The sequence below is a fragment of the Thioalkalivibrio thiocyanoxidans ARh2 genome (assembly GCF_000385215.1).
GTDB lineage: Bacteria > Pseudomonadota > Gammaproteobacteria > Ectothiorhodospirales > Ectothiorhodospiraceae > Thioalkalivibrio > Thioalkalivibrio thiocyanoxidans.
This window is the reverse complement of record NZ_ARQK01000035.1, coordinates 1-47,348: the sequence shown is the minus strand read 5'-3', so window position 1 is coordinate 47,348 and position 47,348 is coordinate 1. Positions and strand designations below refer to the sequence as shown.

Below are 47,348 nucleotides of genomic sequence, written 5' to 3'. Positions count from 1 at the left end.
CGCACGGCGTTGCGGCTCCCTTGTGCAGAATGACTGCACGGCAGTCGCCGCGCCTTGTTCGCACGCAAGAGCGACTCGAGCGCGAGCGTGTACATTCATCAGTGTTTCCCTAGGAGCAATCGACCGCCATGCAAGCCGGCCCCCGCGAGATCACCACGCCCTTTCGGCCCATCCCCCTGGACATACCGGAGGGCATGAAACCCAACGAGTTCTTCAACAGCACCGAAAACCTCGCCGACCTGGTGAACAACAACGGGCTGCTGGTGAACCCGGAGAACCTCCTGCTTTATCGCAAGGCGCTGGGGCACAGCAACGAATTCGACTGCTCCATCATCTACAACACCTCGCAGACCATCCTCGACCCGATGGGGCGCCCGGTGCGGCGCACCCAGGTGCCGGAGCCGGTTCGGCATGTCTGGAATCGGATGAACGGGGTGATCATCGAGTACATGCTGGAGCAGTACCCGGATCCGGCCGAGGCCCTGGTGCTGGCGGGCGAGGCCAGCCTGGATGCGACCTGGCCGCTGACCGCGCCGGGCGTGCCCAGCATCCGCATGCTGCACAACCATTTCATCGTCTTTCCGATGGCCACGCTGGCTGATGCCCCACTGGCGGATCCCGGCAATCCCAATCTGACCGATGGCGGCCAGCACAGCCTGTTCCAGGCCTACATGCGCGATGTCTACCGGGCGTTTTTCACCCGGGCGCTGGATCTGGAGATCCTGCGTCCGGCGCCGGATCAACAGGCGCGCCTGGGACTGACCGGCTACCCGCACGGCCTCCCGAGCTGGGAGATCCAGGGCGGCGTCGAGGCCCTGAAGGACATCCGCTTCTGGCGCGAATACGACGCGGTCCTGCAGGGCTTTCTGGACTTCTACCGGACCTTCTTCTCGCAGGTCTCCACCCGCAATGCGCCGATGCCCGAGGGCGTGCACTTCCCCGATGCAGTGGAGGAGGTCCTGTTGTTCAACAACGATTTCCTGAAGACCGCGAAGAAGGTACGCGACCGCTGCTTCACCGATGCCAAGTACGCCCATGCCATCCGTTGGCAGCCGGCCTTCAAGCAGCTGATCTACCGCAACGACGAGGGTCGCCTGATCGTCACGATCAGCCAGAACTCGATCGGCAACGCGATCACCGAGCTGCTGGGGGTGGTGGTCAATCGGGTGCCGGACGCGGAGGCCTACGAGCGTGTCGAGCCGGCCCTGCTGGAAAAGCTGCTGGAAGTGCGCCGCCGCCTGGTGGAGGTCGATCTGGGCGAAGGCATCGCGACCGCGAGCTGGCCTGCGGCCTGACGGAAGGGTTTGGAGAAGTGCGGTCTTCGCTGCGGGTGGGCTGGGGGGCGCCCGCCCCCCAGCGGTTTCAGGCGACCGACTGGTAGTAGATGTTCTGCGGATGGTTCGCCTGGGCGAAGAAGAACCAGCGTTCGGCGACCATGCCCAGATACTGGATCACGAACGCGGCGATCAGCAGGTTGACCGGGTCGACCCGTGTGACCAGCACGACCAGCAGCAGGATCGCCGGGATCACGAATGCGCCCAGCAGGAAGATCCACTTCATCCCGCGCAGGAACGCCGCCGACATGTGGTGGAAGAACTCCCGCGTATTGAACGACCCGCCCATGAAGCCCTGGGACTTCTGCTGGATCTTCGGGTGTTTCACCCCGATCGCGGTCTGCAGCGTCGACTTTGACTTGATGCGGGCGTTGCGCATCAGCGACGCGCTGCGGGTTCCCAGCCCCAGAACGGTCAGCACGATTGCGACCGTCGCCATAAAGGGGACCAGTGGTACACCGGCCCAGGCGGCATAGGCGGCCGCCAGGGTAAAGCCGTTGGCGGCCCCCAGCACCGTGTAGTTCACCACGGTCAGCGGGGAGTGCCATTCCTGCAGGAACTTGATGCAGGCGTAGATCATCGCGGTGGTGACATACAGCACGATTGCCAGCAGCGCCCCGATCGCCCCGAGCACCATGGTCGGCAGTATGGGTATGTCTCCGGCCAGCGTACCCAGGGGCGGGTTGAACCCGAACGCATGGGCCGCGCCGTACAGGAACACCATGCCCATGAACGCCGGGAGCACGATCACCTCGCGCGAGAGCCAGGAGGTGCGCCACTTGGTAGCGGTGCGCCAGGCCCGTTCCGGCCGGCCCAGGTGAAAGAACGAGGCGACCAGCCCCAGCACCAGGAAGGCCAGCGCGAGCGCGGAACCGAGCGCCAGGAAGTCCGAACCCGGGGGCGGCAGCACGCCCAGAAGGCTCAGTGCCTCGGCACCGAACAGACCGAGAAACAGGCCCTGTCCGGCGCCGATCAGGGTGGTGAGAAAGATAACCGAGAAGGCTGGATGCATAGTGTCTTCGTCCCTGTTTACCAGCTGGTGACGTCGTCGAGCGAGGGTTCGTCCTGCCCGGGCTTCGGCAACTGACTGTCGATCTTCAGCGGGTTGTCCGCGCGTTCGACCTCGTCCTCGCGGATGGTCAGCTGGGTCTTGCGCCGCGGCAGGTAGTGGTTGGCCGGCTTGGTGCCCCATTCCGGCATCAGCTGGTAGCCACCCGCCTCGCGGATCGCCTTGGAGACGACCGATTCGGGGTCATGGATATCGCCGTAGAGCCGCGCATTGGTCGGGCAGGCCCGCACGCAGGCCGGCTTGCGGTCCCATTCCGGCAGTTCTTCGTTGTAGATGCGGTCCACGCACAGGGTGCACTTGGTCATCACCTTGCGCTCGGCATCCACCTCGCGCACGCCGTAGGGGCAGGCCCAGGAGCAGTACTTGCAGCCGATGCACTTGTCGTAGTCGACCAGCACGATGCCATCCGACTCGCGCTTGTAGGAAGCCCCGGTCGGACACACCGGCACGCAGGGCGGCTCCTCGCAATGCAGGCAGGACTTCGGAAAGTGCACCGTCTCGGTGTTCGGATATTCGCCCACCTCGAAACTCTGCACCCGGTTGAAGAAGGTGCCGGTGGGGTCCGCGTCGTAGGGATTCTGGTCGACCAGTGGGCCGGCATCGCCGGAGGTGTTCCATTCCTTGCAGCTGGTCACGCAGGCGTGGCAGCCCACGCAGACGTTGAGATCGATGACGAGGGCGAGTTGGGTCATTTCTTGCCTCCTGGGGGAACGCTGCACAATGTGCGCACTCGCGCTCGAGTCGCTTTTGCGTGCGAACAAGGCGCGGTGACTGCCGTGCAGTCACTCTGCACAAGGGAGCCGCAACGCCGTGCGCATGCAAAAGCGGCCGAGCCCCTGCTTTTCAATGGGTTGTGGGGTTGGCGCCCCAGGTTCCCCGATCCTGCGTTGCGGCTCTTGCCGGTAGAACCACTACCGGCTGCGCACCGCGCCTTGTCTCGGAAAACCTGGGGTGCCAACGCGAGTGTGTACATTGTTCAGCGTTTCCCCAGGCCCGCAAAGAAGTTCAAAACACGTGCCCGTGTGGACTGGCCGGGATACGGTTTGAGCGGCTTGAACTGGGGAGAGGTCTCCTGCGGCTCCCCTTCTTCGGCCTTGTAGATTCGTACGCGGACGTCATACCAGGCCGCCTGACCGGTCACCGGATCGGAATTCGAGATCGGGCCGTCATGCCCCGGCAGCTCCTCGGAGATCAGGTGATTCAGCAGAAAGCCCTTGCGTGACTCGTTGGCGCCCGGGGTCAGGTTCCAGGCCCCCGCGGCCTTGCCGATCGCATTCCAGGTCCAGACGGTGCCGGGCTCGACAGCCTCCGAGTACTTGGCCATGCAGCGCACCCGGCCCCAGGGGCTTTCCGCCCAGATCCAGTCCTCGTCCTCGATGCCGGCGGCCCGCGCGGTGCGCGCGTTCACGTACAGCAGGTTGTGGGCATGGATCTGGCGCAGCCAGGCGTTCTGGGAGTCCCAGGAGTGGTACATCGCCATCGGTCGTTGGGTGACCGCGGCCAGCGGATAGGTGTGCTTGTCCGTGGACTGGTGTTCCAGCGGGTCGTAGTAGAAGGGCAGCGGGTCGAAGAAGGTCTCGACGCGCTTGGCCAGGTGCGTCGGCACCTTGCGCGTGGTCCCCTTGCCCTGGGCGGCGGCGCGGAACTTCATCAGCACCTCGGAGTAGAGGTGGATCAGGACGGGCTCGCCATAGCGCGTGATGCGGTTGCGCTGCGACCACTCGAGATACCCCTTGTTCCAGTTACGCATGTACTGGTAGCTGCGCGGCAGTTCGTACTGGAAGACGCAGTTGTTCTTCGCGTACATCTCCCACTGGTTGGGGTTCGGCTCGCCGCGCAGGGATTTTTCACCCCCCTTGCCGCGCCAGCCGGCCAGGAAACCGATGCCGGAGCCCGGCTCGGTCTCGTAGTTGACCACGAAGTCCGGGTAGTCGCGGAATTTGCGGTCGCCCTTCTCGTTCACGAAGGCCGGCAGCTTCAGGCGCGACCCGAGCTCGATCAGTACATCCTGGAAGGGCTTGCACTCGCCCTTGGGCGGCACCACCGGGATGCGCACCGAATCCACCGGCCCGGTGAACTCGGAGATCGGGCGATCCAGCATCGACATCACGTCGTGGCGCTCCAGATAGGTGGTATCCGGCAGCACCAGATCGGCAAACGCGGTCATCTCGGACTGGAAGGCATCCGCCACGACCAGGAACGGGATCTTGTATTCCCCGTTGTCGTCCTTGTCGTTCAGCATCTTGCGGACCTCTTCCGTGTTCATGGTCGAGTTCCACGCCATGTTGGCCATGAAGATCAGCAGGGTGTCGATCGGGTAGGGGTCGCCCCGCCAGGCGTTGGTGATCGCGTTGTGCATCATCCCGTGCACGGCCAGCGGGTACTCCCAGGAGAAGGCCTTGTCGAGCCGGACCGGCTCGCCCTTGTCGTCCACGAACAGGTCGTCCGGGCTGGCCGGCCAGCCGAGCACCATGCCGTCCAGCGGCTTGCCGGGCTGCACGCCCTCCGGCCCCTTCGGCGTGCGGGCGCAGGGCGGGATCGGGCGCGGGAACGGGGCCTTGTGGCGGAAGCCGCCGGGGCGGTCGATCGTGCCCAGCAGCGACATCAGGATCGACAGCGAACGGATGGTGTGGAAGCCGTTCGAGTGTGCGGCCAGCCCGCGCATCGCATGGAAGGAGACCGGGTTGCCGGTGACCGACTCGTGCTCGACGCCCCAGGAGTCCGTCCAGGCGATCGGCAGCTCGATGCGCTGATCGCGCGCGGTCACGCCCATCTCGTGGGCCAGACGGCGGATATCCTCGGCCGGTATGCCGGTGACGCGCTCGGCCCATTCCGGGGTGTACTCGGCGACCCGGTCCTGCAGCAGCTGGAACGCGGGCTTTGCCCGGGTCCCGTCGTCGAGCTTGAATTCCCCGAGCAGGAAGGGGTCGGCCCCCCGGGTATGGGTCGGCACTGCCCGTCCGGTCTTGCGATCCCACCAGAGCTGGTTCTGCGCGTCGTAGCAGCCCTCTTCCGGCGGGTCCTCCGTGCGCAGAAACATGCCGAACTCGTCCTGGTCCTCGTCCATGTTCACCAGCTGGCCGGCATTGCTGTAGCGTACCAGGAAGTCGCGGTCGTACAGGCCCTTGTTGATGATCTCGTGGATCAGCGCCAGCAGCAGGGCGCCGTCGGTCCCCGGGCGGATCGGGACCCATTCGTCGGCGATCGCGGAATAGCCGGTGCGCACCGGGTTGATGGAGATAAAGCGACCGCCCTGGCGCTTGAACTTGGAGATCGCCACCTTCAGCGGGTTGGAGTGGTGGTCCTCCGCGGTGCCGATCATCACGAACAGCTTCGAGCGTTCGAGGTCGGGGCCGCCGAATTCCCAGAACGAGCCGCCGATGGTGTAGATCATGCCGGCGGCCATGTTCACCGAGCAGAAGCCGCCGTGCGCTGCGTAGTTGGGGGTGCCGAACTGCTTGGCGAACAGCCCGGTCAGGGCCTGCATCTGGTCGCGTCCGGTAAACAGCGCAAAGCGTTTCGGGTCGGTCTCGCGGATCTGTCCGAGTCGCTCGGCGAGGATCTCGAATGTCTCCTCCCAGGAGATCGGCTCGAACTCGCCGTCGCCGCGCTCGGCGCCGGCCTTGCGCCGCAGGGGCTGGGTCAGCCGCGCCGGCGAATGCTGCTTCATGATCCCGGAGGCACCCTTGGCGCAGATCACGCCTTCGTTGATCGGGTGCTCGGGGTTGCCATCGATGTACCGTACCTCCCCGTCACGCAGGTGCACCCGGATGCCGCAACGGCAGGCGCACATGTAACAGGTGGTGTTCTTGATTTCGTGCGACGGGGTCTGTGCCATAGATCGTTAACGCCTTGATAGTTTAGACAATTACGATATACTTGCGTCCCCCTTTCTGCCGCCCGGGGTTACTCCCACTATGCAGTTCCGGGGGGTCCACCACAAGGCATTTCGGGCGCAATCTGCGCATCGATCTGGGGCCCGGATCCGGCGCAGACGTCGGGATGGTCGCGGCAGTGTTATCGTCTCGGGCCAGGAACCTGACAGCAGAGGCCCGCGAATCCGATGAAGGTATGCATTGTTTCCGACAGCCACGACCGCGGCCCGATGCTGGCCCGCGCGATCGAGGCCGGGATTGCCGAGGGCGCCGAGGCGGTCATCCACTGTGGCGACGTGATCGGCGGCAACACACTGCGGGCATCACTGAAGCTGGGTGTGCCGATCCACGCGGTGCATGGCAACAACCTGGGGGACCCGGTCGCGATCTCGCGCATCGCTCACCAGTCGAACGGCCTGCTGCACTACTACGGGCTGGATGCCACCATCACCCTGGGTGGCCGCCGCATCTTTGTCACGCACTATCCCCACTACGCCCACGCAATGGCCTGCACCGGGGACTACGATCTGGTGTGCTGCGGGCACAGCCACGAGACCGAGATCCGCCAGCAGCCGCATGTGCAGGACGGCTCCACCTGGGTCGTGAACCCTGGCACGGTCGCCGGTCTCGGCGCACCCGAGGCGACCTGGGCACTGGGGGATCTCGAAAGCATGTCGTTCGAAATCCGGCCAACGCCGGAAGAGGCGGCAGCGGGAGTCGAGTGATCCGTCAGGGTCCCTGAAGCCTTTCGAATGGTCCGGCTCTGTCCGGTGTTCGGTTCCGGCGGGACCCGCTTGTCAGCGCGTTCATCTCAGGGCATCGTCTAGGTTCCCACCCTGGATGGAGAAACGCGATGACCGCAGAATTTCCGCACAAGCCCCTGCCATCGAGCAAGGCGGCTCCCGGAACCGGGCTTCAGCAGGTAACCGACGAGGAACCGCGGGTCACGCTGGCCTCCTCGGCGCTCTGTGTGCTGACCGATTTCCGCCGCGTGCCGGTGGCCACGATCGGTCCCGACGCGACACTGGGTCAGGCGACGGAGCAGATGATTGCCAGGGGTGTGCGGCTGCTGATCGTGGTCGACGACGCGCGGCGTGTGCGCGGTCTGATCACGGCGCGCGACACGCAGGGGGAACGCCCGATCCAGATGGTCAACGAGCGTGGCTTGCGGCACGAGGACCTTCGGGTGCGTGACCTGATGGCGCCCCTGGAGGATGTGGACCTCCTGGACATGCAACGGGTGATGCAGGCCGACGTCGGTGACATCATCGCGACCCTGAAGGACTGGGGGCGTCAGCATGCGCTCGTCGGGCAGACCGATCCGGCGACCGGCGAGACCCACATCCGTGGCATGTTTTCGGCCACGCAGATTGGCCGCCAGCTGGGCGTGTCGGTGCAGACATTCGATGTCGCGCGGACTTTCGCCGAGATCCAGGCGGCCTTGTCGAAGGCCTACTGAATGCAAAACGGTGGCGGGTTTCCCCGCCACCGCTTCTCCTGGTGAACCGGGCCGCAGCCCGGTCCCGCTACTTGTTGATGCTCTGGTAGTAGTCCATCAGGATCTCCGCCACTTCCGGGCGCGAAAACTCGACCGGCGGCGCCTCGCCGCGGCCCAGCATCTCGCGCACCTTGGTGCCGGACAGGAGCACGAAGTCCTCCTTCGTGTGGTCGGGCGCGTCGCACATCATCACCACGCGGCCGAGCTTCTTCGAGAAGGCGGTGTGGTCGGCCTTGAAGATCTCGATCTCCAGCGCGTCGTCCGGGACCTCGGTGTCGAAGATGGTCTGGGCATCGAACGGCCCATAGTAATCCCCGACCCCGGCATGGTCGCGCCCGATGATGAAGTGGGTCGCTCCCATGTTCTGTCGGAACAGCGCATGCAGTACGGCCTCCCGCGGGCCCGCATAGAGCATGTCGAAGCCGTAGCCGGTGATCATTACGGTGTTCGGCGGGAAATACAGCTCGGCCATCTTGCGAATGGCGGCGTCGCGTACCGGGGCCGGGATGTCGCCGGGCTTCAGCTTGCCCAGCAGCATGTGGATCACCAGGCCATCGGCGTCCAGCTGCTCCAGCGCCATGCGGCACAGTTCCTCGTGGGCGCGGTGCATCGGGTTGCGGGTCTGGAAGGCCACGACCTTGTTCCAGCCGCGCTCGGCAATCTCGTTGCGGATCTCGACCGCGGTGCGGAAGGTGTCGGGGAAGTCATCCTGGAAGTAGGAGAAGTGGAGCACCTGGATGGGGCCCGATACGCAGACACGGCCCACGCTGTTGAAGGCGGCGACGCCGGGATGCTCCATATCGGTGGTGCCATAGACCTTCTCGGTCATGGTTGCCATCTGCTCGGGAGTGAATTCCTCGATGGCCTCGACTTCCTGAATCGCGAGCACCGGATTCCCTTCCATGTTGGGGTCGCGCAGGGCAATGCGCCGGGCCCCGCGGATGGCATCCGCGTTCTCCAGCAGGTTCACAATAGGGACCGGAAAGAACAGGCCGCTGGTGGTCCGCATGTTCTCCGCGCAACTCATCGCATCCGCGACATTCATGAAGCCGGTCAGTGGCGTGAAATAGCCGCCCCCCATCATCACGGCGTTGCCGGCGGCCGCGGAGCTGATCACCACGGAGGGAAGGGTTTCCGCCTCTTTCAACAGGGCGTGATGTTGTTCGGGGTCGTAGACAAACAAGGGCTTCAGGGTGTCTGCACCGTGCGGTTTGATCATGGGGCTTTATCTCCTGCCGACGCTGGATGTGGACTGCATGGGTTGGGCGGTCATGGCCGCCGGATGTCGTGCTCGGGCCGCATGCGATCAGCCGGCCGCGTGGTCGGTCGCAGTGCGAGTCGAACCCGAACGTAGCACAAGATAGTCCATAAAGCGCCGGGTTACTTGACCCCCTTTCAGCCTGTGTCGGCACAAAGAAACTTTCATGGGCGGTCTCGATGTGGCTCGGACCGGGGCTCTGGGCCAGGGCCTGGATTTCGTCATCGGGATGCCCGCCGCAATGGGCTTGGCGACGCAAAAAGGCCGCGTACCAAGGCTTTCGAAACCGAGGCCGGCTCAGGGCGGATTTCCGGTACCGAATAAAGCGGCGGTTGACGCCATAGATTAGCGTTTCCCTAAATTAGCATATCGACCCATTCATTCGGCTTATGTCGCGGCAAGCAAGTTTGATTTGAAGCGAAAGATCGATTTATCACAGACTCGGTGGGCCAATTGGACATGTTGAGGAGGCCTGACGCCGTGATCACTAGTAATCCCTTTGCCGAACTGGCTGCGTTTATTCCACCAGCCGCAATGCAGTGGTATGTCGTGCTCATGGTCATCCTGGTGGCTGCTGGCACGATCCTCGACATGATGCACAAGAGGAGTGCCACGTATTTCTTCGAGAACGCCAAGAAAGCGGAAAAGAACGCGACCCGTACCGTGAGTGGTGGCGAGAAATTCTCGCTGGCGATGCAGACCATTGGGAAAGAGGTCATCACCTCCGGTGAATTCAAGAACCCGAAGCGCCGCGCCTCCCACCTCTTCACCATGTGGGGCTTTATCGTTTTCGTCGTCTCCTCCGCCGTGCTCATCTTTAGCTACCCGACCGAGCCGGCCGCCGGTGTGTGGGGGCTGCTGTGGCACCTGGGCGCCCTGTCGCTCGCCTTTGGTGGTTATTGGTTCTGGTTCTTCATTCGCGTCGATGTGAATTGCGAAGGTCGTCGCTGGTACCAGCTGGTCCGTGCCGATCTGTTCATCGTTTCGCTGCTCGGGATGTCGACGTTCGCCATCCTGTGGTCGCTGACCCAGGGCACCGCCCTCGGCTGGCTGTTCTTCGCGCTGTTCCTCGCGGCTACCACGACCCTGTTTGCGACGGTCTACTGGTCCAAGTTCGCGCACATGTTCTTCAAGCCCGCTGCGGCTTATCAGAAGCGCCTCACCCGGGCCGACGGTTCCGCCGAGAACCTCCCGACCCTCACGCGCGACGACCCCGAGCAACAGCAGCGCCACTCGATGGAGTTGCTGCGTGACGCGCCGATGGACATGGGGAAGGGTATCCAGCGTGAAGAGCCCAACCACTACTAAAGCCATTTACCCGAACATCAGCATCGATCGAGGATTACCATGCCAACTTTCGTATACATGACCCGTTGCGATGGCTGTGGGTACTGCGTGGACATCTGCCCGTCAGACATCATGCATATCGACGAAACCACCCGTCGCGCCTACAACATCGAACCCAACATGTGCTGGGAATGCTATTCCTGCGTGAAGGCCTGCCCGCACCACGCCATTGACGTACGTGGCTACGCGGACTTTGCGCCCCTGGGCCACAGCGTGCGTGTCGACCGCGACGAAGAGCGCGGCACCATTGCCTGGCGGATCAAGTTCCGCGATGGCCGGGAAAAGAATTTCCTGTCGCCGATTACCACCAAGCCCTGGGGCAAGCACATCCCGCAGCTGGCCGACGTGCCCGCGCCGGACAAGTCGATGCGGGACAGCCAGCTGCTGTTCAACGAGCCCAAGTACATCCGCATGGATGAGGGGGATCTGCACACGCTTGAGGCCGCCGGTCTCAAACTGAAAGAAGGGGTGTACTACTGATGGCCTACAAGACAATCGTCGAAGACAACATCGACATCTTGGTTTGTGGCGCCGGCCTGGGCGGCACGGGCGCCGCCTGGGAAGCCCGGTTCTGGGGCCAGGACAAGAAGGTGGTGATTGCCGAAAAGGCCAACATCGACCGCTCCGGTGCGGTTGCCCAGGGCCTGTACGCGATCAACTGCTACATGGGCACCCGCTGGGGCGAGAACAATCCCGAGGACCACGTGCGCTATGCCCGTATCGACCTGATGGGCATGGTGCGCGAGGACCTGCTGTTCGACATGGCGCGCCACGTGGATTCCACCGTGCACCAGTTCGAGGAGTGGGGCCTGCCGCTGATGCGCGACCCGAAGACGGGCGCCTACCAGCGTGAGGGTCGCTGGCAGATCATGATCCACGGCGAGTCCTACAAGCCGATCGTGGCCGAGGCCGCCAAGAAGTCCGCCGACACGATCTACAACCGCATCTGTGTCACCCATCTGCTGATGGACGAGTCCAAGGAAAACCGGGTGGCCGGCGCCGTGGGCTTCAATGTGCGCACCGGCAACTACCACGTTTTCAAGTCGAAGACGGTGATCGTCGCCGCGGGCGGCGCCTCGATGATCTTCAAGCCGCGGTCGGTTGGTGAAGGTGCCGGTCGCGTCTGGTACGCGCCCTGGTCTTCCGGTTCGGCCTATGGTCTGCTGATCAATGCCGGCGCCAAGATGACCCAGATGGAAAACCGTATCGTGCTGGCCCGCTTTAAGGATGGTTACGGTCCCGTCGGCGCCTACTTCCTGCACCTGAAGACGCGTACGCAGAACTGCAACGGCGAAGAGTACGAGTCCAAGTGGTGGCCGCAGCTGCAGGAGATGGTCGGCAAGGAATACCTGGATCCGGAAGTCTCCCACCGGACCCACCGGCCGATCCCGACCTGCCTGCGCAACCATGCGTTCCTCAACGAAGTGAATGCCGGCCGCGGCCCGATCCATATGGTCACCATGGAGGCCTTCCAGGATCCGCACCTCGAAGAGGTGGGCTGGGAGAACTTCCTCGGCATGACCGTCGGTCAGGCCGTGCTGTGGGCGGCCACCGATGTGGACCCCAAGAACGAAAACCCCGAGCTGACCACTTCGGAGCCCTACGTGATGGGTTCGCACGCCACGGGCTGTGGTGCCTGGTGCTCCGGTCCGGAGGATGTCTCCCCGCCCGAATACTTCTGGGGCTACAACCGCATGACCAGCGTCGAAGGCCTTTTCGGGGCGGGCGACGCCGTGGGCGGGACGCCGCATGCGTTCTCCTCCGGTTCCTTTACCGAAGGCCGCCTGGCCGCGAAGGCCGCTTGCAAGTACATCGACGATGGCAAGGCCGACGGCATCCGTGTCTCCGATTCGCAGATCAACAAGCGCAAGGAAGAGATCTACAAGCCGCTTGAGCACTACAAGATCTACAGCAACGAGGTGGTGGCCGGTTCGGTCAACCCGAACTATATCAACCCGCGCCAGGGCCTCGACCGCCTGCAGAAGCTGATGGACGAATACTGCGGTGGTGTGACGGTCAGCTACATGACCAACGAGAAGCTGCTCAACATCGGCCTGAAGAAGATGCATATCCTCGAAGAGGATCTGGAAAAGCTGGCGGCCGAGGACATCCACGAGCTGCTGCGTGCCTGGGAGCTGAAGCACCGCGTGCGCACGGCCGAGAGCGTCTTCCACCACACGCTGTTCCGGAAGGAAACCCGCTGGCCGGGGTACTACTACCGCGGCGACTACATGAAGCTCGACGACAAGAACTGGCATCATTTGACCGTTTCTCGTCGTGACCCGAACACGGGCGAGTACACCATGGAGAAGGCGCCGTGCTATCACCTGGTCGACAAGGACGAGGCCCCGGCCGAACCCGAGAAAGAGGAAGCCTAGGGTGCTAACGTGGCGGGGTCGGTCGCGGCCCCGCCAACAAGCAAGGAAGTCGCGATGGCCGGTGCGTGCGCGCATTGGCCTGCTCTTTCAACCGCCACACCTGAGGGTTTCAAGATGACCAGTGCAGCTGAAGCACAGACACCGCCGGAGACCTCGATGAACATCATCGACCACTCCGACGAGGAGATCCTGGAGATCGCCCACCCCATGTGGAGCGACCTGATCAAGTACTCGAATAAGGGCCAGTACGGTAAGTTCGTCCGCCGGTTCTCCTATCATCTGCTGTTCGGCCTTAACGAGGTTGAGGTGGGCAAGCAGTTCGCCCAGAGCGAGCTGACCCGCAACCTGAGCGAGGATTGGGATTACCTCGGCATCATTCGTCGTGGCGAACACGTGACCGTCCTGTATCGCGTGCGTAGCACGATAAAGGAAGGGGAGTGGCTCGGACGCATGGTCCTTGGTTACGAGGACGGCGAGGTACGCATCTTCGGTGCGTCCATTTTCTGAGATTGCGGGACTTTGAATGACAGATGTAATCAAGGACAACAAGTACGTCGAACTGAACTATCAGGTGATCGACGAGAAAACCGGCCAGGTCCTGACCGAGGTCGAATTCCCGCTGGGGTACGTGCACGGCGTCAACGAGGTCCTGTCGCCCCAGGTGATGGGCGAGCTGGAGGGCAAGGCGCAGGGTGAGACCATCGAGGTCCCCATCGACTGCAACGCGCTCTATGGCCCGCGCGACGAATCCCTGGTGATTACCGAGGCGATCGAGAACGTGCCGGAGGAATACCGCAAGGTCGGTACGGCGATCCTGATGGAAAACGACCGCGGCCAGACCAAGAGCTTTCTGGTCACGCGGATGGACGAGAAGAGCATTACCATCGACGGTAACAATCCCCTTTGCGGCCGACAGGTGATTTTCAAGCTGAATGTATTGCTGGTGCGTGACGCCTCCGATGAAGAGATCGCGCATGGTGGCAAGGTGGAGTCGGGCCCCGAGATCGACAGCGGACGCGCGGTGCCCATCGAATGAGGGGGCCGGTTCGCCCGGCCCGTCAGTAAGTCGGGGGAGCGAGGCGAGAGCTCTCCACCCCCTCTTTTTCATCGAAGCGAGGTGAACGAAACATGAGCCAGGATACCGAGAAGAAACATCCGCAGGTCCCGGATGGCAAGTCGCGTTATCTCGTGACCCGTCAGATGCCGCCCAACGAGAAGGGCTTTGTCGGTTACGAGACGATCTGGGAGTCCTTCCAGAAAGAGGCCGAGTACCAGACGCCGAAGCGTCCCTGAACCCAGGGTGCCTTTGATGGCCGTGCCTCTTTCTGAAGGGGTACGGCGCATGCGTCCGCCCGCGATGCTCTTCGCTGGCGGACGTTTGTTTTTTACCCCCCGGATGACGGGAGCTCCCGGCCTGCGCACGCGTGATCCCTGGGTTTGTCGACGATCTTTCGTGATGACCATCCCCGGACGCTAGCGCGTGGGTTCGGACTCCTCGTGCGGCTCCTGGAATTCTCGGGGACGGCCCGGCTGGGCCATGTGGTCGGGGTTGGCCCAGCGCATTAGCGCGAGGGCCAGCAGGATGGTGGGGATGCCGATGAGGGCGGAGCTGACGAAGAACCAGAACCAGCCCAGGTGCTCGGCGAACACCCCGGTAAAGCCGGCCAGGAACTGACCCGGAAGGGTCATGATCGAGCTGAACAAGGCGTATTGCGTGGCGGTGTAAGCCGAATTGGTCAGGCTGGAGAGATAGGCGATGAATACCGAGATCGCCATCCCGCCGGCAAGGTTGTCCGCCATGATCGCGAATATCAGGCCGTAGATTTCCGGCCCCAGCGTCGCCAGCCAGGAGAAGGTCAGGTTGGTCGCGGGGGCCAGGATGGCAGTGGCGATCAGCATGCGCATGATGCCGAAACGCACCACCAGCAGCCCGCCCAGGGCGGCCCCCGTCAGGGTCATTGCCAGGCCGAAGGCCGCGGCGATGTTCGCGATCTCGTCCTTGGTGAAGCCCAGGTCGAGATAGAACGGGTTGGCCATCACCCCCATGAAGATGTCGCTGATGCGGAAGATCGCGATGAACGCGATTACCACCAGGGCGATCCGTCCGAAGCGTTGCCAGAAATCCACGAACGGGCAGATGACGGCCCCGATAAACCAGGCCTTGAAGGCGCGCCAGAGCCCGGTGTCGGCGGTGTTGTTGATGTAGTGCACTACGCGCTCTTCCAGCTGCGCGGTGTTTGCGTCACGCGGGGCGACTTCCGGCTCGCGCACGATCAGGGTGCAGACGACCCCGACCAGCATCAGCGTCGCCATCGCCGCATAGGAAAGGCTCCAGCTGCCGGCAGCCGCGATATGCAGTGCCCCGGCCCCGGCGGTCAGCAACGCGACCCGGTAGCCGAACACATAGGCTGCGGCCATTGCACCCTGGCGTTCCTGGCTGACCGCCTCGATACGGTAGGCGTCGATCGCGATGTCCTGGGTCGCCGCGCCAAAGGCGGTCAGTACCGCCCAGACCGCGACCAGCCAGAGCTGTTCGGTGGGATCGGTGAAGGCAATCCCGAACAGTCCCAGCATGATGGTCGCCTGCGCCGCCAGCATCCACGCGCGCCGCCGCCCGAAGATCCGGGTCAGCAGCGGGAGTGGCATCCGGTCCACGATCGGGGCCCACAGCACCTTGATGCTGTAGGCCATGCCCACCCAGGAGAGGAAACCGATGGAGGCGAGTTCGACGCCGAGATCGCGGAGCCAGGCGGTGAAGGTGCCGCCGGTCAGCAGTAGTGGCAGCCCGGCGGCAAAGCCGAGAAACAGCATGCCCACCACCCGCGGGTGGCGGTAGACGGCCAGGGCCGCGCGCCAGTCGCGGTGCGGGCGGTTCTGCGACTCGGCGGCCGTGCTCATGCGGGGCCCGGAGAGGGTTCAGGGCGTGTAGTCATAGTCGATCCAGAACGGGGCGTGATCGGAGTAGCGATCGTCCGTATGGATGTACGGATCCCGGGCGGTCTCCGCAATACCGGGAGTGGCGATCTGGTAGTCGATGCGCCAGCCCACGTTCTTTGCCCAGGCCTGCCCCCGGTTGGACCACCAGGTGTACTGCTCGGGACGGTCGTCCAGTCGCCGGAACACGTCCACCATCCCGATCTCGTCAAACAGGTGATCCAGCCAGGCGCGCTCCTCGGGCAGGAACCCGGAGTTCTTCTGGTTGGATTTCCAGTTGCGCAGGTCGATCTCCCTGTGGGCGATGTTCCAGTCACCGCAGATCACCCACTCGCGCCCGTCCTGCATGCGCTCGGCCAGCCACGGTCGGAAGAAGTCCAGGAACCGCCATTTGGAATCCTGCCGGTGGTCCCCCGAGGAGCCCGAGGGCAGGTAGAGCGACACCACGGAGAGGTTTCCGAAACGCATCTCCACGTAGCGGCCCTCGTTGTCCGCCTCCTCGAAGCCAATGCGCGTGATCACCTCGTCCGGCTGGCGCCGGCTGTACAGGGCGACCCCACTGTAGCCGGGCTTGACCGCGTCCACATACGCGCAGTGGTAGCCGGGGGGATGGAAGGGCTCGCCTTGAATCTGGTGGATCTGGGCCTTGGTCTCCTGGATGCAGACCACGTCGGCCTCGGTCGTCGGGAGCCAGTCGAAGAAGCCCTTGCGGGCGGCGGCACGGATGCCGTTGGCGTTCATCGAGAGTATGCGCATGGCCGGGAACGATACCGGCGCGCGCGCGTGCAGAAAAGGGCCGGCATGATGAATCCAGCCGCGCCTGTGTCAGAATACGGCGTTTTCCGACGGAGCCCTCGCGATGACCGCCCATGCCTTTCTCGACTACGCCCTGGAACGCGACGTGCTGCGTTTTGGCGAGTTCACCCTCAAGTCGGGGCGGGTGAGCCCGTATTTCTTCAATGCCGGGCTGTTCAACCGGGGCTCCGATCTCGTGCGCCTGGGCGAGTTCTACGCGCAGGCGATCGTCGATTCCGGGGTCGCCTTCGACCTGGTCTTTGGTCCGGCGTACAAGGGCATCCCGCTGGCCGCGGCCGTCACCGAGGCGCTGTACCGCGATCACGACATGGACCGTCCCTGGGCCTTCAACCGCAAGGAGGCCAAGGACCACGGCGAGGGCGGCAACATCGTGGGGGCGCCGCTGGCCGGGCGCGTGCTGATCGTCGACGACGTGATCACCGCCGGCACCGCCATCCGTGAATCGGTGGAGCTGATCCGCGCGGCGGGCGCCACGCCGGTGGCCGTGGCCATTGCCCTGGATCGCGAAGAGCGCGGCCGCGGCGAGCGATCGGCGATTCAGGAGGTCGAGGACGACCTGGGCCTGGAGGTCGTGCGCGTCGCTCGGCTTGGGGATCTGGTGCAGATGCTGGAGCAGACCGGCCGCGCCCCCGAGCACCTCGAGGCGCTACGCGCCTACCGCGCCGAATACGGGGTCTGACCGGTTCAGGAGGCGTCTTCTTCCGAACTCCCCAGCCGCTCCAGGCGGCGCTGCAGTTCCAGGGCCCGCAGGCGGTATCCGCGTGCGGCCTCGAACTCGGGATCCAGCTCCAGCGCCTCGTCCCACAGGGCGATCGCCTCTTCCAGATCCTGGTTGCGGTAGCGGCGGATTGCCGCCGAATGCAGCTCCTCCTTGCGCTTGTCGCGCAACTCCCCCCGTGCCTCCCGGGCGTCGTCCAGCTCGGGGTCGGCCTCCAGCGCCCGCCCGTAGGCGGCCAGTGCGGCCTCGGTGTCGCCCGCATCGCGGGCCTCGTCCCCGCGCTGCCCCCAGTAGCGACTGGTCGCTTCTCGTTCCAGCTTCTCGAGTCGCTGCGCGTGAAGGCCGTTGTCGGTCAGCGCACCTGCCTGCCGGACCCCGTCGCGCGCGTCCTCGTACCGCCCCGCCTCCAGGTCGGCCTCGATCGCGCGCAGGTAGGCCTCCTCGTCGTCCCCTCCGCCAAGGGCCGTCAGTTGCTCGTCGAGCCCCTCCGCATCGTCGGCGGACGCCTCGCGCGCGGCGGTCTCCGGTATGCGCAGGCGCTGGCCGGCCAACAGCCGCGACGGGCGCTCGATATCGTTGTAACGCGCAAGGATCAGGAAGCGATTGGCATCACCCAGGTACCGCCGGGCCAGCTGGCCCAGTGTCTCGCCCGGCTCCACCGTGTGCGAAAAGTAGGCCGAACCGAGCTCCTCGCGCGGCTCCGCATCCAGCTGCGCGCGCAGGCTGCGCGCGACCCGGTGACCGGGCTCGCCCTCCAGGAACCGGTCCAGGGCCGGGTCCGCCCGTTCGATGTCCCCTTCCTGCAGGGCCTCGATGATCTCCGCGATGGTCAGGTCTTCCGCCGGCGCGGGGCCTTCTGCAGCGGCTTCTTCTGACACCTCGGGTGCCTCGGTGACCGGTTCTTTGTCTTCTACTTCCAGCATTGCGCAGCCGGTCAGCAGGGCGACAAGGGGCAGCGCTGCCCCGACAACACGACGTGCCATGTTCAGTCCACAGGCCAGAAGAGGATTGCCAGTACGGCGAGCAGGAGCAGGGCCCCCAGCAGCATCGGGCGGACCGCGGCGTGCAGGTGGCGGTGGCCCGGCGAGGCGATGCTCTGCGCGCGCCAGGCCGCGATGGCCACATTGTCGCCATGCGTGCCACCCCGTTGCGCCGCGCGGGCGGCGGCTTTCATGCAGGCCGCCTGAAGATCCGACTGGTTCAGCCACCGAGCGCTTTCCTCCGGACCCAGCTGTTCCCAGTACCCATCGGAGCACAACAGGAAGCGGCTATCGGGTGTCAGCGGGGCCTCGCCATGGTCCACCCGTATCGGGTCGACCACCCCCAGGGCCTGCAGGAGCTGGTTCTGTTCCGGATGGGTCGCCATGTCTTCTTCGCGGATCTCGCCGGCATCCACCAGCGCCTGAACCCGGGTGTGGTCCCGCGTGCGGGTGATCAGGCGCTCTCCTTCGAAATGATACAGACGGCTGTCACCGCAGTGGGCCCACCAGGCCCGCTGCGGCCCGGCATACAGCGCGACCAGCGTAGTCCCGGGCTGGTCACCGGGTGCCGCGCCGGGTTTGTGCAGGGCGGCGTGGGTCTCGCGAAAGAGGCGCTCCAGGAGCGCCGCCGGGCCCTCCGGGCGACCGCCGCATTCGTTCCACAGGCGCTCGGCGGTGGCGATGGCCGTATGCGCGGCCTGTGCGCCGCCCGCATGCCCGCCCATCCCGTCCGCGACGACCATCAATGCGCACCGGGTATCCGGACAGGACCATACACCGACCGCGTCCTGCTGCTCGCGCCGCCCGCCGATCTCCGTGGCTGTTGCGGTCTCCATCCCCTGTCTCCGCGCCGGGTTCCAAGCCCATCATGGCCCAGGCGGCGGGTCGCTGTCAGTGCGCCCGGCGTTTCTTTACCCGGTCGCCCCGATCCAGAAGTCGATGGAGCGGCCGAGGAAGTCGTCCCAGGTCATGTAGTGGGAGCCGTCGCAGGAAAAGGTCAGGCTGACCATCCCGTTGAACAGGTTTACCGAGGCCGAGCGAAGGTAGATGGTCTCGTCGGCGAAACGCAGCGCCTTCAGCCCCTGCAGTACGCGGCCAACGGCCTCCTTCGGGATAAGGGCCTCTTCCGGATATGGCTCGTGAGGGAAGGCGAGGCAGACATCCGGATCGGCCAGCGATTCGTGCGTCAGGATGCGGTAGCGGTAGGGGTCCTCGGTGGTCCAGAGCGTCGCCCGCGAACTGGAAAAGTGGAACACCCCTTGGAACACGCCGCGCTCGGTGAACAGTTCCTCGATGATGGCCAGCGCGGTGTCCATGTTCTGGTCCATCAGGCTCTCGGTACGGCTTTGCAGGAACAGCGTGCCGCGGATGGACGGGTCACCCTTGATCTGGCGCCACTCGCTGGGTTCCTCGTAGAGGTCCTCCGACAGGTCCGGCAGGTTGCGCAGGTCGAAGTCCGCGCCGAGGAATCCGAGTGCCGTGCCGTTTTCGTCGCGCACCAATTGCAAAGCGGTCAGCGACGGGCGCCGACCGAGCAGGCTGATGTAGGCCTCTGACAGCAGGAAACCCTCGGCCGGCACCGCCTCCTTCATGTACGGGCGCTGCGACCGGTCGCGGCCGAAGTGTTCCGGAAGCACGCCACTGCGTGAGATGTTGTCGGACAGCTGGATGCCCTCGGTATTGAGTGCATACACGAAGGTGACCTCCGGGATCTGCCGGATCGCCTTCTCCAGGATCGAGTCCAGCGCCTCGCGTTGTGGCCAGGCCGTGCTCAGACGGGCTGCAATTTCGGCCAGCGGCTCCTGCAGCCGGGCCTCCAGGTACTCGCGCTGGTGCTCGATGGCTTTTTTCAGTTCCGTCATGGTGCGCTGTCGTCTCTTTTCGGTGCGGCGTGATTATCCCCGATCGCACATGTCGGTGTCGTGAAGCGGGTCCGGCTCCTGCTCCGGGCCCACCCCGCAACCCCAGCAGGAACTGTGCCGAACCAGGAGATTTACGCGACCGCAAGCCCTGTCAGAGTGAGGGCCGGCGCGTTGGGATCAGTCGCGCCGGTCGAGACGACGCCGGCGTCGCAGCCACCAGCCGGCAATGCCCCCTCCGACCACGGCGAGCAACGCCAGTCCTGCCACATGCTCCGGGGCGCTCAGGTAGTGCAGCAGTGAGAAGCCGTCGCCATGGCCGTGCCCCGGGTGGGCGAGGGCGGGGCCGCTGGCGAGCGCGAGGACTGCGGGAATCAACGGGCGCATCGACATCGTGGGTTCCTCCTGACTGAACCGTAAGTTTCACCATAATGCCCGGCGGGCGCCGCCGCCATGCCCGTCATCCCGTATCGTCGTGAGCAGTTCATCGGGCGGTTTCCGTGGTCCCTTAGCAGATGCGGGGCAACTGTTCGCCGGCCGGCAGGATCACGCGGCGTTCCACGCCGGTCGCGAGACGTCGGATGACCGCGGGCTCGCCCGCCTCGGCCTGGCCGATGGCGAGGGCGCCGGCCGTCTCCGGTCGTGACCGCAGCACGCTCAGGGCACGTTCGGCTTCGGCTTGTGGCACGGCGGCCAGGAAGCGGCCCTCCGAAGCGCTGTGCAACGGGTCCAGACCGAGGATCTCGCAGGCCCCGCGCACGTCCTCGCGCACCGGGATGGTGGCATCGTCGAGCACCACGCGGCAGCCGGAAGCATCCGCCAGTTCCTGCAGCGCGGCCACCGTGCCGCCGCGGGTGGGGTCGCGCAGGGCATGCACGGGCACGTCGGTTGCCAGCAGCGCCGCTACGGCCCCGGAGACCGGGGCGCTGTCGCTGGGGATCGGCGGGTCCAGTCCCAGGCCCTCGCGCGCGGCCAGGATAGCGACGCCATGGCGGCCCAGATCGCCGCTGGCCAGCAGCACGTCGCCGGGCTGGATCGCATCCGGCGCGATCCGCACACCCTGCGGCACGATGCCCACCCCGCTGGTGTTGAGGTAGGCCCCGTCGCCACGTCCGGCCTCGACCACTTTGGTATCGCCGGCCACCACCTGCACACCACATTCTTCGGCGGCCGCCCTTACGGAGGCGAGGATGCGCCGCAGGTCCTCCAGGGGCAGCCCCTCCTCGAGGATCAGTCCCAGTGTCAGCCACAGTGGCCGCGCCCCGGCCATCGCCAGGTCGTTGACCGTGCCGTGCACCGCGAGGCGGCCGATATCGCCGCCGGGAAAGAACAGCGGGCGCACCACGAAGCTGTCGGTGGTCATGGCCAGGCGTCCGTCCGTTGCGTCGAGCACGGCCGCATCGGGGGCGCCGCGGGCCGGGGTGCCCAGTGCCGGAAGGATCAACTCGTCCAGCAGCTTCGCCTGCAGTCGGCCCCCGCCGCCATGCGCCAGGCGGACTACCTCGGTGGTCATGCCCCCTCCCGGTAGTGCAGGTAGGCGGCACAGGCCCCCTCGGAGGACACCATCGGCGCGCCCAGCGGGGTGTCCGGGGTGCACTCGCGGCCGAAGGCCGGGCAGTCAGTCGGGCGGCGCAGTCCGCGCAGGACCTCGCCGGCGATGCAGGGCCCGTCTTCGCCGGTTGCGGGCGGCGCGACCCCGAAGCGCTCGACGGCATCGAAGCGGGCGTAGGCCGGGCGCAGGCCCAGCCCGCTGGCGGGCAGGCGGCCCATGCCGCGCCACTCGCGTTCCACCGGCTCGAACACGCGGGTGACCGCCTCGCGCGCGGCCGCGTTGCCGTCCTCGCGGGCGGCCCGGTCGTAGCGGTTCTCGACCCGGGCCTCGCCGCGTTCCAGCTGCTCCACGCAGGCCCGGATCCCGGTCAGCAGGTCCACCGGCTCGAAGCCCGTTACCACGATGGGCACCCGAAAATGTTCGGCGATCGCCTGGTAGGCCGCGGCACCCTCCACGGTGCAGACATGACCGGCGGCCAGAAAGCCCTGGATGCGGTGGTCCGGGTCCGTCAGCAGGGCCTCCATCGCCGGCGGCACCAGCGAGTGCGAAACCAGCAGCGACAGGTTGGACAGCCCCAGGGCCTTGGCCTGCAGCACCGCGATCGCGGCGGCCGGGGCGGTGGTCTCGAAGCCCACCGCCAGCAGCACCACCTCGCGCTGCGGGTGTTCGCGCGCCAGTGCGACCGCATCCAGCGGCGAGTAGATCACGCGCACATCCCCGCCGGCCGCGCGCGCGGCGTTCAGGTCGCCCAGCGCGCCGGGTACGCGCAGCATGTCGCCGAAGGTGCACAGCATCACCTCCGGGCGGCGGGTCAGCAGCACGGCCTGGTCCAGGGTCTCGGTGGGCGTCACGCAGACCGGGCAGCCGGGGCCGTGGAGCAGCTCGACCGAGTCCGCCAGCAGGTCGTCCAGCCCGTGGCGCAGGATCGCGTGGGTCTGGCCGCCGCAGACCTCCATCAGGGTCCAGCGCCGGGTGCAGGCCGCGCGGATGGCCGCGACCTGCTGCAGGATCAGCGCCGGGTCGCGGTATTCGTCCAGGTGCCTCACGGGCCCTCCGGCGCGGGCGGCTCGTGCTCGGGGATCGCGCGCAGCGCCGCCAGGGTACGCTCGGCCGCGGCTTCGTCGATAGTGGCGATCGCGATGCCGGCATGCACCAGCACGTAGTCGCCGGGCCCGGCCTCCGGGGTGCAGGCGAGCGACACCGTGCGCGCCACGCCACCGAAGCGGACCCGCGCCTGGCGGAACAGCGGGTCGTCGCCCTCTACCGCGTCGATAAGGCCGGGGATCGCAAGGCACATGGGTCAGTCTCCTCCTTCCGGTCGGGCCGGGTGTGCGGCGCGGCGCGCGACCACCGCCTGCCCCAGCGCCAGTCCACCATCGTTGGGCGGAACGGCCTGTGGCCACAGCGGGCGAAAGCCGGCGTCGCGCAAGGCCGCCACGCAGCATTGCAGCAGATGCCGATTCTGGAAGCATCCGCCGGTCAATGCCACGGTCTTGCGGTCACCCACCCGGGCGGCGGCGACCGCGAACCGCGCCAGCGCGACATGCAGCCGGGCGGCGATCGCCTCAGGGGTGGCACCGGCCGCCTGCGCGGCCAGCAGGGCGGCGATCAGCGGGCCCCAGTCCGCCTGCCAGGGCATCGCGTTCTCCAGCTCGAGATCCGGGGCATCCACCGTCCCCGGTGCGGCCTCTGCCGCCTGCTGCACAAGCATCGCGGCCTGCCCCTCGAAGCCGGCGCCGGTGCGCAGTCCGGTCAGGGCCGCCACCGCATCGAACAGCCGCCCGACGCTGCTGGTCCAGGGCGCATTGACCCCGCGATCCAGGGCGCGGAGCAGCGGTGGCCACTCGGCATCGCCAAACAGCGCCCGGGCCGGGCTGGCCGCCAGGGCCGCCGTATCGCCCGCGAAGTGCGCATGCAGCAGCCCCAGCAGCGCGCGGCGCGGCTCGCGGATCGCGGCCTCGCCCCCCGGCAGGCGGAACGGGCGCAGGTGACCCCGGCGCTGCCAGCCACCATCGGCGTGCACGGTCAGGCACTCGCCCCCCCAAAGCGCCCCGTCCGTACCCAGCCCCGCACCGTCCCAGACCAGTGCCAGGGCCGGGGCCTGCACCCTGTGTTCGGCCAGGCAGGCCGCGGCATGGGCGTGGTGGTGCTGCACGGAGAAGACCGGCATGCCCGGGCCCTCGGCCAGCGCCGTGGAGGCATAGTCCGGGTGCCGGTCGCAGGCGATTCTTTCGACATCCGCGCCGCAGAGGCCGGCCAGTGCGCGGGCCTCGCTGTCGAGGCGGCGCAGGGCCGGATCGCTGTCGAGGTCGCCGACATGGGCGCCGACCACGACCTCGCGTGTCAGGGCCAGCGCGGGCGCGGCCTTAAGGTGACCTCCCAGAGCCAGCGTGACCGGGTCGGCCTGTTGCAGCGGGATGCGCAGTGGCATGGTTCCCCGTCCCAGGCGCAGGCACTGCGGCTGCCCGGCCGCGATCTGGAACACGCTGTCATCCAGCGGCCGCGCAATCGGACGGTCGTGGTCGAGGATGGCATCCGCGATCCCGCCCAGGCGGGCCACGGCCTCCTCGCCGGAGATACAAAGCGGCTCGCCACTGCGGTTGCCGGAGGTGCAGACCAGCGGGATGCCGAGCGCGTCCAGCAGCAGTTGGTGCAGGGGCGTGGCCGACCGCATCAACCCGAGGCGGTTCAGCCCCGGGGCGATGTTCCCGGCCAGCGGCGCATCAATCTTGCGACCCAGGAGCACGATCGGGGCCTCCGGGGCATCCAGCAGTCCCCGTTCCGCATCGGATACGTGGGCCAGACAATCCAGCCAGTCGCCGTCCGGCAGCAGCACCGCCAGCGGCTTTTCCGGGCGCTGCTTGCGTGCGCGCAGGCGGGCAACCGCGGACTCGCGGGTGGCGTCCGTCAGCAGCTGGAATCCGCCCGGGCCCTTCAGGGCCAGGATGTGCCCCGCGCGCAGGGTCGCCACGGCGGCTTCCAGCGCCGCATCATCGGTGGCCTGTTCGGCGCCGTCCGGCGCACGCAGTACTAGCCGGGGTCCGCAGTCCGGGCAGGCCATGGCCTCCGCATGGAAACGCCGATCCCCGGGGTTCTCGAACTCCGCCCGACAGGCCGGGCACAGCGGGAAGTCGTGAAGGGTGGTGTGGGCGCGCGCCCAGGGCAGCGCCGTGACAATGCTCCAGCGCGGCCCGCAGGCCGTGCAGGCGGTAAACGGATAGTGGTAACGCCGCGCCGCCGGATCGCGGATCTCGGCCAGGCAGTCGGGGCAGGGTGCACGGTCCGGGGCCAGGGCCGGGGCACCACCCCGGTTCGGCCCCGCAGTGATTCGGAAGCCGCTCTCGCCGGTGGGGGCCCCGGAGGTGACGGAAATGTCATCTAAGCGCGCGGCCGCCGGCGCCTCTTGCACCAGTCCCGTACGAAACGTATCCAGGCGGGCCGCGTCCCCTTCGGCCTCGATCACCACGCCCTCGGGTGTGTTGCCGACTGTGCCGGCCAGCGCCAGGCGCTGCGCCAGCGCCGCGACGAATGGCCGGAAGCCCACGCCCTGCACCCGGCCGGTGACGAGCAGGCGCCAGCGCTCCCGCGCCGGGGTGCGTGTCGCGGCCGTATTCACGCCACGTCCAGGCTCCGCAGCAGGATCTGTTGCGCCTCGGGGTGGGTCTCGTCGTCGGAGGTCTCCACCTCCAGCTCGGCGCCTTCGGCCAGTGTGCCGCGGGTGCCGTCCTCGAAGTGCTCGCGGAAGTGCTCCGGCGTGATATGCGACAAAGCACCCAGCCATACCCGCACCCGGGTCACCCGCTCGGCGTTGTGGTCCGTGGCCACTTGTTCGATCTTGCGCATCAAATCGGCCATCAACGAAAACTCGTGCATTGCTCCTCCGGGGTTGTGTTTCTGTGCACGCGTGCGCCGGGGAGGTTTTACGGTGCGCTGCGAGAGACCTCTGTCGAGGCGAAAGCATTCTGCCCGTGCGCGCGTACGCGGTACAGCGGTACATACGGGGGTGCCGCATCCTCGATGCACCCATGCTGCGACCCTGCCCGGTCAGTGGTGGCGGTGTCCGCGGTGATGATCACCGGGCTGGCCTTCGTGGCCGCGGCGGTACCCCCATGCTGTTTCGCAGCGCGCCTTCTGTTCCGAGCAGTGCATCCATGTCCAGATGATAGGCCAAGTGGCCCTGCCGCTCGCCCCGGCATTCCGCGCATCGCGCACATCCGGGTGGCGCAGGGGCACGTCCATTGATGACCGTGCCCGCAGCGGAGGCTCAAACGATCCAGCGGGTCCAGTGACCGTAGCGGCCACGGATCGGGCCGCGGCGGATACACAGCGCGATCAGGGCCACGGCACTGGCCAGGCTGGCGACGATCGACAGTGCCCCGGCCCCGTAGATGAATGGTGTCACGAACAGTGGCAGTGCCAGCGGGATGATCAGGAAACGCACTGGCCGCGCCACTTCACCCATGGAGATCGCCGCGGCGGTGATCACCATGGCGCCGATCAGGTGGTCCCAGTCGGCGAGGCCGCCGTCATGGCCGAGCGTGACCCGGGTGAGCATCAGCCCGCCCCCGATCAGCATGCACAGCGCCAGGTTCCACGGCAGGCCCACGCCCGTGCCGAACGATTGCTTCAGGATCTGCAGCGCCGGCTGACGGAAGTCATCCCGGCCCACGCCCGAGCGGCCGGTATCGGTATCGCCGACGAAGAAGATCTTCAGTACCGGGCGACCAAGCATGTAGCGGCGGTACAGGAACTCGCCGCTGGCGACGAACTCGTTGGACGCGTAGGCGATCTGCAACAGCATCGCCGCGGCGGCAATCAGGCAGGGTGTGCACCAGGTGCCGATGACGATGGGCTGGATAATGATGAAGGTGATCGAGACGATGCCGAGTGGCACGATCAGCACACCGAAGGCCGCGACCACCCAGGGCATGGTGCGCCAGCGGTTGGCCGCCCCCATCAGCCCGATCAGGATCTCCAGGGCATAGACAATGGCTCCGAGGCCGGCATCGGGAATGGGCCAGGCCTCGGAAACCTCCGACGTGACGACATCTTCGGTGCCGCTGAGGCCGGGACGCGTGCCAGCGAAGAACGGTTCCCAGGCGGCGTCGATGTGGCCGAGCTGGTAGGCCGCCATGTGGCGGGCCAGGAAAAAGCCGACGAAGGCGAGCGCAATGACCGGGATGCGCTGGAACCAGTCCGAAGGGTTGTTGTTCCATCCCGGTGGCGCGGTGGGGCCGGTGGTCGCCGCCACCGGCGAGATGCCGGGCGCGGGGCGTACGGCCGCGGCCAGGCCGATGACCAGCATCCCCACCAGGGTGCCGTTCAGGTAGGCGGCCGCGCTCGGCACCCAGAAGACCAGCGGCGCGAACAGCAGCCAGACGCCGACCGCGGCGCTTGCCCAGCGAGCCCAGCGCTGGTGTACGGACAGCGAGAGCAATGCGAATGCCGTCAGCACCAGCCCGGCGACGATGTCGCTGGCCGCCATTGCGGTGGAATCGTAACCGAGGGTCGCTGGCGACGTTACCAGCCAGCCTCCCAGGCCCACGGTCAGCATGGGCGCCCAAATGTTGTGGTAATGCTCGCGCGCGTAGGCGGTCTCGTGCCGGTGGCGGAGCTTGTCCGCCTCGTGGCCGCTTGGGGTGGTGGTATCCACCCAGTGCGGCGGATCAATGCGGTTCGCCGTATACCAAGTGGCCGGGTCTTCCTTCAGGTTCGCCGTGATCTTCGCGAGGCCGTCGTAGATGTAGTGCCGCGGGCGCCAGCCGACCAATTCTTCCGCGCGGCTGACGTCGAGGTCGTAGTGGTCCGATGCCAGATCGATCATGAACGGCCGGATGAACGGCGTACGCCCCTTTTCGAAATCCTCCGGGATTACCGGAGCGAGTTTTTCCTCCATCCATGCGCCGGTCTTGGCCAGGGGCCCCGGGACGACGATGGTGCGCCAGTCGTCCACGCCGTGCAGCAGTGCGGCGATGCGGTTCTGCAGCGCCTCGTAGCTTTCGGTGTGATTCTCCCCGATCAGCAGCGCATGGCGTTGCGGGAGCTCGGTGCGGCGCTCGACGGTGCGCAGGAACGCATCGATCATGTCCTCGACATGAACGAATGCCTGTCCCACGCTGGTGTCGCCCGTGCCGAGGTGGCTCTCCATGTCGCGCTCGTAGATCCGGGCAATCTGGTGGGCCAATGTGGGCACACAGGTCTGCTCGTCATACAGCCCGGCCAGGCGCAACAGGGTGTAGGGGATATCACCCGCGTGCTTTTCAATCGCCGCTTCGGCATCCAGCTTGGATTGCGGGTAGACCCAGCGCGGCCCGAGGGGGCTGTCCTCGGTGATCTTGTGCCCGGGCACGGTCGGGGCGTGCACCAGCATGGTGCTGGAATAGATGAAACGCTCGACCTCGAAGTTCTGCAGGGCCTTGAGCAGGTTGCGGGTGCCGTCGACGTTGACGGCCTGGTAGGCCGGCGAGTCCTCGCCGGTAAAGTCGAAATACGCGGCGAGATGAATCACTGCCGCGATCTTGCGCGTGCGACCCTGGGCCATCTTTTCCAGGGCCCGGGACACTGACTCCTCGGAAGTCAGATCAACGGTGTAGGCAAGGTCTGCCTCTTTCGCGGCTACCAGGTCGAGCCCCACCACGAAGTAGTCGGATTGCAACCCCCGGATCAGCGCGCTGCCAATGTTGCCGGCGGCCCCGGTGATCACAATGATGGGTTTTGCTGGAGGCGTCATTGCGTGTCCCGCTCCAGATGGATGGCGTTCTCTGGAAACCCGCCCGCGGCCTGGCCGGTGGTATCGGATGGCGTGGGGTGTGGGTGGCGAATGCCGCGTTGCAGGTGACGGCGCCCCACGTCGAGGCCAGGTTTGATCTCCTCTCGTGCCATGGCATCCCGCCCCCGTCGGTGGCCTTGTCGCGCGTTACGTTGATCCGCGGAGATGGTCCGCAACGTGCTTCTTCGCATGCAGGCTATCCCCGCGGGGGCAATGACCGGCCGCAATGCGGTGCCGTCTCGTATGCGCGCGGCGCGGTCAGCCTGTTCGCACTGCCCTGATGGAACCATCATCCGCGCTGGATCGGCACTGGCCGGTCATGGTCTCTGGAGTATGGACGAGATATTGGCCATTTCCAGCGCTCGGCGCGCTGGAAGGAGCAAGAAGAAAACGGAGCAACGAGGGCCCCGGGACTCAGGGACCATGACCCGGGATGCAAGTGCCGGCTGGTCGCGCCGGGAGGCACGGGAGACGGCGCAGTGATCGGGCTCGAGGGAGTTGCCCGGACGAGCGAATTGTCCGCGATGCCGTTCGACGCCGCACGTGTGTGCGCAGCGCCTGCCGATGTTGCGTGTGGCAAGCCGGGCATCGGCGCCGCCGATATCCGGCTTGCATGAATAATACCGCGATGAAGATTATATTCAGGTAGGGTCTCGGTATCTGTCCGCAGGCCGCCCCGTCCCCAGCCCGGGAGCCTGATCATGGAACTATCCAGCAATGCTTTCGAGGATGGCGGACCGATACCGGCAAAATTCAGCGCACCCGAAGAAAACGACGTCCCGCCGCTGGACATCCGGGGCACTCCGACCGGCAGCAAGAGTCTGGTCCTGATCTTTGAGGACATCGACGCGGCCATCGGTCCGGTCACCCACTGGCTGCTCTGGAATCTGCCGCCAGAGACCTCCTATATCGATGCCGTCCACGTCCCCGACGAGGCCCGGAGCGGGTTGAACGGCTTCGGCAAGGCCCACTACACCGGACCGGCCCCGCCCGCAGGCACCCACCGGTATCGGTTCCGGCTCTGTGCGCTGGATACTACACTGGAGGTAGGGCCGAACGCGTGGCGCGACCAGGTGGAGCAGGCCATGTCCGGGCACGTCCTGGCCGAGACCACCTTGACGGGCTATTTCCGCCACGAGGACGAGGAAGAGGGCGGCTCATGATGGCCAGCCTCTCGCCGCCGTCGTGATCGACTGGCTGAAGGCATTTTTCAAGACAGTCAATGCCCCGGTCTTCACCGGGGCTGCGGTGATCGTCGTTTCGTTCGTGCTGTACGGGGCCGCCCTGCCCGAAAACGCGGCGCAGACCTTCGACGCGATCCACGACTTCATCACCGAATACCTGGGCTGGTTCTACATTCTGGCCGTCACCTTCTTCGTGGGCTTCGTGTTGTGGCTGCTGTTCAGCCGTTACGGATCCATCCGCCTGGGAGACGTGGACGAGCGGCCGGAGTTCAGCTTCTTCGCCTGGTTCGCCATGCTGTTCAGCGCGGGCATGGGCATCGGGCTACTGTTCTGGGGCATCGCCGAGCCTATCCTCCATTACCAGAACCCGCCGCGGGGAGAAGGCGGCACGCTGGAGGCGCTGGATCAGGCGATGGTGCTGACCTTCTTCCACTGGGGCCTGCACTCCTGGGCAATCTATGTGGTCATGGGCCTGTCTCTGGCCTATTTCAGCTTCCGCTACCGCTTGCCCATGACCATCCGCTCCATCTTCTACCCCCAGCTCGGGGACCGCATCTACGGCCCCATCGGTCACACCATCGACATCCTGGCCATTTTCGGGACCATTTTCGGGCTCGCCACATCCCTGGGGTTGGGGGTAATGCAGTTCAATACGGGGCTGAACGTCCTGTTCGGCATGCCGGTCTCGGTCTGGCACCAGGTCGGGCTGATTGCCGCGATTACCAGCATCGCCGTTCTCTCGGTGGTTTCCGGTCTCCACAAGGGACTGAAATGGCTCAGCATCTTCAACCTGGTTCTGGCGCTGACCCTGATGCTCTTCCTCCTGATCTCCGGGCCAACCTTGTTCAACATTCGCCTGTTGATCGACAGCAGCGGCCATTACCTGCAGCAGTTCCTGCACCTGAGCCTGTGGACCGACGCGGTGGGCGAATCCGAATGGCACAAGGAATGGACGATCTTCTACTGGGGCTGGTGGATCGCCTGGTCGCCCTTCGTCGGCATCTTCATCGCGCGGGTCTCTCGCGGGCGCACCATCCGGGAATTCGTGGGCGGCGTCCTGCTGATGCCAGTGCTTTTCGTGTTCGCCTGGATGGCGATGTTCGGCGGGACGGCCCTCCATCTGGAGCATTTCACCGCCGGTGGGGCCGGCATCGCCCAGGCCGTGGCCGAGGACGAGACGCTCGCGCTCTACATGACCCTCCAGCAGCTGCCCCTGGAGTTCCTGTTCTCGCTTCTGGCCACCATCCTGATCGCCACCTACTTCATCACCTCCTCCGACTCGGGGACCCATGTCGTGGATGCCCTGGTCTCCCGTGGCAGCAAACGCTCCCCAACCCGCCAGCGTGTCATCTGGGGCATCACCGAGGGTGCCGTGGCGGCCACGCTGCTGATCGTGGGCGGCGAGCAGGCCCTGCGCAGCCTGCAGACCGGCTCCATCGCCGCCGGCCTGCCCTTCACGGTGATCCTGTTGTTCATTTCCTACAACCTCTACCGTGCCCTGCGGCGCGAGTACCGCGTGGAGGGCGTCCAGCCGCCCTGGCCATAGAGCGACGTGCACTCCACTGCCGCCCCCGCGAGCCGTTAGGTGTGATCTCTCAAGGTTGCCCTCAGGTAGACCGAGGACGCTGAAGGGTGGCTGCTTGTTCAGGCTGGTCACGACCTTCGGAACACGTTGTCGTCCAACAGCAACTGGAACTCGCCCAGGCCCTTCCGTGCCAGGATCTGCCCCGCGCGCAGGGGGCCACAGAGGGGAATCGTGAAGGGTGGTACGGATACGGCCGCAGGGCAGCGCCGTGGCAATGCTCCAGTGTTCCCGCGCCGGGGTGCGTGTCGCGGCCGTGTTCACGTCCAGGTTCCGGGGCAGGACCCGAAATCATCAGATTATTGGCACCGACAGAGCTGAATCCTTTTGCTATATAGGTGAGAGAGCTTCATGCAACGAGGGCAAGGCGATGCACGTCAAATCAGCGATGCACACTGGAGTGGAGTGGTGCGCTCCGGATACCCCGATCGTCGAGATCGCAAAGCTGCTCCGCGAGAAGGACATTGGTGCAGTCCCCATAGGCGAGAACGACCGCCTGATCGGCATGCTGACCGACCGCGACATCGTCTGCCGCGGCATCGCCGAAGGCAAAGAGGTTGCGTCCCTCACGGCGCGCGATGTCATGACCTCCGGGATCATCTACTGCTTCGAGGACGATGAACTCGAGCACGCCGTACACCTCATGGAGGAGCGCGAGATCCGTCGCTTGCCCGTCATGAACAAGGACAAGCGGATGGTCGGCATGCTGTCCCTGGGCGATATCTCCCACTCGGCGCCTCACGAGCTTTGCGGCGAGTTTGCGGCTGCGGTTTCCGCGCACCACTAAGCCCCATACGTGCCGAGAAAGTGTGTCGGGCGGACCAGGCGGTGACCGCGCTTGCGGGTCCCTGTGGCCGCAAACGGCTATGCCGCTGGTCCCGGTAATCAGCGGCAACCAAGCGGTCTGGCGAGATGGGTGGACTAGAATGGAACCATGATGCCCGAAGTCCTCCCGGGGCCATCCACGAGGTCGATCGCCGGTGACGCCACTGTTCCATCCGCATCTGATCAACGGCCCCTGTGGCGACCCGGCCCTCTATATCGACTTCCTGTTCCAGCGCCGCGCGCTGATGTTCGACCTCGGCGAGTTGAGTGCTCTGCCCCCGCGCCGTGCGCTGCGGTTGTCGGATGTGTTCATTTCGCACGCTCACATGGACCACTTCATCGGCTTCGATACCCTGCTGCGGCTGCTGCTCGGGCGCGATGCACACCTGCGGCTGCACGGCCCACCGGGCCTGATCGAGCATGCTGGCCACCACCTGCAGGGCTACACCTGGAACCTGCTGCACAACTACACCACCGAACTGGTGTTTGAAGTCAGTGAGTTCGCCGCAGACGGTCGCCATGCCCGCGCCCGGTTTCGTTCCGGCGACAACTTCCGCCGCCAGGATGTCGCCCCGCCGGCATTTGCCGGCGGGGTGTTACTCGACGAACCGGGTTTCCGCATCCGCGCGGCACAGCTCGATCACGGCATCCCCTGTCTCGGCTTCATGCTGGAGGAAAAGACCCACATCAATGTCTGGCGCAACCGGCTGGATGCCCTCGGCCTGCCGACCGGGCCGTGGCTCGCGCACCTGAAGCGCCTGGTTCGGGAGGAGGCGCCCGACGACACCCCGGTGGAAATCGCCTGGCACGACCGCCACGGCGAGCACCGGCGCGAGCTGCCGCTCGGCTACCTGCGTCAGGAGGTGCTGCAGGAAACACGCGGGCAGAAGATCGCCTACGTCACCGATGTCGCCTTCCATGAGGCCAACCGCCGCGCCATCGTGGCACTGGCCCGCGGCGCCGACCTGTTCTACATCGAGGCCCCATTTCTCGATGCCGCTGCCCCTCGAGCAGCGGCCACCGCCCACCTGACTGCGCGCCAGGCCGGGCGGCTGGCCCGCGAGGCTGGTGTGCGGCGGGTCATTCCTTTCCATTTCTCGCCGCGCCACAGTGGAGACGAGCCTGTCCTGGAAGCCGAAGTCCTCGCGGCCTTCGATGGTTACTGACGTGCGCTAGGGCCCCTGTCTGTCGCCCGCGGGTCACTGTGGCCCGATCATCGCCGGGCCGCTTCTTGCCCCGCCAACGGAGCGGTGGGAAAAGCCATAGTCGGATTCCCCCGTCTGGATTCACCTTTCAGGCCGCGTATCCTGCATAGGCCCAAGCGGGATGTCGGCACCGCTCTAACCAGCGGTTCGGCGTGTTGTCGATGCAGCTCGGCTATGGCCGTCCCCGATGGCGGCCCGTTTCGTAAAAAAACGATCAAAGGGAGCTCTTGATGGGCCTGGGTGTGGGACTGGTGGTGCTGGCAGCCTTTTTCTGGGGGCTGTCGGGCGGGATCGGCGGCATCCTGATGGCCGACGGCTGGGACGCCTTCGTGGTCTCGTTCTACCGCGGCGCCATTGGCCTGCTGTTCGTGCTGATCTGGCTCGCCTGGCGCCCGGGCGGCAGTGGACTGGGCAGCGGCAAGATGTGGTTCTGGTCCGCCGTGGCCGGGCTGGGTGTTGCCGGCAACTTCGCGTTCTATTTTCTCAGCATTGCGCACGGCAGCGTGGCGGTCGCGGCCACGCTGATGTACTGCGCCCCGGTGTTTGTCTACATCATCTCCTTCGCCCTGAGGCTGGAAACCCCGACCACGCTCAAGCTGGTGGCCATCGCGATGGTTATGGTGGGCATCGTCCTGCTCACCCAGATCTACGACACCGGAGCGGGGGGCGTGACGCTGATCGGGGCCGGTGCCGGCCTGCTTGCGGGCCTGTCCTACGCGATCTTCATCTTCGGCTTCAAGTACGCCGGCCAGCACGGCAGCCCCCAGGCGATTCTCACGATCGCCTTCGGCGTACTCGTTATCCTGCTGATGCTGCCGGGCGACAACACGCAGATGGCCGCCGTCCTGACCACCACCGACTGGCCGTTGTTCGTTGCGCTCGGCGTCTTCGGCGCCGGCCTGTCGTTCGCCTTCTACATCAACGGGCTGCGGACCACGGCTCCCGCAGTCGCGTCGATCGTGGCAATGATCGAGCCGGTCACGGCCACACTGTTCGGTGTGGTGATCCTGCACGAGAGCCTGGCACTGGTTCAGATCATCGGGATGGCCCTGATCCTGGTCACAGTCACCGCCCTCAGCGTCTCCTCCCGTGCCACCCCGCCCCCCGTCCCCGAGCGGGGCCGCGACGCCGGGTAGCCGAGCAACGCTCTCGCACATAGTCCCGGATCGCCCGTGCGATGCATCCTCCCGGGGGCGGGCCTGCGATGCGCGGGGAGATGCCACGCTGGCCTGCAGGGCTGGTATCCTCGCAGTCCTTTGACGATGGCCGCTTTAGGCGGTCACGCAAGATCTTACCGGGCCCGCCCGGACCCGAGGATTCTGGAGGCCGCATGAGCAGTAAGCACCGACCCACCGATATCCAGTTGCATCAGAAGTCGCGCATCCTGGAGCTGACCTACTCCGATGGCTCGCATTTCGAGCTGCCCTGCGAATTTCTGCGGGTGTACTCGCCCTCGGCCGAGGTGCGCGGGCACGGGCCGGGCCAGGAGGTGCTGCAGGTGGGCAAGGAGGATGTGAACATCACCGGGATCGAGCCGGTCGGTAACTATGCGGTGAAGCTGGAGTTCTCTGACGGCCACGACACCGGCATCTATGATTGGGACTATCTGCACAAGCTCGGCACGGAGCAGGAAAGTCTGTGGCAGGATTACCTGGATCGGCTGAAAGAAGCCGGCCACGAGCGCAAGACGCACTGACGATGAAAGAAGAGCCCGGCAAGACCCACTTCGGCTACCAGAGCGTCCCCGAGTCCGAGAAGGCCTCGCGGGTCGGCGAGGTGTTCCACTCGGTCGCCTCGCGCTACGACGTGATGAACGACCTGATGTCGATGGGCATCCATCGTATCTGGAAGCGCTACACGCTGGAGCGCACCGGCGTGCGCCCGGGCATGAAGATCCTGGACCTGGCCGGGGGCACCGGGGACCTGGCCGGGGCCTTTGCCCCGCGCGTCGGGGCGAAGGGGCAGATCGTGGTCTGCGACATCAATGCCTCGATGCTGGAGGCCGGGCGCGACCGCATGCTGGACGAGGGCCATGTGGGCAACCTCGATTTCGTGCAGGCGGACGCCGAGCAGCTGCCCTATCCGGATGACTACTTCGACCGCGTGACCATCGCCTTTGGCCTGCGCAACGTGACCCGCAAGGAGCGCGCGCTGGCCGAGATGCGCCGGGTGATCAAGCCGGGCGGGCGCGTGCTGGTGCTGGAGTTCTCGCAGCCGATGGCGCCGCTGCGCCCGATCTACGATGTCTATTCATTCAAGATGCTGCCGCTGATGGGCAAGCTGGTCGCAAACGATGCGGACAGCTATCGCTACCTGGCGGAGTCCATCCGCATGCATCCGGATCAGGAGACCCTGGCCGGGATGATGCGCGATGCCGGGCTGGAGCGGGTCGAGTATGACAACCTGACCGGCGGCATCGTCGCCCTGCACCGCGGCACGAAACTGTAGCGTTTTCATGGCCGAACCCATCGCACTGCCCAGTCCGTTCACGGCCCTGATCGAGGTCGCGCTGAACGAGCACCTGGCGAGCGCGCCGGAGAAGGACCGGGCGCGCCTGGCCGGGCGCGCGATCGCGATCGTGATCGAACCGCCGGGGATCGCGCTTTCGCTGGTCGGGGCCGCGGATCGCCTGCAGGTCATCGGCGGTGTCGAGGAGCCGGTGGATGTGCAGCTGGCGGGCTCGCCGCTGTCGCTGGCCGCGGCGCTGGGCCGTGACGACCGCTCCGGGCTGACCATCACCGGTGACGCCACCGTCCTCTCCGATCTGCAGCATGCGCTGCGCGACTCCGGGATCGACTGGGAGGGGCTGTTCGAGCGCTTTGCCGGCGCCGGGGCCGCCGGGCCGCTGCGCCACCTGCTGGATCAGGCGCGCAGCAGCCTGCGCCACCTGGGCCGCCGCTCCGCCGAGGATACCGCCGACTATCTGCGCGACGAGCTCGAGTGGCTGCCGGCCGGCGGGGCCTTCGAGGCCTTTGCCGAGGACGTCGCCGACCTGCGTGATGGCGTTGCTCGCCTTGATGCCCGACTGCGCCGTCTGGAGGCACAGTCCTCCGCACCTGACGACCGGCAGGCCTGATGCGCCGCGCGCTGTACCGGGGGCTGCGGCTGTGGACCATTGCGCGGGTCCTGGTGCGCTATCGCCTCGATGTCATCCTGTTCACGCTAAAGCCGCTGCGCCCACTCAGCTTCCTGCTCTACCTCGCGCCCTGGAACTGGTTTCGCCGTACCGAAGGTACGCGCGGCGAGCGCATCCGCCGCGCGCTGGAGGACCTGGGGCCGATCTTCATCAAGTTCGGGCAGATGCTGTCCACCCGGCGTGACCTGCTGCCGGACGACATCGCGGTGGAGCTGGCCCGGTTGCAGGACCGGGTGCCCCCGTTCCCGTTCGAGCAGGCGCGCGCGCTGATAGAGTCCGAACTCGAGCGTCCGATCGAGATCGCCTTCGCCACGTTCGAGGACACCCCGATCGCCTCGGCCTCCATCGCCCAGGTACACGCGGCCACGCTGCAGGACGGGCGCGAGGTCGTGGTCAAGGTCGTGCGCCCCGGCATCCTCAAGACCATCCGCGCCGATCTCGAGGTGATGCACCTGATCGCGGACCTGGCCGATCGCTACTGGTCCGAGGCCAAGCGCCTGCGCCCGCGCGAGGTGGTGGACGAATACGAAAAGACCGTCACCGACGAGCTGGACCTGATCCGCGAGGGCGCGAACGCCGCCGCGATCCACCGCAACTTCGAGGACAGCCACCTGCTGTACATCCCGGAGATCATCTGGGACTACACCCGCCGCAACGTGCTGGTGATGGAGCGCATCGGCGGCATTCCGGTCGCGGATATCGCCGCGCTGCGCGAACGTAATGTGGATCTGAAGCTGCTGGCCGAGCGCGGGGTGGAGATCTTCTTCACCCAGGTGTTCCGGCACAACTTCTTCCACGCCGACATGCACCCGGGAAACATCTTCGTCGATGCCACCCACCCGGACGACCCGACCTACCTGGCGGTGGACTTCGGCATCGTCGGCTCGCTGCTGGACTCCGACCAGCGCTACCTGGCAGAGAATTTCCACGCCTTCTTCAACCGCGACTACCGGCGCGTGGCCGAGCTGCATGTGGAGTCCGGCTGGGTCCCGAAGGACACCCGCGTGGACGAATTCGAGGCGGCGATCCGCACTGTCTGCGAGCCGATCTTCCAGCGCCCGCTGGACGAGATCTCCTTCGGCCAGGTGCTGCTGCGCCTGTTCCAGACTGCGCGGCGCTTCAACATGGAGGTGCAGCCGCAGCTGGTGCTGCTGCAGAAGACCCTGTTGAACATCGAAGGCCTGGGCCGCCAGCTGTATCCGCAGCTGGACCTGTGGACCACCGCCAAGCCGTTCATCGAGGACTGGATGCACGAGCGCATGGGCGTGCGCGCATTCATCCGCAATGCGCAGCAGCACCTGCCGCGCCTGCTCGCCCAGCTGCCCGAGATGCCCATGCACCTGGAAAAGGCCCTGACGGTGGAGGAGCAGCGCTCCGAACGTGACGCCGCCCTGCGCCAGCAGATTCAGGACCTGGAAGAAGGGCTGCGCCGCCAGAACCGCCGCCGCCATGAGGCCTGGGGAGGTGCGGGACTGCTCGCGCTGGCGGGACTGGCGACCCAGCTGGACGTTGCCACCTGGCTGGGGCTGGCCTGGCCGGCCTGGCCGCTGGGCCTGGTCGGTGCCGCTATCCTGCTGTTCGGCCTGCGTCCAGGCCCGTACCGCCGCCCTGTCGATCGTACCTGAACGCCACGAGTCGACTCGCCCGTTCGGTCACGGGCCGTGTCGGTGCCGACTGTAGGAGGCCAGCCCTCTGGCCGATGGGGCGTTGGATAAGTCGCTATCGGCCAGAGGGCTGGCCTCCTACAGGGGGCGGTCCGGGGCGGGCGGGGTCAGACGTCGAGGAGCAGGCGCGCCGGGTCCTCGATTGCGTCCTTGATCGCGACCAGGAAGCGCACGGCGTCGGCCCCGTCGACCAGGCGGTGGTCGTAGGAGAGGGCGACGTACATCATCGGCCGGATCACGACCTCGCCGTCTACCGCAACGGGACGTTCCTTGATCGTATGCATTCCCAGTATCGCGCTCTGCGGCGGGTTCACGATCGGGGTGGAGAGTAGCGAACCGAACACCCCGCCGTTGGTGATCGTGAAGGTGCCGCCGCGCAGTTCGTCGATATCCAGCTTGCCGTCGCGGGCGCGCTCGGCGAAGTCGCAGATGCGCCGCTCGATGTCGGCCACGCTGGCGTTGCCGGTATCGCGCAGCACCGGCACCACCAGACCGCGCGGCGAGGACACGGCGATGCCGATGTCGCTGTAGTGGTGATACACGATCTCCTCGCCATCCAGCGCGGCGTTGATGATCGGGAAGCGCTCCAGCGCGCGACTGGCGGCGGCCACGAACAGGCCCATGAAGCCCAGCTTGATCGAGTGGCGTTTCTCGAAGGTCTCCTTGTAGCGCGCGCGCAGGTCCATCGCCGCGGACATGTCGATCTCGTTGAAGGTCGTCAGCATCGCGGTGGACTGCTTGGCCTCCAGCAGCCGCTCGGCGATGCGTGCGCGCAGACGCGTCATCGGAACGCGTTCGATGCCGCCTGTGGACGGTGCCGGCTCGCGCCCGGGAGGCGACCCCGAAGGAGATTTGTCGCCACGGCTCGATCGAGCCGCCTGCTCGCGCTCGACATCCTCGCGCAGGATGCGGCCGTCCTCGCCTGTGCCTTCGACGTCTTCGGCCTTGATCCCGGCCTCCTGCAGCAGGCGTCGCACGGCGGGACTGGGAGGCGGTGCGTTGCCGGAGGCGCGACCGGGCGCACCGGTGGCCGTGTCGCGGGCCGGGGCATCCTCCTCGGGCCGGGCAGGCTGTCCGGGTGCCTCCCCGGAGTCATCAGAGGACGGTGCGGGAGCCGCAGGCACCTCTTCCTCGACGTCGATATCATTTTCGTCCGCTTGGTCGGACGCGCCCAGATAGCCGATCACCGCATCGGCCTTCACGACGTCGCCCTCGCTGACCTCCAGTGCCGTCAAGGTGCCCGCAGATGGGGCGGAGACCTCGAGCACGACCTTGTCGGTCTCGAGCTCGGCGATCAATTCATCGCGCTTGACCGTGTCACCCGCCTTCTTGTGCAGGGCGACCACGGTCGCATCCGCGACGGACTCCGGGAGTTCGGGGACCTCGATCGGGGTAAGGTCGGATGCCATCTCGCTTCCTTGTGCTGTGCGTTGGTTTCTGTGTTCAGGGCGTTGGGTGCGGGGTGTCGCGCGAGCTGATCGGCCCGAACGCCCGCTCGAGCAGATCCTTCAGCTGCGCCTTGTGGACCTCCGGATAACCAACCGCTGGCGCGGCGGCCGGAGGGCGCGCAACCGCATGCAGCGTCTGGCCGCGCACCGCCAGCAACGGGTTGATGCGCGGGGCGACAAACGGCAGATACCCCTGGTTCTCCGGTTCGTCCTGCACCCAGACGAACTCCTCTGCGTGCGGATAGCGCCCGAGCAATTCGGTCAGGCGCGCCTCGGGAAACGGGTAGCACTGTTCCAGACGCAGGATGACGACATCGCGGTGGCCGCCCTCGGACTGGCGGGCGGCCAGGTCATAGTAGATACGGCCGCTGGTCAGCAGCACGCGCTTGACGGTCTGGGGATCCTCGATGCGCGCATCGTCGATCACGGTCTGGTACTGCCCATGCGCCAGCGCCTCGAGATCGGAGACGGCGTCCTGATGCCGCAGCAGGCTCTTTGGCGTCATCACGACCAGCGGTTTGCGGTACGGACGCACCATCTGGCGGCGTAGCAGATGGAAGATCTGCGCAGGCGTGGTTGGTACGCAGACCTGCATGTTTTCCTGCGCGGCCAGCTGCAGGAAGCGCTCGGGCCGGGCCGAGGAATGCTCCGGGCCCTGGCCTTCGTAACCGTGAGGAAGCAGCAGCGTCAGCCCGCACAGACGGCCCCACTTCTGTTCGCCAGAGGAGATGAACTGGTCGATCACCACCTGGGCACCGTTCACGAAGTCGCCGAACTGCGCCTCCCAGATCACCAGTGCCTCTGGTGCGGCAGTCGCGTAGCCGTACTCGAAGGCAAGTACGCCCTCCTCGGACAGCAGCGAATCGATGATCAAGAAGCGCGGATGATCCGGATCCAGCTGACGCAGCGGCACCAGTGCCTTCCCGGTCTCCTGGTCGTGCAGCACCGCATGGCGGTGGAAGAACGTCCCGCGCCCGGAATCCTGCCCGGACAGGCGAATGCGATAGCCGTCCTGGATCAGCGCCCCGTAGGCGAGCGTCTCGGCCGCGCCCCAGTCCAGCGGCTGCTCGCCCGCGGCCATCGCGCGGCGGGTATCGAGGACCTTCTGCACGCGCGGATGGACTTGAAAGCCCTCGGGTGGGGTCGACAGCTGGTCGAGCATGCGCGATAGCCGGTCGGCGGCCACACCGGTCTCCACATCCTGGTCCCAGGTCTGGTGCAGGTACGGCCCCCAGTTGGTCGTGCTGCCATGCCCGTCCTCGTGCAGGGCCAGGGCCACCGGCTCGCCAGCTTCCAGTCGGTTTCGATAGGCCTCGACCGCCTCATCCTGGGCCTTTTCTTCCGTCAGCCCGGCCTCGATCAGCGTGCGCGCGTAGAGCTCGCGTGTGGTCGGCAGGTCGCGAATGCGGCGGTACATGTGGGGCTGCGTGGCGGCCGGCTCGTCGGCCTCGTTATGACCCTGGCGGCGGTAGCAGACGAGATCGATCACCACGTCCTTGCCGAAGCGCATGCGGTAGTCCAGCGCGACCTGGGTGACGAAGACCACGGCCTCGGGATCGTCGCCGTTCACGTGCAGAATCGGTGCATTCACCATCTTGGCGACATCGGTCGCGTAGTGCGTCGAACGAGCGTCCTTCAGGGTCGAAGTGGTAAACCCGATCTGGTTGTTCACCACCACGTGCACCGTGCCCTTGGTGGAGAACCCCCGGGTCTGGGACATGTTCAGGGTCTCCATGACCACGCCCTGTCCGGCGAACGCGGCATCGCCGTGGATCACCACGGGCATGACCCGGTTGCCCCTGCGGTCGCCGACTCGCACCTGGCGGGCGCGCACCGAGCCCTCGACCACGGGTGTCACGATCTCCAGATGCGAGGGGTTGAATGCCAGCGCCAGGTGGATCGGACCACCGGGCGTCTCGACATTCGAGGAAAAGCCCATGTGATACTTGACGTCGCCGGTGCCGCGGTCGTCGCGAGGGCGCCCCTCGAATTCGTCGGCCAGCTCGGAAGGGGCCTTGCCGAAGAGGTTGATCAGCACATTCAGGCGCCCACGATGCGCCATGCCAAGTACGATCTCCTGCAGCCCGCCAGCGCCACCGCGCTGGACCAGCGCATTCAGCAGCGGGATCAGGCTCTCCGCGCCCTCGAGGGAAAAGCGCTTCTGTCCGACATAGCGTCGGTGCAGATAGCGTTCCATCCCTTCGGCCGCGATCAGGCGCTCAAGGATCGCCAGTCGCGTCTTGTCGTCAAAGCCGAAGTGGCCATGGGCCGATTCCAGACGCTTCTGCAGCCAGCGCTTTTCCTCGGTCGCCGCGATGTGCATGTACTCGGCGCCGATACTCGCGCAGTACGTCTCGTGCAGCACCCGCTCGATCGTGTCCAGGGAAACAGGCCCCTCGATGAACAGGGAGCCGGGATCGAACAGGATATCCGGACCGACTCGGTCCAGCCCATGGTACTCCCTGCTCAGCTCCACGGGAGGCTCCGGAGCCTCCCGCTCCAGTGGGTCCAGGCGTGCCCCGAAATGGCCGAGGTAGCGATACGAGTTGATGAACTGCAGCACACGAATCTGCAGCTGCTCGTGAGCGAGGTCCGGGCGGTCCATGGAGCGCCGGCGCTCCCGGCGCGGCGCGCCCTCCAGCGAACGGAAGTAGTCGGCCCATGCCGGCGGAACCGACTCCGGGTCCTCGCGGTAGCGTTCCAGCAGGGTCTCGGCAAAAAACAGGTTGTCCGGGTGCAATTCCTGTCCGGAGACCGGCGTATCCAGCCGGTGCAGCGAGGGCATGTCGTTCATTCGCGATGGTCCGATAGTGCGTGCTCGGTGTTACTACTTGGGACTCGTCTCGGCGGCGAGGTTCCCCGCGCAGGGCCGATGACGGCTGTGACCGAGAGTAGCGCGTTTGCGCGGCGGAAGGCACACGTCCCGCGTGCTGAACGTGCGATTCCGGACCGGTTTCCCTACCATTCGCGCATGGATGTCTCCCCTCTGCTCGATTCCCTGAACCCGGCCCAGCGCGAGGCCGTGGCCGCCCCGCCACAACCCCTGCTGGTGCTGGCCGGCGCCGGCTCCGGCAAGACCCGCGTGCTGGTGCACCGTATCGCCTGGCTGATCGGCGTGGAGGGCGTGGCCCCGCACAGCCTGCTGGCGGTTACCTTCACCAACAAGGCGGCGGCCGAGATGCGCGGGCGCATCGAGGCGCTGCTGGGCCACCCGGCCACCGGGCTGTGGGTCGGCACCTTCCACGGGCTGGCCCACCGCCTGCTACGCCAGCACTGGCAGGACGCGCGGCTGCCGCAGGGCTTCCAGATCCTCGACTCCGACGACCAGCTGCGTATGGTCAAGCGCGTGCTGCGCGGCCTGGAGCTGGACGAGGCGCGCTGGCCGCCGAAACAGGCGCAGTGGTACATCAACGCGCGCAAGGACGAGGGCTCGCGCCCGGAACACCTGCCGGATACCGGTGACCCCGTCGCGCGCCAGTGGGTGCGCATTTACACCACCTACCAGCAGGCCTGCGAGCGTGCCGGGGTGGTGGACTTCGCCGAGCTGATGCTGCGCTCGCTGGAGCTGCTGCGCGACAACAAGGCCCTGCTGGAGCACTACCGCACGCGTTTTCGCCATGTACTGGTCGACGAGTTCCAGGACACCAACGACATCCAGTACGCCTGGCTGCGCCTGCTGGCCGGCGACAGCCCGGTATTCGCGGTCGGCGACGACGACCAGTCCATCTACGGCTGGCGCGGCGCGAAGATCGAGAACATCCAGCACTTCCAGAAGGACTACCCGGGCACCCAGGTCGTGCGCCTGGAGCAGAACTACCGCTCCAGCGCCAACATCCTGAACGCCGCCAATGCGCTGATCCGCCACAACGCCGGCCGCCTCGGCAAGGAGCTGTGGACCGAGGACAAGGAGGGCGCCCCGGTGCGCCTGTACACCGCGTTGAACGAGCAGGAAGAGGCGCGCTTCGTCGCCGAGACCATCGCCCGCCACGTGGACCAGGGCGGGCTGTACCGCGAGTGCGCGGTGCTGTATCGCTCCAACGCCCAGTCGCGTGTGCTGGAGGAGACCTTTATTGGTCGGCGTATGCCCTATCGCGTCTACGGCGGCCTGCGCTTTTTCGAGCGCCAGGAGATCCGCGACGCCCTGGCCTACCTGCGCCTGGCCGGCAACGGTGATGACGACGCCGCCTTCCTGCGCGTGGTCAACCAGCCGCCGCGCGGGATCGGCGAAAAGACCCTGGAGGGGCTGCGACAGGCGGCCCAGGCAGCGAACACCAGCCTGCTCCAGGCAGCAGCCCATGCGGTCGACGCCGACGCCCTGCCCGGGCGCGCGCGCAATGCGGTTGCCGGCTTCTTGCAGCTGATCCAAACCCTGCAGCAGGAGCTGCCGCGTCAGCCGCTGGCCGATCAGGTGGAGCAGGCGATCGAGCGCGCCCAGCTGCGCGAGCACTACAAGAAGGAAAAGGGCGAGCGCGGCGAGGCGCGTCTGGAGAACCTGGACGAATTGGTGGGCGCGGCGCGCGCCTTCGACATGGAACCCACCGCCGAGAGCGAGGAAGGTGAGGGCAATCGCCTGACCGAGTTCCTCGCCCACGCCGCGCTGGAGGCCGGCGAGGGCGCGGCCGACCCGCACGAGGACGCGGTGCAGATGATGACCCTGCATTCCGCCAAGGGACTGGAGTTCCCGCTGGTCTTCCTGACCGGCCTGGAGGAGGGGCTGTTCCCGAACGCGCGTTCGCTGGAGGAGCCGGGGCGGCTGGAGGAAGAACGCCGCCTGGCCTACGTCGGCATGACCCGCGCGGAGCAGGAGCTGTACCTGATCCATGCCGAGACCCGGCGCCTGTACGGCCGCGAGTCCTACAACGTCGCCTCGCGCTTCATCAACGAGATCCCGGAAGATGCGCTGGAGGTGCTGCGCCCGCAGGCCTCGCCATATGGCGCAGGGCGCTTCGCGGCCAGCCGCCAGCGCACCGCAGGCTTCGGATCATTGGATACCGCGGATGCCTCGGCCCGCGACAATGGTCTGTCCATCGGTGCCCGCGTGCACCACGCGAAGTTCGGCGAGGGCTTGATCACCCAGTTCGAGGGTTCCGGCAACTCGGCGCGGGTGCAGGTGAACTTCGCCCACGCCGGATCCAAGTGGCTGGTGTTAGGCTTCGCCAAGCTCGAGGTCCTAGGCCAGCACTAAAAAGCCCCGCCGAGGCGGGGCTTCGGGTTACGGACTGCAGGACCGATCACTCGATCTTGAGGTAGGCGAATCCCTTCTCGTTCTGGAGCTCGGCGATGCGCACCACGCCCGAGGGTACAAACTCGACGTTGTCATACACCAGGTCTTCGTCGAGACCGATCTGGCTGCGGGTGATCTCGCACAGCTCCAGCTGCACGCCATGGGTGCTGACGAGGCTGGACAGCCGGCCACGCAGTTCGTCGCGCTGCTCCTTGAGCTCCTCGTCGGCCTCGAAGGGCGAGCCTTCCAGGTCGTCATCCGTCAGGAAGCGAATGCCGTGCGCCACGAACACGATGCGCACGTCCACATCCATGAACTCGTTCTGGTAGTGCGTCATCATGTTGTTGATGCTGGTCAGCATCGCGGAGAAGCGCCGGGGGTCCTCGAAATCAGCGTGATATACCACCTTGGCCTCGGGTTCCATGGCCTCGGCGCGGGGCGTGAACGCCAGCGCGGCGAACAGCAGGCCTGTCAGCATCAGGGCCATCGTGAAACCGGGCAGGGGGGCAACTCGAAGGGCGCGGGAGAGCGGAAACATCGTGGTTCTCCTTGTGGGTTGGTCTTGCCTTATACAGTAGACGCCGCTTCCCGGCGATGCCATCCATGGGACCAGGGCCCCAAGGTTGACGCGAACCGGGGCCAGCGGTATGCTCTGCCGCCTTTTCCAGAACCTAGCGAAGTCAACGCGAGGGAAGTACTTTGGCGAATATTGCTTCTGCCCGTAAGCGGGCCCGTCAGGCGGTCAAGAATCGCGCTCACAACGTGGCGCTGCGCTCCCGTTTCCGCACGGCCATGAAGGCCGTACTGAAGCCGCTGCAGCAGGGTGATGCCCAGGCAGCCAGCGAGGCCTACAAGAAGGCCGTGCCGGTCATCGACGCGACCGTGAGCAAGGGGCTGATCCACCGGAACAAGGCGGCCCGCCACAAGAGCCGCCTGAACGCCCGTATCCGCGATCTGGCCCAGGGCTAACTGCCCCTGACGGTTCGGGGCCTGGCCCCGAACCGGATCGCACGCAATAGAGCCGCGCCCGGAGATGATCCAGGCGCGGCTTTTTGCGTGCGTGGACATCCGGCCAGGCAGCTGGACGCGAATGGAGAACTATTCGGACAGCACGCGGGCGCCGCCCTCGCCCCGTGGATCGGAGGCCGCCTCGAGGCGCCCGTCATCGCGATGCCACAGGATCGCCTGCATGTCACCAAATGGGCGTACCTGCGGCACCAGGCGGTGGCCCCGCGCGACCAGTTGCCCGCGCGTCTCCATGTCGAAGGCACTGGTCTCGTGTTCCACGCGATCTGGCAGGTACTGGTGGTGATAGCGCGGCTGCTCCACGATCGCCTCCGCATCCAGGCCCTCCACCACACCCAGGATGCCGTGCAGCACCATGGTGATGATGCGGCTGCCGCCCGGGGTTCCCAGGATCGCCACACGATCGTCGGTCTCGACAAAGGTCGGGCTCATGCTCGACAGGGGCCGCCGATACGGGGCAATCGCGTTGGCCTCGAAGCCGATCAGGCCGTAGGCATTGGGTTCGCCCGGCTTGGCCGAGAAGTCGTCCATCTCGTTGTTCAGCAGGACCCCGGTGCCGGGCACGACATAGCCGGAGCCGAACGGGTAGTTCAGCGTCAGTGTCGCGGCCACACGGTTGCCGTCGGCGTCGATCACGGAGAAATGGGTCGTCTCCGGGCTCTCGGCGGCCTGCGCCGGGTCCGGGACATCGGCCTGCGGGTCCACCGATAGCGGCAGGTAGCGGCTGGGTGTGGCCTCGTCCGGGTGGATGGTCGCGCGCAACCCGGCCGCGTAGTCGCGCGACAGCAGCCGCTCCAGCGGCATGTCGACGTGGTCCGGGTCACCGAGATACTCGGCACGGTCGCGGTAGGCGCGACGCATGGCCTCGATGGTCAGGTGCGCCCGCAGGTCCGGGGCCAGCTCGTCGAGGTCATAGAACGACAGGATGTTCAGGATCTGCCCCAGGGCAACGCCACCCGAAGACGGCGGCGAGGCGGTGGTGATCCGCGCACCGCGATACTCGATGTGAATGGGGTCGCGTTCGACGACCTCGTAGTCCGCCAGGTCGTCCAGCGTCCAGATACCGCCTGCTTCGCGCACCCCGTCGACCAGCCGCTCGGCCAAGGCCCCGGTATAGAAGCCGTCGCGGCCCTCTTCGGCCAGGCGTCGCAGGGTGTCGGCCAGATCCGGCTGCACCAGGCGCATACCCGCATCCGGCACAGCCCCGTTGTCGAGAAAGATCTGCGCGGCGTCGGCGCCATTACGCAGCGCCCGGTGGCGGAAACTCGCCATCTGGTTATAGCGTCCGCCCACCTCGACCCCATCCTCGGCCAGGCGAATCGCCGGCTCCAGCGTATCGCCGAGCGCGAGGCTGCCGTACTGGCGGGACAGGTGGTCGAGGCCCGCTGGCATACCGGGGATTCCAGCGGCAAGCACACCGTCGAGCGACAGGCCCTCGACCACCTCGCCATCGTCGTCCAGGTACATGTCACGATGTGCCTCGCCCGGCGCCGTCTCGCGGGCGTCCAGCATCACGCTGCGGTCATTCTCCGCCTCAAAGAGCAGGAAAAAACCACCCCCGCCCAGACCGGAGCCATAGGGCTCAACCACGCCCAGGGCAGCCGTCACGGCAACGGCGGCATCGAACGCGTTGCCGCCTGCGGCGAGGATGCGCTCGCCTGCGGCGG

General features: G+C 66.4%; 41 protein-coding genes. 21 read left to right on the top strand and 20 right to left on the bottom strand.

Going from position 1 to position 47,348, the window contains the following annotated elements:
* Positions 1-128: 128 nt before the first annotated feature.
* Complete coding sequence (locus G372_RS0102945) at positions 129-1,295, top strand: hypothetical protein (protein WP_018863261.1); 1,167 nt, start codon at positions 129-131, stop codon at positions 1,293-1,295.
* Between the two features lie 67 nt (positions 1,296-1,362).
* On the opposite strand, the gene G372_RS0102940 is transcribed toward G372_RS0102945, so the two are convergent.
* The 3 genes from G372_RS0102940 to G372_RS0102930 form a co-directional block, all read right to left on the bottom strand.
* On the bottom strand, positions 1,363-2,346 hold the full coding sequence (locus tag G372_RS0102940; RefSeq protein ID WP_019623841.1) for a dimethyl sulfoxide reductase anchor subunit family protein: 984 nt from the start codon (positions 2,344-2,346) through the stop codon (positions 1,363-1,365).
* A gap of 17 nt (positions 2,347-2,363) precedes the next feature.
* Positions 2,364-3,095 carry a 4Fe-4S dicluster domain-containing protein gene (locus G372_RS0102935; RefSeq protein ID WP_017925619.1) on the bottom strand — a complete coding sequence of 244 codons (732 nt, stop codon included), beginning with the start codon at positions 3,093-3,095 and terminating at the stop codon, positions 2,364-2,366.
* 284 nt (positions 3,096-3,379) lie between these two features.
* On the bottom strand, positions 3,380-6,241 hold the full coding sequence (locus tag G372_RS0102930) for a molybdopterin oxidoreductase family protein (protein ID WP_018863259.1): 2,862 nt from the start codon (positions 6,239-6,241) through the stop codon (positions 3,380-3,382).
* 225 nt (positions 6,242-6,466) lie between these two features.
* Here G372_RS0102930 and G372_RS0102925 point away from each other — a divergent pair, with 225 nt between their 5' ends.
* Together G372_RS0102925 and G372_RS0102920 are read left to right on the top strand one after the other, a co-directional pair.
* Positions 6,467-7,003, top strand: coding sequence for a metallophosphoesterase family protein (locus G372_RS0102925; RefSeq protein ID WP_018863258.1), 537 nt, complete (start codon positions 6,467-6,469; stop codon positions 7,001-7,003).
* A gap of 128 nt (positions 7,004-7,131) precedes the next feature.
* Positions 7,132-7,737 (top strand): CBS domain-containing protein, encoded by a 606-nt coding sequence (locus G372_RS0102920; protein ID WP_019623840.1) that lies wholly within the window; start codon positions 7,132-7,134, stop codon positions 7,735-7,737.
* Positions 7,738-7,804: 67 nt separating this feature from the next.
* Here the strand turns inward: G372_RS0102920 and sat are convergent, their stop codons facing one another.
* A complete protein-coding gene (gene sat, locus G372_RS0102915) occupies positions 7,805-8,995 on the bottom strand; it encodes a sulfate adenylyltransferase (RefSeq protein ID WP_018863256.1) in 1,191 nt (396 codons plus the stop codon).
* 573 nt (positions 8,996-9,568) lie between these two features.
* On the opposite strand from sat, the gene G372_RS0102910 reads away from it, so the two are divergent.
* From G372_RS0102910 to G372_RS14285, 6 genes are all read left to right on the top strand, one after another.
* On the top strand, positions 9,569-10,342 hold the full coding sequence (locus G372_RS0102910; RefSeq protein WP_018863255.1) for a hypothetical protein: 774 nt from the start codon (positions 9,569-9,571) through the stop codon (positions 10,340-10,342).
* A gap of 39 nt (positions 10,343-10,381) precedes the next feature.
* Positions 10,382-10,861 (top strand): adenylyl-sulfate reductase subunit beta, encoded by a 480-nt coding sequence (gene aprB, locus G372_RS0102905; RefSeq protein WP_038070474.1) that lies wholly within the window; start codon positions 10,382-10,384, stop codon positions 10,859-10,861.
* A complete protein-coding gene (aprA, locus tag G372_RS0102900; protein WP_018863253.1) occupies positions 10,861-12,759 on the top strand; it encodes an adenylyl-sulfate reductase subunit alpha in 1,899 nt (632 codons plus the stop codon). Before aprB ends, aprA begins: the two co-directional genes overlap by 1 nt.
* Positions 12,760-12,915: 156 nt before the next feature.
* Positions 12,916-13,266 (top strand): hypothetical protein, encoded by a 351-nt coding sequence (locus G372_RS0102895; RefSeq protein ID WP_019623838.1) that lies wholly within the window; start codon positions 12,916-12,918, stop codon positions 13,264-13,266.
* Positions 13,267-13,282: 16 nt separating this feature from the next.
* A complete protein-coding gene (locus tag G372_RS0102890) occupies positions 13,283-13,795 on the top strand; it encodes an FKBP-type peptidyl-prolyl cis-trans isomerase (RefSeq protein WP_018863251.1) in 513 nt (170 codons plus the stop codon).
* Positions 13,796-13,887: 92 nt separating this feature from the next.
* Positions 13,888-14,052 carry a hypothetical protein gene (locus G372_RS14285; protein WP_018139797.1) on the top strand — a complete coding sequence of 55 codons (165 nt, stop codon included), beginning with the start codon at positions 13,888-13,890 and terminating at the stop codon, positions 14,050-14,052.
* Between the two features lie 180 nt (positions 14,053-14,232).
* Here the strand turns inward: G372_RS14285 and G372_RS0102880 are convergent, their stop codons facing one another.
* Both G372_RS0102880 and G372_RS0102875 read right to left on the bottom strand, forming a co-directional pair.
* The gene (locus G372_RS0102880) at positions 14,233-15,657 is read right to left on the bottom strand and encodes an AmpG family muropeptide MFS transporter (RefSeq protein WP_018863250.1); all 1,425 of its coding nucleotides are present in this window, start codon (positions 15,655-15,657) and stop codon (positions 14,233-14,235) included.
* A gap of 18 nt (positions 15,658-15,675) precedes the next feature.
* Complete coding sequence (locus G372_RS0102875) at positions 15,676-16,449, bottom strand: exodeoxyribonuclease III (protein ID WP_019623837.1); 774 nt, start codon at positions 16,447-16,449, stop codon at positions 15,676-15,678.
* 103 nt (positions 16,450-16,552) lie between these two features.
* Here G372_RS0102875 and pyrE point away from each other — a divergent pair, with 103 nt between their 5' ends.
* The gene (gene pyrE, locus G372_RS0102870) at positions 16,553-17,188 is read left to right on the top strand and encodes an orotate phosphoribosyltransferase (RefSeq protein ID WP_018863248.1); all 636 of its coding nucleotides are present in this window, start codon (positions 16,553-16,555) and stop codon (positions 17,186-17,188) included.
* Between the two features lie 5 nt (positions 17,189-17,193).
* Here the strand turns inward: pyrE and G372_RS0102865 are convergent, their stop codons facing one another.
* From G372_RS0102865 to G372_RS0102820, 10 genes are all read right to left on the bottom strand, one after another.
* On the bottom strand, positions 17,194-18,210 hold the full coding sequence (locus G372_RS0102865; RefSeq protein WP_019623836.1) for a LysM peptidoglycan-binding domain-containing protein: 1,017 nt from the start codon (positions 18,208-18,210) through the stop codon (positions 17,194-17,196).
* A gap of 2 nt (positions 18,211-18,212) precedes the next feature.
* Positions 18,213-19,043: a PP2C family protein-serine/threonine phosphatase gene (locus tag G372_RS0102860; protein ID WP_019623835.1), complete on the bottom strand. Its 831-nt coding sequence runs from the start codon at positions 19,041-19,043 to the stop codon at positions 18,213-18,215.
* Between the two features lie 75 nt (positions 19,044-19,118).
* On the bottom strand, positions 19,119-20,069 hold the full coding sequence (locus G372_RS0102855) for a PDC sensor domain-containing protein (protein ID WP_019623834.1): 951 nt from the start codon (positions 20,067-20,069) through the stop codon (positions 19,119-19,121).
* Positions 20,070-20,246: 177 nt separating this feature from the next.
* On the bottom strand, positions 20,247-20,459 hold the full coding sequence (locus G372_RS0102850; RefSeq protein WP_019623833.1) for a hypothetical protein: 213 nt from the start codon (positions 20,457-20,459) through the stop codon (positions 20,247-20,249).
* 115 nt (positions 20,460-20,574) lie between these two features.
* Positions 20,575-21,579: a hydrogenase expression/formation protein HypE gene (gene hypE, locus G372_RS0102845; protein WP_019623832.1), complete on the bottom strand. Its 1,005-nt coding sequence runs from the start codon at positions 21,577-21,579 to the stop codon at positions 20,575-20,577.
* The gene (gene hypD / locus G372_RS0102840; RefSeq protein ID WP_019623831.1) at positions 21,576-22,664 is read right to left on the bottom strand and encodes a hydrogenase formation protein HypD; all 1,089 of its coding nucleotides are present in this window, start codon (positions 22,662-22,664) and stop codon (positions 21,576-21,578) included. Before hypD ends, hypE begins: the two co-directional genes overlap by 4 nt.
* The gene (locus G372_RS0102835; RefSeq protein ID WP_019623830.1) at positions 22,661-22,915 is read right to left on the bottom strand and encodes a HypC/HybG/HupF family hydrogenase formation chaperone; all 255 of its coding nucleotides are present in this window, start codon (positions 22,913-22,915) and stop codon (positions 22,661-22,663) included. The genes hypD and G372_RS0102835 overlap by 4 nt, the downstream gene beginning before the upstream one ends.
* A gap of 3 nt (positions 22,916-22,918) precedes the next feature.
* Positions 22,919-25,234: a carbamoyltransferase HypF gene (hypF, locus tag G372_RS0102830; RefSeq protein ID WP_019623829.1), complete on the bottom strand. Its 2,316-nt coding sequence runs from the start codon at positions 25,232-25,234 to the stop codon at positions 22,919-22,921.
* Entirely contained in the window at positions 25,231-25,491 is a 261-nt protein-coding gene (locus G372_RS0102825) for a hydrogenase maturation nickel metallochaperone HypA/HybF (RefSeq protein ID WP_019623828.1), read from the bottom strand. Before G372_RS0102825 ends, hypF begins: the two co-directional genes overlap by 4 nt.
* A gap of 391 nt (positions 25,492-25,882) precedes the next feature.
* A complete protein-coding gene (locus G372_RS0102820) occupies positions 25,883-28,348 on the bottom strand; it encodes an NAD-dependent epimerase/dehydratase family protein (RefSeq protein ID WP_019623827.1) in 2,466 nt (821 codons plus the stop codon).
* A gap of 740 nt (positions 28,349-29,088) precedes the next feature.
* Between G372_RS0102820 and G372_RS13465 the strand changes: the two genes are divergently transcribed.
* From G372_RS13465 to ubiB, 9 genes are all read left to right on the top strand, one after another.
* Positions 29,089-29,550, top strand: a complete 462-nt coding sequence (locus tag G372_RS13465; protein WP_019623826.1) for a YbhB/YbcL family Raf kinase inhibitor-like protein — start codon at positions 29,089-29,091, stop codon at positions 29,548-29,550.
* 22 nt (positions 29,551-29,572) lie between these two features.
* Positions 29,573-31,117, top strand: coding sequence for a BCCT family transporter (locus G372_RS0102810; protein WP_019623825.1), 1,545 nt, complete (start codon positions 29,573-29,575; stop codon positions 31,115-31,117).
* A gap of 406 nt (positions 31,118-31,523) precedes the next feature.
* A complete protein-coding gene (locus G372_RS0102805; RefSeq protein ID WP_018863236.1) occupies positions 31,524-31,940 on the top strand; it encodes a CBS domain-containing protein in 417 nt (138 codons plus the stop codon).
* Positions 31,941-32,133: 193 nt separating this feature from the next.
* Entirely contained in the window at positions 32,134-33,144 is a 1,011-nt protein-coding gene (locus G372_RS0102800) for a ribonuclease Z (RefSeq protein WP_019623823.1), read from the top strand.
* Positions 33,145-33,413: 269 nt separating this feature from the next.
* Positions 33,414-34,319, top strand: a complete 906-nt coding sequence (locus G372_RS0102795; protein WP_018863234.1) for a DMT family transporter — start codon at positions 33,414-33,416, stop codon at positions 34,317-34,319.
* 194 nt (positions 34,320-34,513) lie between these two features.
* The gene (locus G372_RS0102790) at positions 34,514-34,879 is read left to right on the top strand and encodes a gamma-butyrobetaine hydroxylase family protein (protein ID WP_018860968.1); all 366 of its coding nucleotides are present in this window, start codon (positions 34,514-34,516) and stop codon (positions 34,877-34,879) included.
* Positions 34,880-34,881: 2 nt separating this feature from the next.
* Positions 34,882-35,631, top strand: a complete 750-nt coding sequence (ubiE, locus tag G372_RS0102785) for a bifunctional demethylmenaquinone methyltransferase/2-methoxy-6-polyprenyl-1,4-benzoquinol methylase UbiE (RefSeq protein WP_018863233.1) — start codon at positions 34,882-34,884, stop codon at positions 35,629-35,631.
* 7 nt (positions 35,632-35,638) lie between these two features.
* Complete coding sequence (locus tag G372_RS0102780; protein ID WP_018863232.1) at positions 35,639-36,259, top strand: ubiquinone biosynthesis accessory factor UbiJ; 621 nt, start codon at positions 35,639-35,641, stop codon at positions 36,257-36,259.
* On the top strand, positions 36,259-37,944 hold the full coding sequence (gene ubiB, locus G372_RS0102775) for a ubiquinone biosynthesis regulatory protein kinase UbiB (RefSeq protein ID WP_019623822.1): 1,686 nt from the start codon (positions 36,259-36,261) through the stop codon (positions 37,942-37,944). The genes G372_RS0102780 and ubiB overlap by 1 nt, the downstream gene beginning before the upstream one ends.
* A gap of 146 nt (positions 37,945-38,090) precedes the next feature.
* Here ubiB and odhB read toward each other — a convergent pair whose 3' ends face one another.
* Both odhB and G372_RS0102765 read right to left on the bottom strand, forming a co-directional pair.
* Positions 38,091-39,392: a 2-oxoglutarate dehydrogenase complex dihydrolipoyllysine-residue succinyltransferase gene (gene odhB, locus G372_RS0102770; protein WP_019623821.1), complete on the bottom strand. Its 1,302-nt coding sequence runs from the start codon at positions 39,390-39,392 to the stop codon at positions 38,091-38,093.
* A gap of 34 nt (positions 39,393-39,426) precedes the next feature.
* A complete protein-coding gene (locus G372_RS0102765) occupies positions 39,427-42,225 on the bottom strand; it encodes a 2-oxoglutarate dehydrogenase E1 component (protein ID WP_019623820.1) in 2,799 nt (932 codons plus the stop codon).
* 177 nt (positions 42,226-42,402) lie between these two features.
* On the opposite strand from G372_RS0102765, the gene uvrD reads away from it, so the two are divergent.
* Positions 42,403-44,616: a DNA helicase II gene (gene uvrD / locus G372_RS0102760; protein WP_019623819.1), complete on the top strand. Its 2,214-nt coding sequence runs from the start codon at positions 42,403-42,405 to the stop codon at positions 44,614-44,616.
* 46 nt (positions 44,617-44,662) lie between these two features.
* Here uvrD and G372_RS0102755 read toward each other — a convergent pair whose 3' ends face one another.
* Entirely contained in the window at positions 44,663-45,193 is a 531-nt protein-coding gene (locus tag G372_RS0102755; protein WP_018863227.1) for a DsrE family protein, read from the bottom strand.
* Positions 45,194-45,354: 161 nt separating this feature from the next.
* Here G372_RS0102755 and rpsT point away from each other — a divergent pair, with 161 nt between their 5' ends.
* Positions 45,355-45,624, top strand: coding sequence for a 30S ribosomal protein S20 (gene rpsT, locus G372_RS0102750; protein ID WP_018863226.1), 270 nt, complete (start codon positions 45,355-45,357; stop codon positions 45,622-45,624).
* A gap of 129 nt (positions 45,625-45,753) precedes the next feature.
* Here the strand turns inward: rpsT and ggt are convergent.
* On the bottom strand, positions 45,754-47,348 hold a 1,595-nt coding region (gene ggt / locus G372_RS0102745), incomplete at its 5' end, for a gamma-glutamyltransferase (RefSeq protein ID WP_020008819.1).

Excerpts from the sequence above, each read along its gene's own strand:
- sat (WP_018863256.1), bottom strand. The coding sequence starts at position 8,995 with ATGATCAAACCGCACGGTGCAGACACCCTGAAGCCCTTGTTTGTCTAC.
- G372_RS0102935 (WP_017925619.1), bottom strand. The coding sequence starts at position 3,095 with ATGACCCAACTCGCCCTCGTCATCGATCTCAACGTCTGCGTGGGCTGC.
- G372_RS0102925 (WP_018863258.1), top strand. The coding sequence starts at position 6,467 with ATGAAGGTATGCATTGTTTCCGACAGCCACGACCGCGGCCCGATGCTG.
- G372_RS0102780 (WP_018863232.1), top strand. The coding sequence starts at position 35,639 with ATGGCCGAACCCATCGCACTGCCCAGTCCGTTCACGGCCCTGATCGAG.
- G372_RS0102880 (WP_018863250.1), bottom strand. The coding sequence starts at position 15,657 with ATGAGCACGGCCGCCGAGTCGCAGAACCGCCCGCACCGCGACTGGCGC.
- G372_RS0102765 (WP_019623820.1), bottom strand. The coding sequence starts at position 42,225 with ATGAACGACATGCCCTCGCTGCACCGGCTGGATACGCCGGTCTCCGGA.
- G372_RS0102855 (WP_019623834.1), bottom strand. The coding sequence starts at position 20,069 with ATGACGGAACTGAAAAAAGCCATCGAGCACCAGCGCGAGTACCTGGAG.
- aprA (WP_018863253.1), top strand. The coding sequence starts at position 10,861 with ATGGCCTACAAGACAATCGTCGAAGACAACATCGACATCTTGGTTTGT.
- G372_RS0102890 (WP_018863251.1), top strand. The coding sequence starts at position 13,283 with ATGACAGATGTAATCAAGGACAACAAGTACGTCGAACTGAACTATCAG.
- G372_RS0102850 (WP_019623833.1), bottom strand. The coding sequence starts at position 20,459 with ATGTCGATGCGCCCGTTGATTCCCGCAGTCCTCGCGCTCGCCAGCGGC.
- hypE (WP_019623832.1), bottom strand. The coding sequence starts at position 21,579 with ATGACCACCGAGGTAGTCCGCCTGGCGCATGGCGGCGGGGGCCGACTG.
- G372_RS0102940 (WP_019623841.1), bottom strand. The coding sequence starts at position 2,346 with ATGCATCCAGCCTTCTCGGTTATCTTTCTCACCACCCTGATCGGCGCC.
- G372_RS14285 (WP_018139797.1), top strand. The coding sequence starts at position 13,888 with ATGAGCCAGGATACCGAGAAGAAACATCCGCAGGTCCCGGATGGCAAG.
- ubiE (WP_018863233.1), top strand. The coding sequence starts at position 34,882 with ATGAAAGAAGAGCCCGGCAAGACCCACTTCGGCTACCAGAGCGTCCCC.
- G372_RS0102945 (WP_018863261.1), top strand. The coding sequence starts at position 129 with ATGCAAGCCGGCCCCCGCGAGATCACCACGCCCTTTCGGCCCATCCCC.
- G372_RS0102755 (WP_018863227.1), bottom strand. The coding sequence starts at position 45,193 with ATGTTTCCGCTCTCCCGCGCCCTTCGAGTTGCCCCCCTGCCCGGTTTC.
- aprB (WP_038070474.1), top strand. The coding sequence starts at position 10,382 with ATGCCAACTTTCGTATACATGACCCGTTGCGATGGCTGTGGGTACTGC.
- odhB (WP_019623821.1), bottom strand. The coding sequence starts at position 39,392 with ATGGCATCCGACCTTACCCCGATCGAGGTCCCCGAACTCCCGGAGTCC.
- G372_RS0102910 (WP_018863255.1), top strand. The coding sequence starts at position 9,569 with ATGCAGTGGTATGTCGTGCTCATGGTCATCCTGGTGGCTGCTGGCACG.
- G372_RS13465 (WP_019623826.1), top strand. The coding sequence starts at position 29,089 with ATGGAACTATCCAGCAATGCTTTCGAGGATGGCGGACCGATACCGGCA.
- pyrE (WP_018863248.1), top strand. The coding sequence starts at position 16,553 with ATGACCGCCCATGCCTTTCTCGACTACGCCCTGGAACGCGACGTGCTG.
- G372_RS0102930 (WP_018863259.1), bottom strand. The coding sequence starts at position 6,241 with ATGGCACAGACCCCGTCGCACGAAATCAAGAACACCACCTGTTACATG.
- G372_RS0102825 (WP_019623828.1), bottom strand. The coding sequence starts at position 25,491 with ATGCACGAGTTTTCGTTGATGGCCGATTTGATGCGCAAGATCGAACAA.
- G372_RS0102895 (WP_019623838.1), top strand. The coding sequence starts at position 12,916 with ATGAACATCATCGACCACTCCGACGAGGAGATCCTGGAGATCGCCCAC.
- G372_RS0102795 (WP_018863234.1), top strand. The coding sequence starts at position 33,414 with ATGGGCCTGGGTGTGGGACTGGTGGTGCTGGCAGCCTTTTTCTGGGGG.
- G372_RS0102865 (WP_019623836.1), bottom strand. The coding sequence starts at position 18,210 with ATGGCACGTCGTGTTGTCGGGGCAGCGCTGCCCCTTGTCGCCCTGCTG.
- G372_RS0102860 (WP_019623835.1), bottom strand. The coding sequence starts at position 19,043 with ATGGAGACCGCAACAGCCACGGAGATCGGCGGGCGGCGCGAGCAGCAG.
- ubiB (WP_019623822.1), top strand. The coding sequence starts at position 36,259 with ATGCGCCGCGCGCTGTACCGGGGGCTGCGGCTGTGGACCATTGCGCGG.
- G372_RS0102835 (WP_019623830.1), bottom strand. The coding sequence starts at position 22,915 with ATGTGCCTTGCGATCCCCGGCCTTATCGACGCGGTAGAGGGCGACGAC.
- G372_RS0102790 (WP_018860968.1), top strand. The coding sequence starts at position 34,514 with ATGAGCAGTAAGCACCGACCCACCGATATCCAGTTGCATCAGAAGTCG.
- G372_RS0102875 (WP_019623837.1), bottom strand. The coding sequence starts at position 16,449 with ATGCGCATACTCTCGATGAACGCCAACGGCATCCGTGCCGCCGCCCGC.
- G372_RS0102805 (WP_018863236.1), top strand. The coding sequence starts at position 31,524 with ATGCACGTCAAATCAGCGATGCACACTGGAGTGGAGTGGTGCGCTCCG.
- G372_RS0102920 (WP_019623840.1), top strand. The coding sequence starts at position 7,132 with ATGACCGCAGAATTTCCGCACAAGCCCCTGCCATCGAGCAAGGCGGCT.
- G372_RS0102820 (WP_019623827.1), bottom strand. The coding sequence starts at position 28,348 with ATGACGCCTCCAGCAAAACCCATCATTGTGATCACCGGGGCCGCCGGC.
- uvrD (WP_019623819.1), top strand. The coding sequence starts at position 42,403 with ATGGATGTCTCCCCTCTGCTCGATTCCCTGAACCCGGCCCAGCGCGAG.